This is a genomic window from Leclercia sp. EC_58 (assembly GCF_019584355.1).
Taxonomy (GTDB): domain Bacteria; phylum Pseudomonadota; class Gammaproteobacteria; order Enterobacterales; family Enterobacteriaceae; genus Enterobacter.
Window position 1 is genome coordinate 2,519,880 of sequence record NZ_VDAM01000001.1, and the last position, 57,021, is coordinate 2,576,900.

General features: G+C 57.5%; 52 protein-coding genes and 1 pseudogene. 25 read left to right on the forward strand and 28 right to left on the reverse strand.

Going from position 1 to position 57,021, the window contains the following annotated elements:
• Window positions 1–116: pseudogene (locus tag FHC51_RS12350) on the forward strand (IS5/IS1182 family transposase); the annotation flags it as partial.
• Here the strand turns inward: FHC51_RS12350 and FHC51_RS12355 are convergent.
• From FHC51_RS12355 to FHC51_RS12365, 3 genes are read right to left on the reverse strand one after another with little or no spacing between them, the layout of a single operon-like run.
• Window positions 78–737, reverse strand: a complete 660-nt coding sequence (locus tag FHC51_RS12355; protein WP_220435654.1) for a FimD/PapC N-terminal domain-containing protein — start codon at window positions 735–737, stop codon at window positions 78–80. The pseudogene FHC51_RS12350 and the gene FHC51_RS12355 overlap by 39 nt on opposite strands.
• Window positions 738–750: 13 nt before the next feature.
• Window positions 751–1,425, reverse strand: coding sequence for a molecular chaperone (locus FHC51_RS12360; RefSeq protein ID WP_220435655.1), 675 nt, complete (start codon window positions 1,423–1,425; stop codon window positions 751–753).
• A gap of 57 nt (window positions 1,426–1,482) precedes the next feature.
• A complete protein-coding gene (locus FHC51_RS12365) occupies window positions 1,483–2,019 on the reverse strand; it encodes a fimbrial protein (protein WP_103823507.1) in 537 nt (178 codons plus the stop codon).
• Between the two features lie 279 nt (window positions 2,020–2,298).
• Here FHC51_RS12365 and ybiB point away from each other — a divergent pair, with 279 nt between their 5' ends.
• Window positions 2,299–3,261 carry a DNA-binding protein YbiB gene (gene ybiB / locus FHC51_RS12370; RefSeq protein WP_220435656.1) on the forward strand — a complete coding sequence of 321 codons (963 nt, stop codon included), beginning with the start codon at window positions 2,299–2,301 and terminating at the stop codon, window positions 3,259–3,261.
• A 111-nt stretch (window positions 3,262–3,372) separates the two neighbouring features.
• Here ybiB and ybiJ read toward each other — a convergent pair whose 3' ends face one another.
• The 5 genes from ybiJ to mcbA all read right to left on the reverse strand — a co-directional run bounded on the left by ybiJ (window position 3,373) and on the right by mcbA (window position 7,835).
• Window positions 3,373–3,633, reverse strand: coding sequence for a DUF1471 family protein YbiJ (gene ybiJ, locus FHC51_RS12375; protein WP_103178785.1), 261 nt, complete (start codon window positions 3,631–3,633; stop codon window positions 3,373–3,375).
• 285 nt (window positions 3,634–3,918) lie between these two features.
• Window positions 3,919–4,185 carry a DksA/TraR family C4-type zinc finger protein gene (locus tag FHC51_RS12380; RefSeq protein ID WP_039029401.1) on the reverse strand — a complete coding sequence of 89 codons (267 nt, stop codon included), beginning with the start codon at window positions 4,183–4,185 and terminating at the stop codon, window positions 3,919–3,921.
• Window positions 4,186–4,257: 72 nt separating this feature from the next.
• Window positions 4,258–4,935 carry a PKHD-type hydroxylase YbiX gene (ybiX, locus tag FHC51_RS12385; RefSeq protein ID WP_220435657.1) on the reverse strand — a complete coding sequence of 226 codons (678 nt, stop codon included), beginning with the start codon at window positions 4,933–4,935 and terminating at the stop codon, window positions 4,258–4,260.
• An 82-nt stretch (window positions 4,936–5,017) separates the two neighbouring features.
• Window positions 5,018–7,303: a catecholate siderophore receptor Fiu gene (locus FHC51_RS12390; protein WP_220435658.1), complete on the reverse strand. Its 2,286-nt coding sequence runs from the start codon at window positions 7,301–7,303 to the stop codon at window positions 5,018–5,020.
• Window positions 7,304–7,574: 271 nt separating this feature from the next.
• Complete coding sequence (gene mcbA / locus FHC51_RS12395) at window positions 7,575–7,835, reverse strand: DUF1471 family periplasmic protein McbA (RefSeq protein WP_103178789.1); 261 nt, start codon at window positions 7,833–7,835, stop codon at window positions 7,575–7,577.
• Window positions 7,836–8,076: 241 nt separating this feature from the next.
• On the opposite strand from mcbA, the gene rlmF reads away from it, so the two are divergent.
• Window positions 8,077–8,991, forward strand: a complete 915-nt coding sequence (rlmF, locus tag FHC51_RS12400) for a 23S rRNA (adenine(1618)-N(6))-methyltransferase RlmF (protein WP_220435659.1) — start codon at window positions 8,077–8,079, stop codon at window positions 8,989–8,991.
• A gap of 34 nt (window positions 8,992–9,025) precedes the next feature.
• Here the strand turns inward: rlmF and ybiO are convergent, their stop codons facing one another.
• The 6 genes from ybiO to rhtA all read right to left on the reverse strand — a co-directional run bounded on the left by ybiO (window position 9,026) and on the right by rhtA (window position 15,647).
• Window positions 9,026–11,239 (reverse strand): mechanosensitive channel protein, encoded by a 2,214-nt coding sequence (ybiO, locus tag FHC51_RS12405; RefSeq protein WP_220435660.1) that lies wholly within the window; start codon window positions 11,237–11,239, stop codon window positions 9,026–9,028.
• Window positions 11,240–11,374: 135 nt separating this feature from the next.
• Window positions 11,375–12,097, reverse strand: a complete 723-nt coding sequence (gene glnQ / locus FHC51_RS12410) for a glutamine ABC transporter ATP-binding protein GlnQ (protein ID WP_156238216.1) — start codon at window positions 12,095–12,097, stop codon at window positions 11,375–11,377.
• On the reverse strand, window positions 12,094–12,753 hold the full coding sequence (glnP, locus tag FHC51_RS12415; RefSeq protein ID WP_103823501.1) for a glutamine ABC transporter permease GlnP: 660 nt from the start codon (window positions 12,751–12,753) through the stop codon (window positions 12,094–12,096). Before glnP ends, glnQ begins: the two co-directional genes overlap by 4 nt.
• A gap of 116 nt (window positions 12,754–12,869) precedes the next feature.
• Window positions 12,870–13,616 (reverse strand): glutamine ABC transporter substrate-binding protein GlnH, encoded by a 747-nt coding sequence (glnH, locus tag FHC51_RS12420; RefSeq protein ID WP_103178793.1) that lies wholly within the window; start codon window positions 13,614–13,616, stop codon window positions 12,870–12,872.
• Between the two features lie 360 nt (window positions 13,617–13,976).
• Entirely contained in the window at window positions 13,977–14,480 is a 504-nt protein-coding gene (gene dps, locus FHC51_RS12425) for a DNA starvation/stationary phase protection protein Dps (protein WP_103178794.1), read from the reverse strand.
• A gap of 279 nt (window positions 14,481–14,759) precedes the next feature.
• Window positions 14,760–15,647, reverse strand: a complete 888-nt coding sequence (rhtA, locus tag FHC51_RS12430; RefSeq protein WP_220435661.1) for a threonine/homoserine exporter RhtA — start codon at window positions 15,645–15,647, stop codon at window positions 14,760–14,762.
• A 354-nt stretch (window positions 15,648–16,001) separates the two neighbouring features.
• Between rhtA and ompX the strand changes: the two genes are divergently transcribed.
• A complete protein-coding gene (gene ompX / locus FHC51_RS12435) occupies window positions 16,002–16,520 on the forward strand; it encodes an outer membrane protein OmpX (protein ID WP_114315556.1) in 519 nt (172 codons plus the stop codon).
• A 477-nt stretch (window positions 16,521–16,997) separates the two neighbouring features.
• On the opposite strand, the gene FHC51_RS12440 is transcribed toward ompX, so the two are convergent.
• Together FHC51_RS12440 and mntS are read right to left on the reverse strand one after the other, a co-directional pair.
• The gene (locus FHC51_RS12440; RefSeq protein ID WP_220435662.1) at window positions 16,998–18,581 is read right to left on the reverse strand and encodes a phosphoethanolamine transferase; all 1,584 of its coding nucleotides are present in this window, start codon (window positions 18,579–18,581) and stop codon (window positions 16,998–17,000) included.
• A 279-nt stretch (window positions 18,582–18,860) separates the two neighbouring features.
• On the reverse strand, window positions 18,861–18,986 hold the full coding sequence (gene mntS / locus FHC51_RS12445) for a manganase accumulation protein MntS (RefSeq protein ID WP_103178798.1): 126 nt from the start codon (window positions 18,984–18,986) through the stop codon (window positions 18,861–18,863).
• A gap of 183 nt (window positions 18,987–19,169) precedes the next feature.
• On the opposite strand from mntS, the gene mntR reads away from it, so the two are divergent.
• The 5 genes from mntR (at window position 19,170) to FHC51_RS12470 (ending at window position 25,041) form a co-directional block, all read left to right on the forward strand.
• On the forward strand, window positions 19,170–19,643 hold the full coding sequence (gene mntR, locus FHC51_RS12450; protein WP_103178799.1) for a manganese-binding transcriptional regulator MntR: 474 nt from the start codon (window positions 19,170–19,172) through the stop codon (window positions 19,641–19,643).
• Complete coding sequence (locus FHC51_RS12455) at window positions 19,640–20,749, forward strand: anion transporter (protein WP_220435663.1); 1,110 nt, start codon at window positions 19,640–19,642, stop codon at window positions 20,747–20,749. The genes mntR and FHC51_RS12455 overlap by 4 nt, the downstream gene beginning before the upstream one ends.
• A gap of 103 nt (window positions 20,750–20,852) precedes the next feature.
• Window positions 20,853–21,953 (forward strand): HlyD family secretion protein, encoded by a 1,101-nt coding sequence (locus FHC51_RS12460; RefSeq protein WP_114315552.1) that lies wholly within the window; start codon window positions 20,853–20,855, stop codon window positions 21,951–21,953.
• Entirely contained in the window at window positions 21,950–23,521 is a 1,572-nt protein-coding gene (locus FHC51_RS12465; RefSeq protein ID WP_114315551.1) for a DHA2 family efflux MFS transporter permease subunit, read from the forward strand. Before FHC51_RS12460 ends, FHC51_RS12465 begins: the two co-directional genes overlap by 4 nt.
• A complete protein-coding gene (locus FHC51_RS12470) occupies window positions 23,518–25,041 on the forward strand; it encodes an efflux transporter outer membrane subunit (RefSeq protein ID WP_220436687.1) in 1,524 nt (507 codons plus the stop codon). Before FHC51_RS12465 ends, FHC51_RS12470 begins: the two co-directional genes overlap by 4 nt.
• A 746-nt stretch (window positions 25,042–25,787) precedes the next feature.
• On the opposite strand, the gene ldtB is transcribed toward FHC51_RS12470, so the two are convergent.
• On the reverse strand, window positions 25,788–26,708 hold the full coding sequence (ldtB, locus tag FHC51_RS12475; protein ID WP_103823490.1) for a L,D-transpeptidase: 921 nt from the start codon (window positions 26,706–26,708) through the stop codon (window positions 25,788–25,790).
• Window positions 26,709–26,928: 220 nt separating this feature from the next.
• On the opposite strand from ldtB, the gene FHC51_RS12480 reads away from it, so the two are divergent.
• Window positions 26,929–28,524, forward strand: coding sequence for an ABC-F family ATPase (locus tag FHC51_RS12480; protein ID WP_103823489.1), 1,596 nt, complete (start codon window positions 26,929–26,931; stop codon window positions 28,522–28,524).
• A gap of 407 nt (window positions 28,525–28,931) precedes the next feature.
• Here FHC51_RS12480 and FHC51_RS12485 read toward each other — a convergent pair whose 3' ends face one another.
• The 4 genes from FHC51_RS12485 to FHC51_RS12500 form a co-directional block, all read right to left on the reverse strand.
• The gene (locus FHC51_RS12485) at window positions 28,932–30,194 is read right to left on the reverse strand and encodes a DUF1479 domain-containing protein (RefSeq protein ID WP_220435664.1); all 1,263 of its coding nucleotides are present in this window, start codon (window positions 30,192–30,194) and stop codon (window positions 28,932–28,934) included.
• 150 nt (window positions 30,195–30,344) lie between these two features.
• Window positions 30,345–31,160: a Cof-type HAD-IIB family hydrolase gene (locus FHC51_RS12490; RefSeq protein WP_220435665.1), complete on the reverse strand. Its 816-nt coding sequence runs from the start codon at window positions 31,158–31,160 to the stop codon at window positions 30,345–30,347.
• A 167-nt stretch (window positions 31,161–31,327) separates the two neighbouring features.
• Entirely contained in the window at window positions 31,328–33,760 is a 2,433-nt protein-coding gene (locus FHC51_RS12495) for a formate C-acetyltransferase/glycerol dehydratase family glycyl radical enzyme (protein ID WP_156238227.1), read from the reverse strand.
• A 4-nt stretch (window positions 33,761–33,764) separates the two neighbouring features.
• Entirely contained in the window at window positions 33,765–34,664 is a 900-nt protein-coding gene (locus tag FHC51_RS12500; RefSeq protein WP_114387603.1) for a glycyl-radical enzyme activating protein, read from the reverse strand.
• A gap of 127 nt (window positions 34,665–34,791) precedes the next feature.
• On the opposite strand from FHC51_RS12500, the gene fsa reads away from it, so the two are divergent.
• Window positions 34,792–35,454: a fructose-6-phosphate aldolase gene (gene fsa, locus FHC51_RS12505; protein ID WP_220435666.1), complete on the forward strand. Its 663-nt coding sequence runs from the start codon at window positions 34,792–34,794 to the stop codon at window positions 35,452–35,454.
• Window positions 35,455–35,544: 90 nt separating this feature from the next.
• On the opposite strand, the gene moeB is transcribed toward fsa, so the two are convergent.
• Together moeB and moeA are read right to left on the reverse strand one after the other, a co-directional pair.
• The gene (gene moeB / locus FHC51_RS12510) at window positions 35,545–36,297 is read right to left on the reverse strand and encodes a molybdopterin-synthase adenylyltransferase MoeB (RefSeq protein WP_220435667.1); all 753 of its coding nucleotides are present in this window, start codon (window positions 36,295–36,297) and stop codon (window positions 35,545–35,547) included.
• 2 nt (window positions 36,298–36,299) lie between these two features.
• Entirely contained in the window at window positions 36,300–37,532 is a 1,233-nt protein-coding gene (gene moeA / locus FHC51_RS12515; protein WP_156238233.1) for a molybdopterin molybdotransferase MoeA, read from the reverse strand.
• 189 nt (window positions 37,533–37,721) lie between these two features.
• Between moeA and iaaA the strand changes: the two genes are divergently transcribed.
• The 5 genes from iaaA to gsiD are packed head-to-tail and all read left to right on the forward strand — an operon-like array spanning window position 37,722 to window position 43,995.
• A complete protein-coding gene (iaaA, locus tag FHC51_RS12520) occupies window positions 37,722–38,660 on the forward strand; it encodes a beta-aspartyl-peptidase (RefSeq protein ID WP_103823481.1) in 939 nt (312 codons plus the stop codon).
• Between the two features lie 11 nt (window positions 38,661–38,671).
• The gene (gsiA, locus tag FHC51_RS12525; protein ID WP_220435668.1) at window positions 38,672–40,543 is read left to right on the forward strand and encodes a glutathione ABC transporter ATP-binding protein GsiA; all 1,872 of its coding nucleotides are present in this window, start codon (window positions 38,672–38,674) and stop codon (window positions 40,541–40,543) included.
• Window positions 40,544–40,575: 32 nt separating this feature from the next.
• Window positions 40,576–42,114 (forward strand): glutathione ABC transporter substrate-binding protein GsiB, encoded by a 1,539-nt coding sequence (gene gsiB / locus FHC51_RS12530; RefSeq protein ID WP_220435669.1) that lies wholly within the window; start codon window positions 40,576–40,578, stop codon window positions 42,112–42,114.
• Between the two features lie 47 nt (window positions 42,115–42,161).
• A complete protein-coding gene (gene gsiC, locus FHC51_RS12535; RefSeq protein WP_103823478.1) occupies window positions 42,162–43,082 on the forward strand; it encodes a glutathione ABC transporter permease GsiC in 921 nt (306 codons plus the stop codon).
• 1 nt (window position 43,083) lies between these two features.
• A complete protein-coding gene (gene gsiD, locus FHC51_RS12540) occupies window positions 43,084–43,995 on the forward strand; it encodes a glutathione ABC transporter permease GsiD (RefSeq protein ID WP_103178818.1) in 912 nt (303 codons plus the stop codon).
• A 107-nt stretch (window positions 43,996–44,102) separates the two neighbouring features.
• On the opposite strand, the gene FHC51_RS12545 is transcribed toward gsiD, so the two are convergent.
• Window positions 44,103–44,843, reverse strand: a complete 741-nt coding sequence (locus tag FHC51_RS12545) for a nitroreductase family protein (protein WP_220435670.1) — start codon at window positions 44,841–44,843, stop codon at window positions 44,103–44,105.
• A 109-nt stretch (window positions 44,844–44,952) separates the two neighbouring features.
• Window positions 44,953–45,630 carry a type 1 glutamine amidotransferase domain-containing protein gene (locus tag FHC51_RS12550; protein ID WP_220435671.1) on the reverse strand — a complete coding sequence of 226 codons (678 nt, stop codon included), beginning with the start codon at window positions 45,628–45,630 and terminating at the stop codon, window positions 44,953–44,955.
• Window positions 45,631–45,779: 149 nt separating this feature from the next.
• On the opposite strand from FHC51_RS12550, the gene FHC51_RS12555 reads away from it, so the two are divergent.
• Window positions 45,780–46,217 carry a GNAT family N-acetyltransferase gene (locus FHC51_RS12555; protein ID WP_220435672.1) on the forward strand — a complete coding sequence of 146 codons (438 nt, stop codon included), beginning with the start codon at window positions 45,780–45,782 and terminating at the stop codon, window positions 46,215–46,217.
• A 57-nt stretch (window positions 46,218–46,274) separates the two neighbouring features.
• Here the strand turns inward: FHC51_RS12555 and FHC51_RS12560 are convergent, their stop codons facing one another.
• Both FHC51_RS12560 and FHC51_RS12565 read right to left on the reverse strand, forming a co-directional pair.
• The gene (locus FHC51_RS12560) at window positions 46,275–46,448 is read right to left on the reverse strand and encodes a hypothetical protein (RefSeq protein WP_168192009.1); all 174 of its coding nucleotides are present in this window, start codon (window positions 46,446–46,448) and stop codon (window positions 46,275–46,277) included.
• Between the two features lie 80 nt (window positions 46,449–46,528).
• Window positions 46,529–47,092, reverse strand: coding sequence for a hypothetical protein (locus tag FHC51_RS12565; RefSeq protein ID WP_220435673.1), 564 nt, complete (start codon window positions 47,090–47,092; stop codon window positions 46,529–46,531).
• 317 nt (window positions 47,093–47,409) lie between these two features.
• On the opposite strand from FHC51_RS12565, the gene FHC51_RS12570 reads away from it, so the two are divergent.
• The 7 genes from FHC51_RS12570 (at window position 47,410) to FHC51_RS12600 (ending at window position 54,904) form a co-directional block, all read left to right on the forward strand.
• The gene (locus tag FHC51_RS12570) at window positions 47,410–50,172 is read left to right on the forward strand and encodes a sigma 54-interacting transcriptional regulator (protein ID WP_220435674.1); all 2,763 of its coding nucleotides are present in this window, start codon (window positions 47,410–47,412) and stop codon (window positions 50,170–50,172) included.
• A gap of 106 nt (window positions 50,173–50,278) precedes the next feature.
• A complete protein-coding gene (locus tag FHC51_RS12575) occupies window positions 50,279–50,701 on the forward strand; it encodes a PTS sugar transporter subunit IIA (RefSeq protein ID WP_220435675.1) in 423 nt (140 codons plus the stop codon).
• A gap of 15 nt (window positions 50,702–50,716) precedes the next feature.
• Complete coding sequence (locus FHC51_RS12580) at window positions 50,717–51,187, forward strand: PTS sugar transporter subunit IIB (RefSeq protein ID WP_220435676.1); 471 nt, start codon at window positions 50,717–50,719, stop codon at window positions 51,185–51,187.
• 16 nt (window positions 51,188–51,203) lie between these two features.
• On the forward strand, window positions 51,204–51,980 hold the full coding sequence (locus FHC51_RS12585) for a PTS mannose/fructose/sorbose/N-acetylgalactosamine transporter subunit IIC (RefSeq protein WP_114387588.1): 777 nt from the start codon (window positions 51,204–51,206) through the stop codon (window positions 51,978–51,980).
• Window positions 51,961–52,806, forward strand: a complete 846-nt coding sequence (locus FHC51_RS12590; RefSeq protein WP_114387587.1) for a PTS system mannose/fructose/sorbose family transporter subunit IID — start codon at window positions 51,961–51,963, stop codon at window positions 52,804–52,806. Before FHC51_RS12585 ends, FHC51_RS12590 begins: the two co-directional genes overlap by 20 nt.
• A 12-nt stretch (window positions 52,807–52,818) precedes the next feature.
• Complete coding sequence (locus FHC51_RS12595) at window positions 52,819–53,880, forward strand: SIS domain-containing protein (protein ID WP_220435677.1); 1,062 nt, start codon at window positions 52,819–52,821, stop codon at window positions 53,878–53,880.
• Between the two features lie 13 nt (window positions 53,881–53,893).
• Window positions 53,894–54,904, forward strand: a complete 1,011-nt coding sequence (locus tag FHC51_RS12600) for an SIS domain-containing protein (RefSeq protein WP_220435678.1) — start codon at window positions 53,894–53,896, stop codon at window positions 54,902–54,904.
• A gap of 51 nt (window positions 54,905–54,955) precedes the next feature.
• On the opposite strand, the gene rimO is transcribed toward FHC51_RS12600, so the two are convergent.
• The gene (gene rimO / locus FHC51_RS12605) at window positions 54,956–56,281 is read right to left on the reverse strand and encodes a 30S ribosomal protein S12 methylthiotransferase RimO (protein ID WP_220435679.1); all 1,326 of its coding nucleotides are present in this window, start codon (window positions 56,279–56,281) and stop codon (window positions 54,956–54,958) included.
• 267 nt (window positions 56,282–56,548) lie between these two features.
• Here rimO and bssR point away from each other — a divergent pair, with 267 nt between their 5' ends.
• A complete protein-coding gene (bssR, locus tag FHC51_RS12610) occupies window positions 56,549–56,932 on the forward strand; it encodes a biofilm formation regulator BssR (RefSeq protein ID WP_103823464.1) in 384 nt (127 codons plus the stop codon).
• The last annotated feature ends 89 nt before the right edge of the window (window positions 56,933–57,021 follow it).

Consider the following 57,021-nt stretch of genomic DNA (forward strand, 5'->3'; position numbering starts at 1 on the left):
AAGAAAATCGCAGGATCGGCACTCGCTATGACAAGCTGGCCAAGAGCTTTGCAGCCATGGTCACCTTGGCCTGCAGCCTACGTTGCATGCGGCAATACTTTTCGTACAAAGCCTAGTCCCGGTCGCAGGTTCAGGTATTCATTGCGCTCGTGGCTGCCATCTTCACCCCGGCCGTGGCTATCCCCGGCGGAGTAGCTGTAGTTCAGCAGAAAAGCGTTGATCCCGTTGTCCATCTCTTCCGGTGCCACGTAACCGTGGGGCACCGGTGTGATGGCCGCCTGGGGGATGCTCAGCAGCAGCTGCTGCTGGCCGGGGCGGAAAGTGGCACTGGCGGCAGGTAACCCAGAGAGATCGACACAGCCGTCATCCGTTGTGACGCTGAATTTATCGCTCTGGATACCCAGGCTCTTGAGGGTTTCTGGCGAGAGGCAGGGTTGCAGGGTGGCCGGGCCGTTGGCCGGCTGTTGCAGGCCAAAGGCAATTTTTCTGTTGGCGACTTTATTATTATTCACATAGACATCCACCTGATAGTTCCCCGGCGCGATGCCCGGGCCCTTCTCATACAGCGAGAGGTCGGTTTTGCCCTGGCCGGGGGTGTCGATATCCAGCAGCGCCGGGTTGAAGTAATCCTCCGCCAGCACCTGCTGCACCCCCACGCTCAGCACCGCGCAGCCCAGGGCAACCAGCAGAGCGCGCAGGGGATTACGGGGGGCTTTGGTGGAGTACTCCCAGGCCATGGCAGCGTCGGGCTTATTGCAGAGGCGCAGACAAGGCGTGGCTCACCGCGCCATAGTCGTTGATGATTTTCCAGGAAACGGTGTTTCCGGTGATGCCGCCCGGCACGGCAAAGTGCGCGTCGCTGTCCGGGGCTACCCAGGTGACGTTGCTGACTTTTTTGCCGCCCACGGTGATGGCCTGGAAATTCATGTAAAACGGTGTTGGGTTGCTTACCACCAGGTTATTACCCTGTTTGTGCCAACGTAATTTATCCGCCACCTCATCTGGCTTGCCGCTCACGCCGCTCGGACGGTAGATCAGTTTGATCCGCGTCTTAATGGCGATTTGCAGCGTGTTGCTGCTCTCGTTGCGGGAGGTGGAGGGAATGGATTTGATATTCAGCCAGTAGAGCGATTCGCGGTCGTCTGGCAGATTGCCCCCGGTGCGCACCACGCGCAGGACGTTGTCCTGTTTGCCATCAAGGCGAAACAGTGGCGGGGTGATGAGGAACGGCGCTTTATCCTGCCCGGCATCGGTGTTCTCTACCCAGGACTGCACCAGGTAGTCGAGGTTATCCGGGTTGGAAATCCCTAACGACGCTTCTTTTTTATCTCCCTGATAAATTAAACGGGTCCCTTCGATAATCACGCCGGCGTGAGCGGCAGTGGTCATAACTAACAGGGAGGCGATGAAAATAGATTTACGCATGGTGGGACTCTGAATAAAGCTGACAACGCCTGGCCGCAGAGGCCAGGCGCCGCAGGATTAGTTGTACATGACGGTAAAGGTGGAGACCGCATTAGCCGAACCGGCGGTGATGGTGCTGCCGGTCTGGATATAGCGTGCGCCAAATACCAGATCGTTGGTGGTGGTGCCAGACTGCAGCGCATAGCTGGTCGAGGCGGTATAGAGGCTCAGCGGATTTTCGGTTTTATCCAGCAGCTGAATACCCACGCCGGTTGCCGCACCAGTACCTGGGGTGACGGCCAGCACGTTGGCGTTGGTGCCGTCAGCGGAGCCACCAAAGGTGATGGCCGCGCTGGTGATGGTTTCCGGGCAGTCTTTCAGCTGAATATCAAAACGGGTTGTTGCGGTGGTGGAGCCGGAACCGGTAAAGGCCGTTTGCGACACTTTGCCGAGGGAAACATCCAGCGGGCTGCTGACACCATTGACCACCTGGCAGGCGGAGTCGATGATCTCACCCGTAAAATTAATTTGCCCCTCGCCGCTGGTTGCAGCCCAGGCAGAGACAGAACAACATAATGCAGTGGCAATAAAGGTGCCGGAGACAATTTTACGCATAATAATTCCTGAGTGAATTCCGGTGTTTATAACATCCGTTGTGATTAATTTTTGGAAAAAAGCGGGGCGACTTTTTATCGGGGGTAATTTACGAAATTAATTGTTGGCAGATAACTATTGACCCGGTCAATAGTGATTTCATTAATGCTTGATTTTTTATTTTTACTGTAATTACAAGGGGATGGTGTTATTGCCGCCCGGCAGCAATAAGAGAAATGTCTGTCCGATGGCCCCTTATCAACGCTATAGTGTTAACAAGATGTCACAAGGGGAAACAACGTGGATTATCGCAAAATTATCAAAGAGGTCGGGCGGGGGAAAAACCACGCCCGCGACCTGGATCAGGAGACCGCCCGGGCGCTCTATACCGCGATGCTGAACGGCGAGGTACCGGACCTGGAGATGGGCGGCATTTTGATTGCCCTGCGCATTAAGGGTGAAGGCGAAGGCGAAATGCGTGGCTTCTATGAGGCGATGCAGGCACAAACCCTGCGCCTGACGCCGCCGGTGGCGAAGCCGATGCCGGTGGTGATCCCGAGCTACAACGGCGCACGCAAGCAGGCCAACCTGAGCCCGCTGCTGGCGATCCTGCTGCATAAGCTGGGTTTCCCGGTGGTGGTGCACGGCGTGAGTGAAGATCCGACCCGTGTGCTGACGGAAACCATTTTTACCCTGCTGGGCATTGAGCCGACCCGTCACGGCGGCCAGGCGCAGGCGAAGCTCGACGGCCATCATCCGGTCTATATCCCGGTGAGCACTCTCTGTCCGCCGCTGGAAAAACAGCTGGCGATGCGCTGGCGCATGGGGGTGCGTAACAGCGCCCACACCCTTGCCAAGCTGGCGACGCCCTTTGCAGAAGATGCCGCGCTACGCCTTTCCAGCGTGTCTCACCCGGAATATGTCACCCGCGTGGCGACATTTTTTGCCGATATCGGCGGCAGAGGACTCCTGATGCACGGGACGGAAGGCGAAGTCTATGCCAACCCGCAGCGCTGTCCGCAGCTAACGCTGATTGATGCGGCGGGCACCCGGGTGGTGCTGGAGCGCGGCGAAGAGAACAGCGACGTTGTACTGCCGCAGGCAAAAGATGCCGAAACCACGGCGCGCTGGATTGAGGGCTGCCTCGCCGGGCGCGAGGCGGTGCCGCACTCCCTGAAGCTGCAGATGGCCTGCTGTCTGCTGGCGACGGGTCAGGTTGAAACGGTCGATGCCGGGCTGACGCGGGTTAACCAGAGTTTTTAACTAAAAAAAGGCCCGTCCAGCGATGGACGGGCCAAAAAATAACAACAGGGTCAATGAGGGTTGGAACATCTCGCCAGCGAACCGGCGAGCAGAGCAGAGATAAGGGTCAGGTTATTTGTAGATAACCGCAGTGCCGCTCAGTTTGTTGTTGGTATTAGCGGAGGTAATGGTGTAACCGGTCGCGCCAGCCGCTTCAGCTTTCGCCGCCAGGCGTGCTTCCAGACCATCCAGAGTGGTCGCGCCTTCTGCACTGACCACACCGATTTTATTCATGCTGTTTGCCTGGGCAGCGGTTACAGATTCCGCAGCGAAAGCACCGAAAGAGAGAGTCGTCAGGGCAACAGCAGCAACAGCATATTTGATGGTTTTCATGGTCAGTATCTCGCAGGTTATTCTGTTAAGGGGACGTTGTTCCGTCGATGTGATAAGTATCACGCTTTTTTGCGAGAGATTAAATCGAAGAGAATTGACGTCATCATTCGAAAAATTTGAATGACAAATAAGTTATTGAATATTAATAAATTCAGTGAATGGATTTACGTTTCTTGCCGTTGCGCTTTACAGACGCGGCGGTGAGGGCACGTTTTGCCAAACCTGCGGTGAAAAAGCGTGCACTAAAAGGTAATCGCTTGCGTGGCAATGTCGCCGCCAGGCCAGTCATCGCAACTGGCTGTCTTTCGATCCTCTGCGATTATATCCTGCGTGTGATGCGTTGTGTGAATCTTTCTCCTGCTGACAGGCGATGCACAGCCGCACGCCAGGCACCGCTTTACGCCGCGCTTCGGGGATCGGCTCTTCACACTCTTCGCAGAATTTCAGGCTTTCGCCTCGCGGAATTTCGCCCCGCGCCCGCGCCACCGCATCTTCAATGGTACTGTTGATCTGTTCGTTAACGGCGTCATCATTTGCCCAACCGGAAGCCATAGACCCCTCCTGACAGGTTATTGCGCTGTTCAGTAACTATGGGGCCAAAAAACGTACAATCAAGGCGAACGGCTAGATTTCAGACCATTCACGCAGCAGGTTGTGATAGAGATTCAACAGGGAGAGCACTTCGTCGCTTTCGCCGTGACGGGCGCGAAGGGTCTGAATGTTGCGATCCAGCTCGAACAGCATGCCGCGCTTTTTATCGTCGCGGATCATCGACTGGATCCACATAAAGGAGGCTACCCGCACGCCGCGGGTGACCGGCGTGACGCAGTGCAGGCTGCTGGAGGGATAGAGCACCAGATCCCCCGCCGGGAGCTTGACGCTGTGCTGACCGTAGGTGTCGTTCACCACCAGCTCGCCGCCCTCGTAGCTGTCGGGGTCGCTTAAAAAGAGGGTGGCAGAGAGATCGGTCCGCATCCAGCCGCTTTGTGGATGGCTGCGCACGGCGCCGTCAACGTGAAAACCGTAGGTCTCCTGCTGCTGGTAGCGGTTAAACAGCGGGCTTGAGATCTGGCGCGGCAGAGCGGCGGCAAAAAAGAGCGGGTGCTGATTCACCGCCTGCAATACCGCGGCCTGTAGCGTGGCGTAGAGCGGGCTTTGGGTGTCGACCTGCTGGTTGTTTTTAACCTGCGCGCCCTGGTTGCCTACCGTAGCGCGCCCGTCAATCCAGGGGGCCTGCTCCAGTTGGGCGCAAAACTGCGCTACCTCATCGGCGTTCAGCACGCCTGGAATGTGATACATCATAATGGTTCTCCGAAGCGTAGAGCCGCAGCCCCACGCGCTAACAGAAGTGCACTGAAAGGTGGGGCCGAAGCCCCACGCGGGATCAGAAGTGCATGTTCGCCGTTAACATAAAGGTGCGTGGCTCGCCCGGATGATAACGGTAGCCGCTCTTGTTAATGGAGGCGACATAGTCTTCATCAAACAGGTTGTAGACGTTGAGCTGCATGTCGAGGTTGCGGTTGACGCGATAGCCCAGTTTGGCATCCGCCACCCAATACCCTTCGGTAAACGATGGCGTACCCACCGCGCCGTCAGCGCCACGGTGCATGCTGCCAATATAGCGGGCGCCTGCGCCAACGGAGAGATCGTCCGTGGCCTGGTACTGGCTCCACAGGGTGAAGGCATGTTCCGGGGTATACGGCAGAGAAGAGGTGCCATCCTGCGCCACGTCATTGCCGGTGCGCACGCTGGCGCGCTGCTGGGTATAGCCGCCGATCACCTGCCAGGCCGGGGTGATGTTACCCGCTGCCGACAGCTCATAACCCTCGACGCGTTTTTTACCGTACTGGGAGTAAGTGCCGTCATCGTTCTGCTCGACTTCGTTTTCGATGTCGGTGCGGAAGATCGCCGCGGTCAGCAGCAGACGCTTATCGAGCACTTGCCATTTGGTGCCCAGCTCGCTGGTTTTAGCCTTTTGCGGCTTAAAGTCGGTGCGGTTGGCACTGCTGCCGGTTCCGCCCTGGGCCAGCGCGAAGTTATTGCCGCCCGGCGGCTGCTGGGAGATGGCGTAGTTCACATAGACGTTGCCGTATTCGTTCAGGTGATAAAGCGCCCCGGCCTTCCAGTTGACCAGGTTACCGGAGGTGGCGGTATCAACCGTCGTGACCGGGGAACCTTTCGGCGTGCCGGCCGGGCAGGCCACAGCCCCACGCCCCGTGCCGCCGCAGATGCTGGCGCTGTCATATTCGGTATGGTACGTGTCCAGACGAATCCCGCCATTCAGCTCGAAATCACGGGTGACCTGCAACGTGTCGAAGGCGTACAGGCCGAAGGTATCGGTCCGGCCATTGGCGTTGGCGCCGCTGTTGTTCAGACCGCCGATGTCGATATTGCTGTTCGGGTGATAGATATTGACCGGCGGCGGGGTGAGGGCATCCACGCCGTAGTTGGTCTGGGTTTCGCGGGTGAACTCCACCCCGGTGCTGATGTCGTGCCCGACGCTGCCGGTATAAAATTTGGTGGTCAGGTTGGTCTGGTTGGTGAGGATCTTGTTGCTGACATCTTTGGTGTTGGCGTTACGCGACCAGGTCCAGGTGTCCACGTTGTTGCGATCCGGCTGGGTGATATTGCTGGCCCCGCCCATCACGGCGGTCATCAGATAATCCTGCTTCACCCGCGACCAGCGCGTGGTGTTGCGCACGGTGGTATTGTCGTTAAAGTCGTGCTCAAAGCGCATCGTGGCGGTGTCAGACGTAGAATCGTCGTAATCGGAATCGGTGCCGTAGAAGTTGCTGGTGTTCACCTTGCCGGAGTGATTCAGCGCCGCGGTGCCCGCCGATGGGGCAGAGTAGCCCGGCAGCCCGATGGTCGGAATGCCGCCATCCGGGGTGTTGTGCTGGGTGACATGCAGGTAGTTCAGATAGAGGCGGTTTTCCGTTCCCAGCCCCAGGGCGAGGGAAGGGGCCACGCCGTAGCGCTCGTTTTTAACGTTATCGCGCCCTTCATCGTGAGTTTTTTCCCCCATCAGGTTCAGACGAAACGCCGAGGTATCGCCCATTACCTGGTTAATATCGAGGGTTCCACGGCGCATATACGCGCTGCCAATGCTGGCGGAGGCATCAATACCAGAATCCAGACGCGGCTGTTTGCTGATCATATTGATCGAGCCGCTTGGGGCGCTGCGTCCGTAATCGCTGCCGGACGGCCCTTTGATCACTTCCACCTGTTCGGTGTTGAAGGTGTCGCGGGTGGTGGTGCTGATGTCGCGGATACCGTCAACGTAGATGCTGTTCGAGGTATCCACGCCGCGCATGTAGACCGCGTCGCCGGTGGTGGAGTTGCCGTTTTCACCAGCAAAGAAGGCGCCAACACCCGGGACGTTTTTCAACGCGTCGGTCAGATTGGTGGTGCCCTGATCCTTCAACACCTGCTCGGAGATCACCGTCATGGTACGAGTCGTGTCTGCCACCGGGCGGCTGAATTTGGCGTCGGCAGACTTCTGTGGGGCATAGAGCGAAGGCTGGGCAGCCTCTACCACCAGGGTATCGTCAGGTTTGTTATCCGTACTGTCTGCGGCAAGAGCTGTCGCCACCGGGGAAAGACCGATACACAGACCCGCAAAAAAGGTCAGCGAGTTAAAGCTGTTCGGAACGTTGCGATTTTTATCCATATTGTTTAGCGACTTATAATTTTTAGTATTGAGTTTCCATTACGTTGTCAGGCAGGTCTGCGCCTTATCCTGTGCCACGTGATATCCGTAATGAGCCTACAAATGATAATAATTGTGATAAACATTATCATTTGGCGTGACTTTTTATCACTCTCGTCAACAAAATGAAATACGTAAATTTACATTGCCTGCTAAAAAACTTCACAAAGTGGATTTTGGGCAAAAAATGAACTGCACCCCGGGGGATGCAGTTGCAGTGCAGGGCGGGGGATTACTTGTAAATCGTGGCGGTACCGAACATGGTGTTGTCGCCGCTGGCAGAATTCACCACATAGCCTTTAGCGCCTTGTTCACGCGCTTTCTCAGCCAGTTTGTCCTGCAGATCGTCAAGGTCTCTTGCGCCAGAAGCCTGCACGGTTCCGGCTGGTCTCAGTTGACCGGTATCGCCATTGCTGAGTGATTCGATTGACCATGCAGCAAACGACGCACCTGCCAGTGAAGCGGCAGCGAGCATTACCAGGTATTTTTTCATAATCACTTCCTCTGATTGACAACGGGTGACGCACACTAAGTGTAGAACGGCCCAGAGTGTGATTTAGGGCAAAAAATTGATGATGATCTGCTTATTTTTTGAACGACATTTTTTGACAATTACATGACAAATCAGCGACATACAGGTGACTGATTTCTGGTGTTTTATTCTGCGGCGCAGAGAAATATTTACCGTTGCGCCCGCAACGGGTATCTTACGCCGCTGTTTACAGGAGAACGCCATGACATCCCAGAAGCCGGGGTTGCACCCTCGCAACCGCCACCGTAGCCGTTACGACATGAATGCCTTATGCGAGAGCTGTCCGGCGCTGCGCGAATTTATCACCCAGACGCCCACAGGCGAGCCAACGGTGAACTTCGCCGATCCACAGGCGGTGAAGACGCTGAATAAAGCGCTGCTGATGCATTTCTACGGGGTAACGCAGTGGGATATTCCGGACGGCTATCTCTGCCCACCGGTGCCGGGGCGTGCCGACTATATTCACCATCTCGCCGATCTGCTGGCGGAGGGTAACAACGGCGTCGTTCCCGCAGAGGCAACCCTCCTGGATATTGGCACCGGCTCGAACCTCATTTACCCGCTGATTGGTGTGCATGAATATGGCTGGCGCTTTACCGGCAGCGAAGTGGACCCGCAGGCGTTTACCAACGCCACGGCCATCATTAACGGTAACCCCGGCATGAGCCGCGCCATCCGTCTGCGTCGTCAGAAAGAGGCCTCGGCGATCTTCACGGGTATCATCCATAAAAACGAACAGTACGACGCCACCCTGTGCAATCCGCCGTTCCATGATTCTGCTGAATCCGCCCGGGCGGGCAGCGAGCGTAAGCGTCGCAACCTCGGCCAGGCGGCCGATGCCGCGCTGAACTTCGGCGGCCAGCAGCAGGAGCTGTGGTGCGAAGGCGGCGAAGTGGCGTTTATCACAAAGATGATTGCCGAAAGCGCCCAGTGTGCCCGTCAGGTGAAGTGGTTTACTACCCTGGTCTCCCGCAGCGAAAACCTGCCGCCGCTCTACCGCGCCCTGACCGACGTCGGCGCGGTGAAAGTGGTGAAAAAAGAGATGGCCCAGGGACAGAAGCAGAGCCGCTTTATCGCCTGGACCTTTATGGACAACGCCAAACGCCGCCAGCGTTAACCGCTTCTCCCCGGTGGCGCTGCGCTTACCGGGGCTACAGGGTGGGCTCCTGCGGTGACGGTGGTGTCGGGCCCGGCGACGGCAACAGCTGATACATCTGCACCGGCATTCGCACGTTCGCCAGGTCAAAGTGCTTTTTCACCATGCTGTCGAGGGCGAAACGCACCGTCCACTGTTTCAGCGGCTGGGTGGTGAACGACACGCGCAGGGTAAAGGCGGTGCTGGTCAGGCCGACAATCCCGGCAAACGACGGCTCGCCGATAATCAGCCCGCGAATATCCTCTCTCTCCAGCAGCTCATCCACCGCCGCTTTCAGCGCATCTTTCGCTTTTTCGGCATCTTCATGCCTGTCCACGTCATAGTTCGCCACCACCGACCCGATGCCGCGGACAAAGTTGGCAAAGGTAGTGATCGATGACCACGGAATGATGTGATACGCCCCGGTATCCTGCCGTACACCCACCGAACGAATTGACATCCGCTCCACCGTGCCGGTCAGCGGCCCGATGGTTACCAGATCCCCGGTATTCATCCCGTTTTCAAACTGAATAAAGATCCCGGTGATGATGTCCTTTACCAGCGTCTGGGAGCCAAAAGAGATCGCCAGCCCCAGCGCCCCGGCCCCTGCCAGCAGCGGAGCGATGTTGACGCCAATTTCCGAGAGCACAATCATGATGGTAATGGTGCTGATGACCACCGCCAGCGCGTTGCGGAACAGCGTCAGCAGCGTTCGGGCACGGGCGCTGGGCAGTGGACGGCCATGAATATCTGACGCCAGCCGGTTTTCGATCAGGCTCGCCAGGATCGTCCAGCCGATGGCGGAGAAGAAGAGGATCAGCGCGATACGGATCAGAATATCGACCGTCTTTTCCCCTGCGCCGTTGTGCAGCCAGTTCCAGAAATCGAACAGCCCCCAGGCGCTCAGCAGCAGCATAATGGCGACGCAGACCGTCAGGAACCGCGCCACCTTCAGCGACACGGAGATCCAGCCGTTGAGCCGTTTTTGCAGCTCCGGGTAGCTGCGCTGCACGTGCGGCGAGAGGGTGATGGTTTTAGCCAGCCAGCGGGAGAGCAGCCCCGACACGAAGGCGGCAATGCCGACGATGGCCAGGCTGCGGAAGGTCGCCCCCATCATAAACTTGAGGCTGTTGCCCGGATCGAACAGGGAGAAGAAGCAGAGCACAATAAAATAGGCGCTCGCCAGCCAGTGCCACACGAGGGCAAAAGCGCGAATAAACAGGCTGAAGAAGGCCAGCGAACGGTCGGCAAGGTGGAGCAGCCCCTCGGTAATGGCGCGCTTGTTATGAAAGATCAGGTACAGCGCCCAGACGGTAATACAGAGCATGATCAGCACGTTGGCCAGGGCGCCAATCTGCACGTTGACCTGATTGGAGATAATCGGCACCGCCACCAGCAGGCCATAGCCGATAAGGCCGCTCAGAATACTCAGGCGTAGCGACCAGTACTGCGCGGCGCTGTCGTTAATGGCGAAAGGTCGTAGATCGGGCACGCGTGGGCAAAATATCAACCGCAGGATCGCTTTGAAGAATTCAATCAGCGCGAAGGCATTGAGGAACAGCGCCTGCTGGAAGGCAATGGTCGGGTTGCCGGTGTTGAGGTACTCGCGCAGCATCTGGCCAATAAACAGGGTTAGCGCCAGCAGCAGCAGATCGATAATAAAGGCCGCGGCGATGGTCAGCGGCAGATGGACCCAGCTGCTGGTTTCGCGGTTCTTTTTGCGCCCCCAGCTCCCCATTTTGCGGTACAACGGCCAGGCGCAGAGCCTCACCATCCAGTAAAAGGCAAAGACCAGTCCGGCCAGGATCAGAAACTGCTGTGCGGCGGCGGTAAAGGTTTGCGGGTTAAAGGCCTTGTGCGGGGAGCCGATCAGGTTGCGATAGAGCTGGGCGAAACGTGAGGCGAGGGCCTCGCCATAGTGACGGCTGATATCAGTGACGTTCTCCAGCACCGTTTTCTCTTCGGTGATCTCCGGCGGGGTTATTTTAGGCACCGGTGTCTCAGGCGGTGTGGCAGCCACGCTGCGCAGCTGATCGATCAGCTCCTTGCGCGAGGCGTCATTTTCCAGCACATCAGCCAGCGCCGAGTAGGCCGCCTTTTTCTGCTCAACGTCCGGTTCCGGTGGCGGCGTGCTCTGCTCGCTGGCGGTGGCGGCGGGAATGCCCGGCAGGCTGACGGCCTGGGCAGGCAGACAAAACAGGCTTATCAGGAGCAGCAAAATCCACGGCACGATGTCCTCCGGTGACAAAATTGTGCAAAGTGATAAGTATAGAAGGCGGGCGGAAGCGGGGGGTTTTTGGGAGAATTCCGTCAATAAAAAAGCCGGGTGGCGGCTACGCCTACCCGGCTTACAAAAGGCAAAAACTTACGAAACGTGCTGCAAAAACTCCTGCAAACGCTGGCTCGGTGGGTTTTCAATCAACGCCTGCGGATTACCATCTTCGGCAATACGGCCTTTGTCGATGAAAATCAGGCGTGAGGCCACTTTCTCAGCAAAGCCGATTTCGTGGGTCACGATCACCATGGTCATCCCTTCTTCGGCCAGGTCCTGCATAACCTTCAGCACTTCGTGGCGCAGTTCCGGGTCGAGGGCCGAGGTTGGCTCATCGAAGAGCATCATCTTTGGTTTCACCGCCAGCGCACGGGCGATGGCCACGCGCTGCTGCTGACCGCCGGAAAGCTCGGACGGGTAGTGATGCCCGCGCTCCGCCAGCCCCACTTTCGCCAGCAGCTCTTTTGCAAGCCGCTCGGCTGCCGCTTTGTCGGCACCGCGCACGCGCAGGGGGCCAAACATCACGTTTTCCAGCGCCGTCAGGTGCGGGAAGAGATAAAACTGCTGGAACACCATGCCCGCTTCCTGGCGGATCAGGCGTTCGTCCACTTTCGGGTCGTTGACCTTCAGGCCATCGACAATCAGATCGCCGCTGGTGATCTCCTCCAGCTTGTTGATGCAGCGCAGCAGGGTCGATTTACCGGAGCCGGACGGCCCGATAATGACCACCACTTCGCCGGTCTGAATAGTCAGGTCGATGTTGTGCAGCACCTGGGTCTGACCGAAGTGCTTGGAGACGTTTTTAAATTCAATCACAGGATTTTCATCCTTTTTTCAAGACGACGCAGCACGAAGCTCAGCGCCAGCGTAATAATCAGATAGACCACGGCCACGGCGCTCCAGATCTCCAGCGCACGGAAGTTACCGGCAATGATCTCCTGGCCCTGACGGGTCAGTTCAGCCACGCCGATAACAATGAACAGCGAAGTGTCTTTAATGCTGATGATCCACTGGTTACCCAGCGGTGGCAGCATACGGCGCAGCGCCAGCGGCAGGATCACGTGGCGGATGGTTTCGCGACGGGAGAGACCCAGCGCCAGACCAGCCTCGCTGAAGCCTTTATGGATCGACAGTACCGCACCGCGGGTGATCTCGGCGATATAGGCACCGGAGTTGATCATGATGGTGACCACCGCCGCGCTGAAGGGGTCAATGCGCAGGTCGGTAAAGGCCATCGGCAGGGCGAAGTAGATAAACATCACCTGCACCACAATCGGCGTGCCGCGGATCACTTCGATGAAAACCAGCGCTACGTGGTTGGCTATCCAGCCGCCGTAGGTGCGGGCAAAACCGGCGACGAGGCCGATAATCAACCCGCCAACCAGACCGAGGACCGAAATCCACAGGGTCATTTTGGCGCCTTCAAGCAAAAGAGGAATGGCGGGCCAGATGGCGCTCCAGTCAAACTGCATGATGAGTTCCTGTATACCGTGGTGAAAACAAACAGTCAGCGACAGTGTGCGTGACTAAAATTGCAGGCCCGGTGAGCGCGCGCCACCGGGCCTGACAGAGCCTGGATCAGGCTGAATTATTTAGGTTCAGTACCGAACCATTTTTTATAGATTTCGTTGTAAGTGCCGTTCTCGCGCAGGGTTTTCAGCGCGCCATTCACTTTAGTACGCAGCTCGTCGCTGCCTTTCGGGAAGGCGATACCGTATTCCTGTGCTTCCAGGGAATCACCTACCGCTTTGAACTTGCCATTGCCTGCGGTTTTGATGAAGTAAAGGATGTTTGGTGTGTCGTGCAGCACAGCGTCAGCACGGTTGGTGCCGAGTTCCATGTAGGCGTTGTCGATGTTCGGGAACTGGCGCAGATCTTTCGATTTGATGTTGGCCTTAGCGTAATCAACAGAACCGGTGCCGCTCTTCACCGCAACCACTTTGCCGTCGAGATCTTTCACGCTTTTAACGTCGTTGTTATCCGCTTTCACCATCACCAGCAGGCCGCTTTTGTAGTAGCCGTCAGAGAAGTCGATCGCTTTTTTACGTGCGTCAGTAATGGTGATACCGGCCAGCGCCAGGTCAACGTTTTTGGTTTGCAGTGCCGGCACAATGCCGCTGAAGTCCATTGGCTTCAGGGTGTAGTCCAGCTTCAGTTCTTTCGCGATAGCCGCCCACAGATCCACGTCAAATCCAACGTACTGGTCGCCCTGTTTAAATTCGAACGGTACGAAGGCGGTGTCGGTGGCAACAATCAGTTTCTTATCAGCAGCCTGAGAAGAGACCGCAAAAGCCAGGGTAAGTGCAGCCAGTGAAACTTTTAATACAGACTTCATAGCATTTCCTTTTATATCCACGGGGCGATCCCCTGCGAGAACGAACGCTCTATGAAAAAATCGTGCCAACTTTACAACGTGTTGTTTTTGCAAGGCCAGGACGGATTTCATTGCACAAAAAAGGTCACAATGGCGGTCAGTTGCACCATAACGAAGCACTGTTTTGGTGCAGTGAAACGCCATCACTAACGGTTATGCTATTTAGCGCAAATATTGATGAGAAAACAATCTTTCATTAACGATTGTGTGAGGTGATTATTACAAATGCTTTACGTTTGGCCGGGGAGAGGAGAAATGACTGCACCATGAAAGTGCAAAACCCCCGCCAGAAGCGAGGGTATGATAGCAAAATGCTATGGATTACTCGATGTTAGACTCGATGAACCACAGGAACTGATCCAGGTCGCGGGATGCCGCGGTCAGGATATCTGCCGTGTCTTCGTCTTTCACTTCGCCAATCGCTTTACGCACGTCGTTGGCGACAACAGCATAACGATCCGCCAGCTCTTTCAGGTGGTCCTGAACGCTGTGGATATCCAGCGGGTAGCTCTTCAGCGGGGTTTTGCTGTTGATCACCTGGGTTGTACCCAGCGCCACGCCGCCCAGCTGCACGGCACGTTCAGCCATGGTATCCAGGTGAGTAGTCAGTGCAGTGCGGAAGCCATCCAGCATCTCATGCACAGCAATAAAGTTGGCACCGCGCATATTCCAGTGAGCCTGTTTAGTAATCAGGGACAGGTCAATGAACTGGATCACCTGGCGATTCAGCAGCTCAATCGTCGCTTTCTTATCGCTGTCTGACACATCGTTACGGGTATACAGCAGATTAGGTGCTTTTGTTTTTACCAGTTTAGCGGTAGGCATAATCTCATTTCCTCTTGATGTTGGCGTCCAAAGTTATTTCGGAATTAAGTATAGCACCGGCTATAGATAGCGCGACCGGGTCCTGCCTATCGGTTTAATAGTAAAAGGTTGGTTGTGATATATAACTATTTGAAAATAAATGGATACTTATATCGGTGGGTAAATTAATCTTATTTTTTAAGGACTTTGAAGGAGGGGCGGAAAATATTTCAAAATAATGACGCTAATGCGAATGGGAATATTTTGCCGGGGAACCGCTCCCCGGCAAAATAACGCCCGCTAGCGAATATCCACCTCTTCCACTTTACTCTCCCGGCGCAGGGTGAGGGTCGAACCCATCGAGGCGGCAATGATCGAGCAGAGCGCCAGCGTCTGGGTGAAGGTCAGGGTTTCGCCGAGGAATATCATTCCGGATATCGCCGCCAGCGCCGGTTCCATACTCATCAGGGTACCGAAAATTCGCGTCGGCAGACGCGTGAGGGCAATCATCTCCAGCGAGTAGGGGAGCGCGGTGGAGAGCACCGCCACCGCCAGCCCCACCGGCAGAATTGACCACTGCCAGATCGATTCTGTGGCCTGGACCATCCCCAGAGGAACGAAAACTATGGCGGCGATAAGCGACCCGAGGGCGACCGTGGCGGGGCCGTGCTCTTCGCCGGCGCGCTGTCCGGTCAGAATATAGATGGCCCAGCAGGCACCTGCCCCCAGCGCCAGCGCTGCGCCGGTGAGATCAACGTGCGAGACGTCCTGGCCCAGCGGCAGAAGAAACCATAGCCCGAGCACCGCCAGCACCACCCAGATAAAGTCCACCGGACGTCGGGAGGAGAACAGGGCTACCGCCAGCGGGCCGGTGAACTCCAGCGCCACGGCGATCCCCAGCGGCACCGTCTGAATCGACAGGTAAAAGAGGTAGTTCATCGCCCCCAGCGACAGTCCGTAAAAGAGCAGGGGCAGGCGCTGCTCCTTCTGAAAGCGCAACCGCCAGGGTTTAAAAATCACAACCAGGATCAGGGTACCGAGCGCAATACGCAGCGCCGTCACGCCAGGGGCACCCACTACCGGAAAGAGCGATTTTGCCAGCGAAGCGCCGCTCTGTATGGAGAGCATGGCAATAAGAATGACGATTACGGGCAACCAGACCGGCGCCCTGCGAGACAACCCAGGCATCCTTTCTCCTGTCAGTTTGTGTCAAAGGAAGTAAAGAGGAGGAGTGTAAAGGAAATAACGCCGGGCGGTTGAGACTTTGTTGAAAAAAAGTCGTCACAAATCCGTAAAATGGCCTCATACGGCAGAATGATTTCTGTAACAGATTAGGAATCATCTGGATGAATGTATTGTGACTGACGCGCACTATTAGCGTTATGAAACACAAATGTGGTGTTTTTTGAACAAGATAGCTGCTGGTAGAAATGTTTAGTTACATGAAAACCCGCGTTAGACATCACGAATCACAAAGAGTTCACAAGTTTTTTTGATATATTTAAAACTTACGGATTTACTTGAAGCACATTTGAGGTGGTTATGAAAAAAATTGCATGTCTTTCAGCACTGGCGGCCGTTCTGGCTGTTTCCGCAGGTTCCGCAATGGCAGATACGTCCACCGTTACTGGCGGTTACGCTCAGAGCGATATGCAGGGCGTAATGAACAAAACCAACGGTTTCAACCTGAAATATCGCTACGAGCAGGATAACAACCCACTGGGTGTTATCGGTTCCTTCACCTACACCGAGAAAGACCGTTCTGAAGACGGCGCGTACAACAAAGGTCAGTACTACGGCATCACCGCTGGCCCGGCTTACCGTCTGAACGACTGGGCAAGCATCTACGGTGTTGTGGGTGTTGGCTACGGTAAATTCCAGCAGACTGAAAACCAGGGCTTCAACCGCACTGCAAGCAACAGCGACTACGGTTTCTCCTATGGCGCAGGTATGCAGTTCAACCCAGTTGAAAACGTTGCGCTGGACTTCTCCTATGAGCAGAGCCGCATCCGTAACGTTGACGTTGGCACCTGGATCGCGGGCGTAGGTTACCGCTTCTAATCACTTCGGTGAGCCAATATAAAAACCCGCTTCGGCGGGTTTTTTTGTTTTTATCTGATCCTATCGACTGAAGAGCCACCGGTAATATTTTCGCGTCTACAGCAATGATCAAATTTAAAAAAATACCTAACTTACAGCGGCTCCCTGGTCCGGCTGAAAATCGCCGAAGCGTTTCCGGAAGGCCGGGGCGAGGCGCAGGGACGCGCCGAGAGGGCATAGCCTGCATGGATGCAGGCTTGTGCCCGACCCGAAAGCCTGAAGGAATAAGCTGAGGGCACCGCGAAGCGGCGATTTTCTTTGCCGGGAGCCGGGATTGCTAAGGGGGCGGCGGCGAGCCCCCTTAGCACGTTCACAGGTGACGTGGCATACAGAGAGAGACTGAACGTAAAGTGAACGGAACAACTAACTTTGCTGCATGTTCTCTCTCACTCCAGCTATGTAGAGAAGGATTGGGTAAGAACATCAGCCCGCACGAACCTACCGGTTTTTCGTCTCAAACAGATCCGTCCCCAGATGGTTGTAATCCACTTTCTGTAATTTAAAGTTGGTCACATACACCGGCGGCGCTTTATCGTTCGACAGGAATCGGTACTTATTCGCGATCTCTTTGGCCCTGATCCCCGTCCACTGCGAGAAGAAACTTAAGAAATCATTCGCCGAGCGGCGCGCTTTGATGATGCGATGGGCTTTGTCATCGCTAGACAGCACCATAAACGGCACCTGGAAGTTCTGCTGATAAGCGTCATCGTGCGCCAGATACTGCACCTCTTTTCCGCGCTCCTTGAACGCCAGCCCGTGATCGGAGAAATAGACCATCGAGAAACTCTCGCCGGTGTTTTGCAGCTGGGCATAGAGCTTGCTGAGCAGGTCATCGGTCTGGGTCATGGTGTAGAGATAGCACGACGTCTCTTTCGACTGCACGAACTCGGCATATTTCCCCTGAGTGCGATCGCAGGCCTGCGGATGGGAACCCATCAGGTGCAGAACGATCAGCTGCGGCTGGGTGCGATGGCTGCTGAAGACCTGTTCGGTCATCTTCAGTAAAGCCTCATCCCGGGTATTTTTATCCGCCTCGAAATCACCGCTTTTCAGGAAATGCACTTCGTCAGCCCGTTTGGCAATGCTGGCGATGGCGGTATCGTATTCGCCGATCTGCCCCTGGTTGGAGAACCACCAGCTCTGGAAGCCCGCGCGGTTGGCGAGGGTCACAAAGTTATCCTGATACTGCGGCTTATTGTCCACCACCCGGTTAAGCGTCAGCCCCAGCGACTTCTGGGTAGAACCGCTGGCGGCAATGTAATCGGTAAACAGGGTGCCGTTGACCTTGCTGGCGAACGGGGTGTTATTCCAGTGGCCGCCAAAGGCGCCCAGCGCATCGCGGCGGGCGCTTTCACCGATCACCACCATATAGATGTGATACTTCGGTTTTACCCCCAGCACGTTCCAGGTGTCCTTCATCTGCGACAGTTCGGCCATACGGGCCTGCTCTTCAACCACTTCCTGGTTGTTCACCACCACATCTTTGACGAAGCGAAACACCGGATAGCCGGTATCTTTCAGCTTGAAGACGCCGCCCCAGGCCAGGTTCTGCACCGGGGCGACAAAAAAGGCCACCACGCTGAAGACCAGACACAGGCTGTCGATTTTGCTCCACGCGTTTCTGGGTTGCGGCTTACGGCGCACGGCAATCACGCCGAGCGCAAAGATAAACAGGGCGACGATATAGCTGTACCACGGGAAGATGGTGAGGATCTCCGTCGACTCTTCCATGTTGGTAGAGTGCATCGCCAGCAGGGTATTAAAGTTTGGCGCGCCGTAGGCCTGACCAAAAGGGAAATACATGGCCGCCACCAGCGAGCAGACGCCGACCACCCCTTTCTGTAATCGCGGCGCGCTGAGCCACAAAAGATGCAGGATACAGGTGAAGGCAACGGCATACAGCAGGCTGAATTCGTAGCCCAGGGCAAAGTTAATCAGCAGCGACTGTAAAAAATAGAATCCGGTCCACGGGCTTAAGGCCCGGCTGCGGGTAATGAGCGTCTCTTTCAGGGTTAAATTCATAGGTCACTATCGCGAAAACGCCATGTGCTCACCCTGGCGCCAAGGGTCAAAACCTGCCTGAGAATGCGTAGAAGGGGGATTGAGGTCCGCATCTGCGAGCCGCAAAAAGTGCAGGGCTGCAAGAAGATAGAGCCAGTGAGGTATAACGTCAACAGATATAAAAGGGGTGTTTTGCGAAGAGGGCTGCATTTCCGTAAAAAAGATCGGGGAATAGCCGTCCGCGAGGGAGTATAGCGATGATAAATGACAAAAAAATGAAGCGGCGTACCGCGACGCCGCTTAGTGGGAAGGTTTGTTCTGCTCTGGCTTGCCGTTGATGATGTCGCAAATCATATTCAGCAGCATTAAGCGTACCTTAAAGGGAGAGTGGCTAAACACGCGCATACACCTCTTGAATTCGTTCATATGACCTCCTGCGGGTTGATCCCTTCGATCCTTGAAGGGTGACTGCATTACATACAGATATAGCACAGGCTATGTTGTATAGCTATGGCTATTACGTTAATTTTTTGTGCTTGTGTAGCGATGGTTTACAATGGCCGCTTATGCATTGATACGCTTGATGTGTCACCGGATTGAGGAAGCACAATGAATCGCCGTGCAGGTAAACCAACAACAAAAAAAATGACGCAACTGGTCAATGTCGAAGAGCATGTCGAAGGCTTTCGCCAGGTTCGCGAAGCGCATCGCCGCGAGCTGATTGATGACTATGTCGAGCTGATCTCGGATCTGATCCGCGAAGTAGGGGAGGCCCGTCAGGTGGATATGGCGGCGCGTCTTGGCGTCTCCCAGCCAACGGTGGCAAAAATGCTCAAGCGTCTGGCCACGGTGGGCCTGATCGAAATGATCCCCTGGCGCGGCGTCTTTCTCACCCCGGAAGGGGAAAAGCTGGCGCAGGCGAGCCGCGAGCGCCATCAGATTGTCGAAAACTTCCTGTTGGTACTGGGCGTCAGCCCTGAGATTGCCCGCCGGGATGCCGAAGGAATGGAACATCACGTCAGCGAAGAGACGTTGCAGCAGTTCCTGGCCTTTACGCTGAAACACGGATCCGCCGCAGAATGACCCTTCCAGGCCTGCGGGCGCTGGCCCGCGATCGTTTCTTTCATCTGTTGCTGGTGGTCGGGATTGGGCTCAATTTTCTGGTTCCCTTCGCACCTGAGCGCTGGCCTGCCGCCATCGACTGGCACACCATTATTACCCTCGCCGGGCTGATGATGCTCACCAAAGGGGTCGAACAGAGCGGCTTTTTTGACGTGCTCGGGCGCAAGATGGTACGCCGTTTCGCTACCGAGCGGCGCCTGGCGCTGTTTATGGTCTTCTCTGCCGCGCTGCTCTCGACCTTCCTGACCAATGATGTGGCGCTGTTTATCGTGGTGCCGCTGACGCTCACGCTGCGCAAGCTGTGCGAAATCCCGGTTAACCGGATGATCATCTTCGAGGCGCTGGCGGTTAACGCCGGGTCGCTGTTGACCCCGATTGGTAACCCGCAAAACATCCTGCTGTGGGGGCGCTCCGGACTGTCGTTCGCCGCCTTTACCTGGCAAATGGCTCCGCTGGCGCTGGTGATGATGTTAACCCTGGCGCTGCTGTGCTGGTTTGCTTTCCCGTCAACGCCGCTGCGCTATCACAGCGGCAGCGCCATCGCCCAGGCGAAACCGCGGCTGGCGTTGAGTTGTCTGGCGCTCTATCTGGTCTTTCTGGTGGCTCTCGATCTGAAACAGGAGCTATGGGGCGTGCTGTTGGTGGCGGGGGGCTTCCTGCTGCTGGCGCGTCGGGTGGTGATAAGCGTGGACTGGACGCTGCTGCTGGTATTTATGGCGATGTTTATCGATGTGCACCTGCTGATTCAGGTCCCGGCGTTGCAGGGCATGCTGCAGAATGTCACCCATCTGTCGCAGCCGGAGCTGTGGCTCACCGCCATCGGGCTGTCGCAGTTTATCAGCAACGTACCTTCTACCATTCTGCTGCTGAACTATGTGCCGCCGACGGCGCTACTGGCCTGGGCGGTGAATGTCGGGGGCTTTGGTTTGCTGCCTGGCTCCCTCGCAAACCTCATCGCTCTGCGGATGGCAAACGATCGTCGGATCTGGTGGCGCTTCCATCTCTGGTCGCTGCCTATGCTGGTCTGGGCCGGGTTCGTCGGTTTCGGATTATTCCTTCTCATATAGTGCCCTATTTGTCAGTTTTTCCTGGCAAATGTATAGCAACGTCCTAACTTTATTGAGCGGTATAAATTGTGATGCCGCTCACTAACAGGACGGACGCTGTTCTATGGCAGAAGAAAACCACACCTCTGAAGATACCGATAATAAAGAAAATAAAGAGACTGAACGTAAACGCCCCGGCAAAAAGCCGCTGATTATTCTGGGTATTGTGGTGATCGTTATGGTCATCGTGGCGCTGGTATGGTGGTTTATGACCCGCAACCAGGAGACCACCGACGATGCCTTCACCGAAGGTGACGCTGTCACAATTGCCCCGAAAACCGCTGGCTACGTCACCGATCTGCGGGTGCGGGATAACCAGCGGGTGAAAAAAGGCGATCTGCTGGTGACGATCGATCCCCGGGATACGCTCGCCCAGCGCGATCAGGCTAAAGCCCAGCTGGGTCTGGCCGAGGCCCAATTGCATCAGGCCCAGGCGCAACTGGCGCTCTCGAAAGTGCAATACCCCGCCCAGCGCGACGAAGCTAACGCCCAGGTGATCAAAGCCCAGGCCGATCTCGCCAATGCCCAAGCGGAGTATCGCCGTCAGCGCGGAGTCGATCCCCGCGCCACCACGCAACAGAGCATCGACGCGGCCAACGCCCAGCTGCGCAGCGCCCAGGCCCAGCTTGCCAGCGCCAAAGCGCAGCTTGAGGTGGCCTCCCAGGTGCAGCTGCAAATTCGTCAGCAGGAGACCAACGTCGAAGCCCGGGAGCGCCAGGTGGAGCAGGCGCGTGCCCAGCTGAAGACCGCCGAGCTGAACCTCTCTTACACCGAAGTTCGTGCTCCCTTTGATGGCTACATCACGAAGCGCAACGTCCAGACCGGCACCCTGGTGCAGGCGGGCACCGCGCTCTTCTCCCTGGTCTCGAGCGATATCTGGGTGGTCGCCAACTTTAAAGAGTCCCAGCTGGAGCGGATGCGCCCCGGTAATAAGGTCACGCTGAGCGTGGACGCCTGGCCAGATATGGAGCTGGAAGGGCATGTCGACTCTATCCAGCAGGGCAGTGGCTCGCGCTTTGCTGCCTTCCCGTCGGAAAACGCCACCGGTAACTTCGTGAAGATCGTTCAGCGCGTACCGGTGAAAATTGTCATTGATAAAGGGCTGGATCCTAACAAGCCGCTGCCGCTGGGCCTGTCGGTTGAGCCGAAGGTAACCGTGGAATGACCGACCACAGCCATGAAAACTGGCGGCCCGCCAGCAACCCGTGGGCGGTGGCGATCGTCGTCACCCTCGCGGTGTTTATGGAGATCCTCGATACCACCATCGTGAACGTGGCGCTGCCCCACGTGGCGGGCTCGCTCTCCGCCAGCTATGACGAATCCACCTGGGTGCTCACTAGCTATCTGGTGGCGAACGGCATCGTGCTGCCCATCTCGGCGTTTCTGAGCCGGCTTTTTGGCCGCAAGCAGTTCTTCCTGATCTGCATTGTGATGTTCACCATCTGCTCCTTCCTGTGCGGGATCGCCACCGAGCTGTGGCAGATCATCCTGTTCCGTATTCTGCAGGGCTTCTTCGGCGGCGGGCTGCAGCCTACCCAGCAGTCGGTACTGCTCGACTACTTTAAGCCGGAAGATCGCGGTAAGGCCTTTGGCCTGTCGTCCATCGCCATTATTGTCGCCCCGGTGCTGGGGCCGACGCTCGGCGGCTGGATCACCGATAACTACTCCTGGCGCTGGGTGTTCTTTATCAACATCCCGGTGGGGATAGTGACCGTGCTGGCGATCTATCAGCTGCTGGAAGATCCGCCGTGGGAGAGTAAATCGAAGGAGAAACTCTCCGTCGACTGGACGGGCATCGGGCTTATCGCCCTTGGCCTCGGCTGCCTGCAGGTGATGCTCGACCGCGGGGAAGACGAAGACTGGTTTAACTCGAACTTTACGCGTACCTTCGCGGTGCTGACGCTGATTGGCATTATCGGCGCTATCTACTGGCTGCTCTATGCCAAAAAGCCGGTGGTGGATCTGCACTGCATGAAGGATAAAAACTTCGCCGTCTCCAGCCTGCTGATGGCCGGTATGGCGATGATCCTCTACGGCAGTTCGGTGGTGATCCCGCAGCTGGCGCAGCAGGACCTGGGCTATACCGCCACCTGGTCGGGGCTGGTGCTCTCGCCCGGCGCGATCCTCATTGTGCTGACCATCCCGCTGGTGCTGAAGCTGATGCCGATTGTGCAGACGCGCTGGATCATCGCCTTCGGCTTTGCCTGCCTGGCGACGGCCTTCTTCTGGTCGCGGACGCTGACGCCGGATATCGACTTCGAGACCCTGGTGCTGTTCCGCAGCGCCCAGTCGATTGGGCTGGGGTTCCTGTTTGTGCCCCTGACCACCATCGCCTTTATCTCGATCCCCCGACGGCTGAACGCCGACGCCGCGGCGCTCTTTACCATGTTCCGCAACGTGGCGGGGTCGGTGGGCATTTCGCTCTCGACGGCGGCCATCACCGAGCGCTCCCAGGCCCACAGCGCGCATCTCGCCACGCATACCTCTGCGTTTGACGAGCCGTTCCAGCAGACGATCCGCGAGATGGCCCAGGCGATCCAGAACTTTACCACCCAGGTGGGCGACCCCACCGGCATCGCCACCGGGCGCATGTACCAGGCGATGATCGAGCAGTCGCGTTTCCTGGCCTACGTGGATGTCTTCACCATTCTGAGCGTGGTGGCCCTCTTACTGATTCCGTTTTGTTTGTTGCTCTCGCCGGTTAAGAGCGAGGGGAGTGCAGGAGCACACTGATGATTCGACGTTTAAGCCCCCTGATGTTAATGCTGCTGCTGGCAGGCTGTGCCGTGGGGCCCGACTACCAGCAGCCCGCGCCGCAAACCCCGACGCACTGGAACGATCCGGGCGATGGCGGCGTGAAATCGCAAACCGCGTCGACCGCCATCAATCCTCGCTGGTGGAAATCCTTTGGCGATCCGCAGCTGGACAGCCTGATTGAGCGTGCCATCGCCGGCAACCTGTCGCTACAGCAAACCGTGCTGCGCATCGCCGGGGCGAGGGAACAGATCAACCAGGCGGGCGGTGCCTTCTTCCCGGCGGTGAACGGCAATCTGCAGGCCACCCGGCAGCAGCTGGGGCTGGAGGGGGAGCTGAAATCCCACGGCGTGTACGACCAGCTTGATGATGTCGACCCTGAACTGCGCGGGGCGCTGGGACCGCTGACCCAGCCGATTAACCTCTATCAGGGCAGCTTTGACGCCCAGTGGGAGCTGGATCTGTGGGGCAAGGTGCGCCGTCAGGTGGAAGCCGCCAACGCTCAGCAGCAGGCGGCTATCGAGCAGCGTAACGATGCGCTGGTGTCGCTGGAGGCGGAAGTCGCCCGCGCCTGGCTCCAGCTGCGCGGTGCCCAGAGTAGCATCGCGACCCTCAATACCCAGATCGAGAGCGCGCAGCAGACGCTGGAGCTGACCAGCAGCCGCCAGCGCGGTGGGCTGTCGCCGCAGATGGACGTGGAGAACGCCCGCGCCCAGCTCGGCAATCTGGAGGCGCAGCTTCCGCAATATGAAGCCCAGGCGCGGCAGGCGATGAACGGCCTGGCGATCCTGCTTGGCAAACCGCCGGGAGCCTTGGACAGCGAGTTGCAGGCCAGCAAACCGCTGCCCGCGCTGCCGGAGATTGTCCCCACCGGGATCCCGTCCACGCTGGCGCGGCGACGTCCGGACGTGCGTGAGGCCGAGGCGAATCTGCATGCGGCCACCGCGCAGATCGGCGTGTCGGTGGCGCAGCTCTTCCCCAGCGTCTCCCTCAGCGGCCAGTTTGGGCTGCGTAACAGCGAGGCCAGCTGGCTCACCGACTGGAGCAGCCACTTCTACAGCGTCGGGCCGCAGGTCTCTATTCCCATCTTCCAGGGCGGACGGCTGGTCTCCAGCGTGAAGGTTGCCCGTGCCCAGCAGGGCGCGGCGGTGCTGGAGTATCGTCAGACGGTGCTTACCGCGCTGGGGGATGTGGAAAATGCACTGGTCAGCTACCGCACCGACCAGAAGCGGGAGGCGGGATTAAGCAAAACCATCGATGCGCTGCAAAACGCCTTCGATCTGGCGAGCAGTAGCTATCGCCAGGGGATCGCTACCTTTATCGACGTGCTGGATGCCCAGCGCCAGCTGGCCCAGGCGCAGCAGCAGCGGGATCAGGCCCGGGTGCAGAGCGCGCTGGATCTGGTGGCGCTTTATAAAGCCCTCGGCGGGGGCTGGGAGCCGTATCAGCAGGTGCAGCTGCCGGATTATGCTGTGTTTGGGGATGCGCCGAGGGGGTGATTATCGCGTAATAAACGGTAGTAGGGGAGGGGGAGTGGTTGAGTTCGGTAGTGTGTTCCGTTCACTTTGAGACCGGTAGATTATTAGTTGCCAGCACACGTGAACGGGAAAAGGGGGCCACCGCGGCCCCCTTTTCAATCCCCGCGGCCCCGCAAGAAATCGGTGCTTCGCACTGCGCTCACCTCCCGACCTGCTGCCTGCGGTCGGCTCAACTCTTGATTACTCGTCCCATCCCTGGGACTCGCCCCTTCGGGGCCAACGCAAGCGTTGTTCAAAATTGCTCCCAGCAATTTTGTCTGTCTCGATTCGCCTCTGGCCGCCATCCCTGGCGTCCAGCCCTTGTCAGCCGGTCTCCGGTTCGCCGATTTCAGCGGGAACTCAACCCCCGTGCCACATTCAGGCTATGAAATAGGGATTTAAATAATTTATTCAAAAAATTCTGAAGGTGGAGGGAGCGTAGGTCCGGCTGAAAATCGCCGAAGCGTTTCCTGTAGGCCGGGGCGAGGCGCATGGATGCGCCGAGAGGGCGTGACCTACATGGATGTAGGATCACGCCCGACCCGAAAGCCGGAAGGAATAAGCTGAGGGTACCGCGAAGCGGCGATTTTCTTTGCCGGGAGCCGGGATTGTTAAGGGGGCGGCGATAGCCCCCTTAACACGTTCACCGCAGCGGGGTGAACATAATGCAGAAATGCTTTAGTGAACGGAACAATTCCACCGTTACAACAGAATTGTTCCTACTACCATCAGTTCAGACGAACTGGCATACCGGAACGGTTGTTGATCGCTTGCTCAACGATGGTCGCATCCACATCCTGCTGACCGGTCACCGCCTGCACATTGCTGGTCAGGGTAATTGGCACAGTCACGTTATTGTCGATCTGCTCTTCGCTGGTAGAGAGCGGGTTATGCACTTCGAGGTAACGGCTGCCATCCGGCTCGGTGGTCGCTTTTACAGGCTCGTTGATGAACTGTACGCGAGTACCCACCGGTACGTTTTCGAACAGGAATTTGATGTCGTCGTTACGCAGACGCACACAACCGTGGCTCACGCGCAGGCCGATACCGAAGTTGGCATTGGTGCCGTGAATCGCATACAGGCGGCCAATGTAGAGCGCGTACAGACCCATTGGGTTATCCGGGCCCGCAGGCACAACGGCTGGCAGCGGCTCGCCCGCGGCGATGTATTCAGCGTGCATCTTCGCGGTTGGGGTCCAGGTTGGGCCCGCTTTCTTACGCTCAACTTTGGTGGTCCAGTTCATCGGGGTATCTTTACCCAGCTGGCCGATACCGATTGGCAGCACGATTACGGTGTTGGTGCCTTTCGGGTAGTAGTACAGACGCATTTCGGCGCTGTTGATGATGATACCTTCATGTACGGTATCCGGCAGGATCAGCTGCTGAGGAATGTTCAGCACGGTGCCGCCTTTCGGCAGGTACGGATCGACGCCCGGGTTAGCTTCCATCATGTTGGAGAGGCCAAGCTGATATTCTGCTGCGAAATATTCCAGCGGCTGGCTGTTGCCTTCTTCAATGGTCACAACCTGGTTCTGACCGACCAGACGGCTACCGTCGGTTGGCAGTGGATAGGTGACAGCAGAAGCGGTCTTGCAAAACCCTACTACGGCAAACGCCGCCGCAAAAAGCGAAGTTAATTTCATATTCATGTTGTGCGAGGTATCTGTGCCACGTTGGCAGGTTGTTTAAAAGTCAGAACGGTTTAGGGAGCGCATTATATGTGCATTCCCACCCGCATGGAATTCGGATGTGTACTAAATCACACTTTTTTCAATTCTGTTAAAGTGTAGCGCTACGTTGTTAAGCGGGATCTCATTTCGGAATTGTGGCATAATGCCGGGTTTATCACACTTCTCGCAGGAATCTCCCGTGTTAGTTACCAGCAACGTCACTATGCAGTTTGGCAGTAAGCCGCTGTTTGAAAACATTTCCGTCAAGTTTGGCGGCGGCAACCGTTACGGCCTGATTGGTGCCAACGGTAGTGGAAAATCCACCTTCATGAAGATCCTCGGCGGCGATTTAGAGCCGACCCTGGGCAACGTTTCTCTCGATCCGAACGAGCGCATCGGTAAGCTGCGTCAGGATCAGTTCGCCTTTGAAGCGTTCACCGTGCTTGATACGGTGATCATGGGTCACGTTGAGCTGTGGGAAGTGAAGCAGGAGCGCGATCGCATCTACGGCCTTGCCGAAATGAGCGAAGAAGATGGCTATAAAGTGGCCGATCTCGAAACCCAGTACGGCGAAATGGACGGCTACTCCGCCGAAGCCCGCGCCGGTGAGCTGCTGCTCGGCGTCGGTATTCCGGTTGAACAGCATTACGGCCCGATGAGTGAAGTCGCGCCAGGCTGGAAGCTGCGTGTTCTGCTGGCGCAGGCGCTCTTCTCCAACCCGGATATCCTGCTGCTCGACGAACCGACGAACAACCTGGACATCGACACCATTCGCTGGCTGGAGCAGACGCTGAACGAGCGTAACAGCACCATGATCATCATCTCGCACGACCGTCACTTCCTGAACATGGTCTGCACCCACATGGCCGATCTCGACTACGGCGAGCTGCGCGTTTATCCGGGCAACTACGACGAGTATATGACCGCCGCGACCCAGGCGCGTGAGCGTCTGCTGGCCGACAACGCCAAGAAAAAGGCGCAGATTGCCGACCTGCAATCCTTCGTCAGCCGCTTTAGCGCCAACGCCTCTAAATCCCGTCAGGCCACCTCCCGCGCCCGTCAGATTGACAAGATCAAGCTGGAAGAGGTTAAAGCCTCCAGCCGTCAGAACCCGTTCATCCGCTTCGAGCAGGATAAGAAACTGTTCCGTAACGCGCTGGAAGTGGAAGCTCTCACCAAGGGCTTTGAAGAGGGGCCACTGTTTAAAAACTTCAACCTGCTGCTGGAAGTGGGGGAGAAGATCGCGATTATCGGTGCCAACGGCGTGGGTAAATCCACCATGCTGAAAACCCTGGTGGGCGAACTGCAGCCGGACAGCGGCACCGTGAAGTGGTCCGAAAATGCCTCTATCGGCTATTACGCGCAGGATCACGAGTATGAGTTTGAAAACGACCTGACCGTTTTCGAATGGATGAGCCAGTGGAAATCAGAAGGCGACGATGAGCAGGTAGTGCGCAGCTTCCTGGGCCGTCTGCTCTTCAGCCAGGACGACATCAAAAAACCGGCGAAGGTACTCTCCGGGGGTGAGAAGGGCCGTATGCTGTTCGGCAAGCTGATGATGCAGAAACCGAACATTCTGGTAATGGACGAACCGACCAACCACCTGGATATGGAATCGATCGAATCGCTGAACATGGCGCTGGAGATGTATCAGGGTACCCTGATCTTCGTCTCCCACGACCGTGAGTTCGTCAGCTCGCTGGCGACCCGCGTGATTGAGATTACGCCGGAGCGCGTGGTGGACTTCAGCGGTAACTACGAAGACTACCTGCGCAGCAAAGGTATCGACGGCTAATCATCCGTTTCTGACCCTTCCCGTCCGGGGAGGGTCTGCTTTCCCCCTGTCTGCATACTTTCCCCCGCATTTTTTTTAACTTCTAGTTTTTAAATACGATATCAATGCGTTTATATAATTGGTATACCAATTATGGCGCGATTTCACCTGTCATATAGCTATCGGAAAATTGGTATGACAACTTAAAAGAAGGGAGAACCGGCGGCGGGCGGAAATCAGGCAGTTTCGTGCAAAAAGCGGGATAAAAGCGGCACACACTTTGTAACCGTTATCCGGGGAGACATCATGACCTGTTGTTTGCGTTAAGAAAAATGATTTTTAACGTAACCGGAGCGCGGTCACAAAATTACCGGGGGGAGATTAAGCGGGGCGGCGACGCCCATACTGGACGCGCCGCCGTAAAGGGGTTAGGCCATGCCAAGTGCGCGCTTGCCGTGAATGTTCAGATCATCAACGGTGAAGCGTGACTGCCATGTCGCTTCATAATCTTCACGCGGGAAATCGCCCGGGGAAGCCCCGGTTTCCAGCGCCGCTTTCACCTTCTTCGCGTAGGCGAGGTTTTTCTCGCACATCGGCGCTGCCGGAATGTACATCACGTTGCCCCAGCCCTGCTGGTTCTCGACCGGGGCCACCGAGTGGATCACATCGCAGTGCCACCACACGGAGTCACCTGCTTCCAGAGCCGGAATGCTGGTCAACGCTTCCATTAACAGCGGATGCCACTTCTCGGAGATCGGCAGCACGCGACCTGGCGCCACGCCGCAGAGTTCATCTTCCGGCACATCATCCAGCAGCGGACGCAGCAGAATGTACGCCATCGCTTCCGGGATCGGCACCACGTGCAGCAGCCCCTGATCCGGGATCATATCTGAGAGCGCCGTCCAGCCCTGGAAGGTGCGGAACACCGAGCATTTGGTGGTGTTGTCCACGGTGTACTCTTCCACTTCGGTGCGGTGGGCGGCATCCCACGGATCGTACTGCTCGATATTGCCATCAAACACCCGGGCGAAGACCTGCTGGTAAGCCGGAAGCAGCCAGCGCTCCAGCGCGCCGGAGTCAGTGTGCGCCCCAAGACCCTTTGAGGTGGTTCCCGGCGGACGACGACGAATGCGGTCCGGGTAGATCACGCTCACGTCCGGGTTGAACCACTGCTTGCCGTTGCTCTCAAAAGTCCATAAACGGTTCAGGAACGACTGCACCTGGGCCATCTCTTCGCTCTGACGGGCTTCCATCTGGGCGTGCGACCAGTAGATCGGGTAGATCTCCGGGCGGGAGGCGGTGAGGGTGCCAAAGAAGTTATCCCCCGGGCCTTTATAGATCTCATCAAAACGGTTGAGATCCAGATAGTCGAGCATCGCGTTATCCCACGCCAGCGCCTGCTCACGCGGGAAATGACCTTTAATCACCGCACAGCCCCGGCGTTTCACCGCCTCGCGCTGCGCCGGACTGATATTACCGCTCTGCACGTCCGCAAAGGGGATCACCGGCCAGACAGGATCGCCTTTGCTTTTCAGGGCATTAATTTCTGCCACGCGGCTGGCAATTTTATCGCTCAGGCGATCAAACACGCCCTGCACGTCGCCAATCTGCGCCCGCAGCTCGCGTTTCATCTGGCGAATGGCCGCTTTATGGTCAGCGGGCAAAGTTTCACTGGTAAACGTTAAGGTCATAACAGCCTCGCTATCTTTCATTCGAAAGTAAAAGTAATTACAAGTGATACTTTAGGTTAAAAATAAGTTAATGCAAGTTAAATAACTTGATGAAGTGCACAACCCGGAGAGAAAGAGAAAGGTTCGCCGGAGGAGGCTCCGGCGAGAAAATCAGTTGCTAAAAGGCGGGGTGTTATCGAGGACGGCCTGAATCACGTTCAGCGCGCCCTGGTGGTTGTTGTCCTCGGTCTGATAGCGGGTGATGGCTTTGATATTTTCGCCCGCGTTACCCATGGCGAAGGAGTAGTGGGCAAATTTCAGCATTTCGGCGTCATTACCGCTGTCGCCAATGGCCACGCACGCCTGCGGGGAGATGTGCCAGCGTTTCAGCAGGCGGCTGATGCCGTTGGCTTTATGCAGGCCGGGAATGATCAGATCGACAAAGCCAAACCCGCTGGTCACCGGCTTCATGATGCCGTCAAGGGAGACATGCAGGGCATCAATCAGGTTCGGGATATCGCTGTCCGGCAGGTTCAACGAGAACTTGAACAGCACGTCGTCGATGTCGCGATAGTCGCTGATGCGCTGTAAGCGGTGATAATGTTTTGACATCAGGTCGACGAAGGCGTCGGGTGCCTTGTCGCTGACGTAAGCACTCTCCAGACCGCAGGCGACAAAGTTCAGGGCGCTATCTTTCAGCAGTTCGCCAATGACAATCTGCGACTCATGTTTCGTCAGTTCGCCGTGGAAAATCTGCTCACCGTGATCGAACACCAGCGCGCCGTTCTCCGCCACGAAGGAGATCTGCGATTTCAGCTCCGGGAAGAAGGAGATGAGCTGGTAATACTGGTTGCCGCTGGCGACAACGAACTCGATATTGCGGGCCTGAAGTTGCTGGAACTGCGCCTGAAAGCGGTCACGATCGTACTGCTTGGCGTCATCAAGAAAAGTCCCGTCCATGTCGGTGACGATAACTTTAACGGTCATACATTGCGCTCCTGGATGTTACTGCGACCAGCAACATTCTAATAACAATGTGACCAAAACCACAAATTTAATTTCGAATGAAAGTGAAAAGCCGGGTGGCGCTGACGCTTACCCGGCCTACGAGGGGAATTGTAGGCCCGGTAAGCGTAGCGCCACCGGGCGTTTGTTTACAGCGTGTGCTCAGTACGCGCAATAATATCGTCCTGCGCATCCGGCGACAGGGCGGTGAAGAACGCCGAGTAACCCGCCACGCGCACCACCAGGTCACGATACTGATCCGGGTGTTTCTTCGCTTCCAGCAGCGTTTCGCGCGACACAATGTTGTACTGGATATGCCAGCCTTTATGCACCTCGAAGAAGGTACGCAGCAGCACCATCAGCTTCTGGCGGTCGCTGTCGTTATCCAGCGTCGCCGGGTTGAGCTTCTGGTTCAGCAGCACGCCGCCCAGAATCGCCTCGGTCGGCAGTTTGCCCACGGAGCCGATAACCGCGGTTGGGCCCAGGTGGTCCGTACCGGAGGCCGGGCTGGCCCCTTCCGCCAGAGGAGTATGCGCTTTACGCCCGTCCGGGGTCGCCATGGTTGCCGCGCCAAACGGTACGTTGGCGGAGATGGACGAGGTGCCGGCGTAATATTTGCCGCCAATTGGGCCGCGACCGTAGCGCGGGTTATGATACTGCTTCAGCTCTTCGATATAGGTCTGGTAGGCACGGGTCAGCAGCAGATCCACGCTGTCGTCGTCGTTACCGTACTTCGGCGCGCCGTTGATCAGACGCTGGCGCAGCTGCTCGTGGGTCAGCCCCTCGTAGTCATCCGCAAGGGCCGCCGCCAGCTGCTGCTGACCAATCGCCCCCTGTTCAAAGACCAGCTTCTTCACTGCCGCCAGGCTGTTGCCGAGGTTGGCGATGCCTACCTGCAGGCCGGATACCCAGTCGTACTTCGCGCCGCCCTGTTTGATGCTCTTCGCGCGCTCAATGCAGTCATCCACCAGCGCCGAGCAGAGAATGTCGTGGACGTTCTCTTCCAGCATGGTGTCCACCACGTACTCGATTTCGATGGACTTGCGGGTGTAATAGCGGATCTGGCTATCCCAGGCGGCCATCACTTCGTCGAAGTTGTTGAAGTTGCCCGCCGAGAGCGCTTTTTCCTGCGGCAGGAATACTTTACCGCTGGTGGCGTCGCGGCCGCCTTCCATCGCCGCCAGCATCACGCGGGCGAAGTTAATGAAGCTCATGCCGGTGCAGCGATAGCCCCACTTGCCGCCTACTGCGGTTTCGATACAGCCGATGGCCGCATAGTCGTAGGCGTCCTCTTTCTCTACCCCGAGCTTGATAAATTCCGGGATCACAATCTCATCGTTGTTGAAGGCTGGCATCCCGAAGCCACAGCGGATCACCTGCACGCAGGCGTCGAGGAAGTCGTTGCTCATGCCCGCGTGGTAGCGCACGCTCAGGTTCGGCTGGGTGGAGCGCAGACGACCGCAGGATTCCAGAATCGCGTAAGAGAGCGGGTTCACCGCATCCATCGCCACACCGTTCACCAGTTTTTGACCGCCGATGGTGACGTTCTGGTACAGCGGGCTACCGGCAGAGGCTTTGGAGTGCGAGCCGGAGCGGATCTTGTTCACTTCCAGCAGCTTCAGCCAGCAGCTGTGCAGCAGTTCGATGGCGTGTTCACGATCCAGAGACTGGTTCAGCTCCACGTCGCGGCGGTAGTACGGGTAGAGATACTGGTCCATCCGGGCAAAGGAGACGGAGTGGCCGTTGGACTCAATCTGTAGGATCAGCTGGATGAAGTAGCACAGCTGCAGTGCCTGCCAGAAGGTTTTTGGCGGTTCGTGGGCGATCACATCGCAGTTTTCCGCCATGGCCAGCAGCTCGTCGCGGCGGCTTTCGCGGGTTTCGCTGGCGGCCATCTCACGCGCCAGGTCGGCAAAGCGTTCGATATGCATACTTACCGCTTCCAGCACGATATCGATCGCTTTCAGGAACTGTTCACCGTGCAGATCTTCCAGCACCGTCAGGTTGATGCGGGAGCGGCGCTCGGCCACCTTGTGGCGCAGGCCGTCGAGCCCCTTTTCCAGCAGCAGCGGGAAGTTCACCGCCAGGTGGGCGTCGCCGGAGGTCATGTTGCCTTCGGCTTTAATAATCCCGGTTTCCAGCAGCCCTTTTTGCTCATCGGTGAACATACCGTAGCAGCGATCCTGCACCGTCTGGCCACGCCACCACGGGCAGAGTTCATGCAGAACGCGTTTGTTCTCTTCGCTTACCGCAAAGCCCGCGCCCGGACGGTCGGCGAGATCGTCGATCTCTTTTTCAATCCACGAGACGGTGTATTCCGGGAAGATCGGCGCGGCGCGCACTTCACTTGCCTGGTTACCAATAATCAGTTCGTCATGTTTGATCCAGATAGTGCGCTGCGCCAGGTGATGCGCCAGGGCCAGCGCGCGGCGGACCGGGATCGGCTTGTCCATATGCTGCTGGTACATTTCGGTATAGTGCTGCGCACGTTCGGTACAGACCGGCGGCTTAACAATATGGACCAGGGCAGTTTTATGCGCCTTAATGCGATCGCTCAGGGTAGTAAGATTCAGCTGTGTCATAACATTATCCTCGTAAGGTCGCGGTTAACCCTTTCTGGGCGGCGTACTGCCGGGCAAAGTCCAGTAATGCAGGATTATCGAGCGGTTTATCAGGGGCGGAGTAGGGTTGGCCGAGCAGGGTGTATTTGTTCATGCCCAGCGTGTGATACGGTAAAAAATGGATGTCACGGACGTTCAGTTCATCCGCGGCAAAATTGGTAATGGCGGTAATCGACGCTTCATCGGCGTTAAAGCCCTGGATCAGCGGCACGCGAATGGTGAGGGTTTTCCCGGCGGCGGCGAGGCGTCTGAGGTTATCCAGCACCCGTTTCGCCGAGCCGTCGGTCCACTGCTTAAAGACCGCGCCGTCGACATGTTTCAGGTCGGCGAGAAACAGATCGATGTACGGTAACGACGGTTCGATATAGTGCCACGGCACATGCAGACAGGTTTCCACGGCGGTATGAATGCCCGCGTCGTGGCTGGCCTGGAAGAGGGCGCGGGCCAGCGTCGGGTTCATAAAAGGTTCGCCCCCGGAGAGGGTAACGCCGCCGCCGCTGCGATCGTAGAACGGCTTATCCCGCAGGACGGTCGCCATAATCTCCTCCACCTGCTTCTCTTCGCCGCAGACGGTCAGGGCCTGGGTCGGGCAGCAGTGGGTGAGGGCATCCAGGTGGGTATCGTCGAGTTTTTCTCGGTGGATCACCAGGCCATTCAGCGTGCGGTGGATGACCGCGGGCGCCGCCTGCTGGCAGAGGTTGCACCCCTCCAGGCACAGGCGAGCGTCGAACAGCAGATCCCGCGAGCGTTCGCGGCTTTCCGGGTTCTGACACCAGCGGCAGCCCAGGGAGCAGCCTTTCATAAAGACCACGGTACGAATACCGGGGCCGTCGTGTGTCGAATAACGCTGAATGTTGAAGATCATAATGTCGCCTCTTGTTGCGTATGAAGATTAAATTACTTTCGAATGAAAGTTATCTTGACGCAAATCAACTCTGAGGCAGGTTTTGCCGTGGTAGGGTTACGGCATAGTCATTTTTGAGGACCCCATCATGGAACTGTATCTCGACACATCCGACGTCATTACTGTTAAAAAACTGGCCCGCGTCTTTCCGCTGGCAGGCGTCACCACTAACCCAAGCATTGTTACCGCGGGCAAAATGCCGCTGGAAGTCTTGCTACCGCAGCTGCAGGAGGCGATGGGCGGCCAGGGTCGTCTGTTTGCTCAGGTGATGGCGACCACCGCGGAAGGGATGGTGGAAGATGCGCTGAAGCTGCGCGGTATCGTGGCCGATCTGGTGGTCAAAGTGCCAGTGACGGCGGAAGGGCTGGCGGCCATTAAGATGCTGAAAGCGCAGGGCGTGCCAACGCTCGGTACGGCGGTCTACAGCGCGGCGCAGGGGCTGATGGCGGCGCTGGCGGGGGCGGAGTATGTCGCGCCCTACGTCAATCGCGTGGATGCGCAGGGCGGGGATGGCATTCAGACGGTGGCGGAGCTGCAACAGCTGCTGACGCTCCACGCGCCGCACGCCAAAGTGCTGGCCGCGAGCTTCAAAACCCCGCGTCAGGCGCTGGACTGCCTGCTGGCGGGCTGTGAATCCATCACCCTGCCGCTGGACGTGGCGCAGCAGCTAATCACCTCTCCGGCGGTGGACGCCGCGATTGCGAAATTCGAGCAGGACTGGCAGAACGCCTTTGGACGGAAGTCGATCTGACCTTATTGCCGGGCGGCGCTAACGCTTGCCCGGCCTACGGTTCGAGGTTTTTGTAGGCCGGGTAAGGCGAAGCCGCCACCCGGCATGTTTTTACCCCCCGCACACCTCACATCCCGGATTGCGCATCAGCTTCATCTCGCGGAACTGGCAGGTCATCGCGTCGTACATCACGATTTTCCCCGCCGCGGGCGTGCCGTAACGGGTCAGCACCTTAATCGCCTCCATCGCCTGCATCGAACCGATCACCCCCACCAGCGGCGCCATCACTCCCGCCTCAACGCAGGTCAGGGCGTTTTCGCCAAACAGACGGCTCAGGCAGCGGTAGCAAGGCTCGCCCTCCGCGTACGTAAAGACGCTCACCTGGCCTTCCATGCGGATAGCCGCCCCGGAGACCAGGGGTGTTTTATGGCTGAAACAGCTGGCGTTAAGCTGGTTACGAATGGTGACGTTGTCGGTGCAGTCGAGCACCAGATCGTGTTGGGCTATCTGGTCAGACAGCGCGGCGTCGTCAAGCAGGGCGTTGAGCAGCGTAAACTGCACGTTGGGGTTGATGCGCGAAAGCGATGCCTGGGCCGAGACCACTTTCGGCTCGCCCAGTGTCGCATCGCTGTGCAGGGTCTGGCGTTGCAGGTTGGAGAGCGACACGGTGTCGAAATCGAGCAGCGTCATGCGCCCGACACCGGCCGCCGCCAGATACTGCGTCGCGGCGCAGCCTAATCCGCCGAGGCCGACTACCAGCACATTCGCGGCTTTTAACGCTTCCTGGCCGTCGAAATCAAAACCGCGCAGCACAATCTGGCGATTGTAGCGCAGCATCTCGTTGTCGCTCAGCTCCACCGTCATGGTCAGCCTCCAAACAGGGCGTTAAACGGCTCGACTTCCACCCACTCACCCGCTTCCACGTTACCGCGCTCGCGCTCGAGCACGATAAAGCAGTTCCCCTGACTGAAGGAGCTGAAGATATGCGAGCCCTGATGGCCGGTGGTGCTCACCTCCAGCTCGCCGTCGGCGTTACGCGCCAGAATGCCGCGCTGGAAGTCGAGACGGCCCGGCGATTTTTTCAGCCGGGTGGCGGCGCGCACGCGCTGGCGGGCAGGCAGGCTGTGTGCCCGGTTGCCGGAGAGCTTCGCCAGCAATGGCTGCACCAGCTGGTAGAAGGTGAGCGCCGCAGAGACCGGGTTCCCTGGCAGGCCGCAGAACCAGCTATCCGGCAGTTTGCCGAAGGCAAAAGGCTTGCCGGGCTTGATGGCCAGCTTCCAGAAGCCGATCTCACCCAGTTCATCGAGGATCGTTTTGGTATAGTCCGCTTCGCCCACCGAGACGCCGCCGGAGCTCAGGACCACGTCGGCCACACGATCCGCTTCGATAAAGGCTTCGCGCAGTTTTTGCGGATCGTCAGGAATAATGCCGAGGTTGATCACCTCGCAGCCGAGCTGCTCCAGCATCAGGTGCACCGCCAGCCGGTTGGTGTCGTAGATCTGCCCCTCGGCCAGCGGCTGGCCCGGCAGCTGAAGCTCGTCGCCGGTGGAGAAGAGCGCCACGCGCACCTGGCGCACCACGGCGATCTCCGCAATGCCCAGCGAGGCCAGCACCGGCAGTTCGGCGACGGTCAGTTTTGTCCCCGCCGGGAAGACGGTCGCGCCGAGGGCAATATCTTCCCCGCTGCGGCGGATATTTTGTCCCGGCTTAACGCTGGCGGTAAAACGCACGCCATCGTCGGTCTGTTCGGTCTCCTCCTGCATCACCACCGCATCGCAGCCTGGCGGCACCGGCGCGCCGGTCATAATGCGCACGCAGCTTCCGGCAGGCCATTCACCCTGGAAAGGCTGACCGGCAAAGGCTTTTCCCGCCACCGGCAGCGCGGTACCTGCCGCCAGATCCGCCAGACGCACGGCGTAGCCATCCATCGCTGAGTTATCAAAGCCCGGCACGTTCAGGGGAGAGATGATGTCGGCGGCGGTCACGCGGCCAAAACAGCGCAGCAGCGGTAAGGTTTCCTGCTCTGTAAGCGGAGAAATACGATCGAGCATCTGGGTGAGTGCCGTCTCAAGCGGCATCAGTCCGGCGGTAAAATCCATGGGTCACTCCAGGGAGAGAATAACGAAGGCGGCCATTATGGCAGAAAAGTGCCGTTAACTGTATGACACCATGGGCTTACCCTTTACATCACCGTGACGTCTTTCTATATTCAAAAATTATATGAATTGTCAGCCACGATAATGATATTTATAAAAAAAGCGGCCATAACGTGCCCAAAGGTAAAGTAAATGGGGAAGGCAGTCATTGCAATCCACGGCGGCGCCGGGGCTATCACCCGCGCGCAGCTTAGTCAGGAACAGGAAAGGCGCTACGTTGAGGCACTCTCATCGATTGTGGAAACCGGCCAGCGAATGCTGGAAGCGGGGGAGAGCGCGCTGGATGTGGTCACCGAAGCGGTACGTCTGCTGGAGGAGTGCCCGCTGTTTAACGCCGGGATTGGCGCGGTGTTTACCCGCGACGAAACCCACGAGTTGGATGCCTGCGTGATGGACGGCATTACCCTGAAAGCGGGCGCCGTGGCCGGAGTCAGCCATCTGCGCAACCCGGTGCTGGCCGCCCGTCTGGTGATGGAGCAGAGCCCGCACGTGCTGCTGGTCGGGGAGGGCGCCGAGAAATTCGCCCTTGCCCACGGTATGGAGGCGGTGTCGCCGGAGATTTTCTCTACCCCGGAGCGCTATCAGCAGCTGCTGGCGGCGCGCGGGGCGGGTGAAACCCGGCTCGACCACGCCGCCCCGCTGGACGAGGCGAGCAAAATGGGTACCGTGGGCGCCGTCGCGCTGGATAAAGCAGGGAATCTGGCCGCGGCCACCTCCACCGGCGGAATGACAAATAAACTGCCCGGTCGGGTGGGCGACAGCCCGCTGCCCGGTGCAGGCTGCTATGCCAATAACGCCAGCGTGGCGGTCTCCTGTACCGGCACTGGCGAAGTATTTATCCGCACCCTGGCCGCCTATGATATCGCCGCGCTGATGGACTACGGCGGCTTAAGCCTGGCAGAAGCCTGCGAGCGGGTGGTAATGGAAAAACTCCCGGCGCTGGAGGGCAGCGGCGGGCTGATTGCCATCGATCGCGAGGGCAATGTGGCACTACCGTTTAACAGTGAGGGCATGTACCGTGCCTGGGGATACGCAGGCGATACGCCAAGCACCGGAATTTACCGTGAATAAGGGGGAGAGGCATGCCGCACAGTGATGAACTGGACAGTCAGCAGGTGCTGGCGGTGCACAACCTGAACGTTGCCTTTCCCGACAACCGTCAGTCGATCCCGGCGGTTAAACACCTCTCTTTTTCGCTAAAACGCGGCGAGACGCTGGCAATTGTCGGTGAGTCCGGTTCCGGTAAATCGGTGACCGCGCTGTCGCTGATGCGCCTGATTGAACAGTCCGGCGGGCAGGTAGCGTGCGACAGCCTGCTGCTGCGCCGTCGTAACGGCCAGGTGAGCGATCTCACTACCCTGAACGCCTCCCAGATGCGCAGCGTGCGCGGCGCGGATATCGCCATGATTTTCCAGGAGCCGATGACCTCCCTCAATCCGGTCTTTCCGGTGGGGGAGCAGATCGCCGAATCCATTCGCCTGCATCAGGGTCTGAACCGCGAGGGGGCGCTGGTCGAAGCCCGGCGCATGCTGGAGCAGGTGCGGATCCCGGAGGCCGACGCCGTGCTGTCGCGCTACCCGCACCAGCTTTCCGGCGGCATGCGCCAGCGGGTGATGATCGCCATGGCGCTCTCCTGTCGCCCGGCGGTGCTGATTGCCGATGAACCGACCACTGCGCTGGACGTCACCATCCAGGCGCAGATCCTGCAGCTCATCAAGGTGTTGCAGGAGGAGATGGAGATGGGGGTGATCTTTATCACCCACGACATGGGCGTGGTGGCGGATATCGCCGATCGGGTGCTGGTGATGTATCAGGGCGAGGCGGTGGAAACCGGCACCGTGGAGCAGATTTTCCATGCCCCTGAGCACCCCTATACGAAGGCGCTGCTGGCCGCGGTGCCACGCCTGGGGGCGATGAACGGCAGCGATCTGCCCCGGCGTTTTCCGCTATTCTCCCTTGCCGAACCCGGCTATCAGGAGGCTGAAACCGAGCAGGATACCGTGGTGCCCGGCGAGCCCATTTTACAGGTGCGTGACCTGGTGACCCGCTTTCCGCTGCGCGGCGGCCTGTTTAACCGCGTCAAGCGCGAAGTCCACGCGGTGGAGAGCGTCAGTTTCGATTTATGGCCCGGCGAAACGCTGTCGCTGGTGGGCGAATCCGGCAGCGGCAAATCGACCACTGGCCGGGCGCTGCTGCGGCTGGTGGAGGCCCAGGAGGGCACCATCACCTTTAACGGTGAGCGCATCGACACCCTGCCGGCCGGGAAGCTGCAACCCCTGCGGCGGGATATTCAGTTTATTTTCCAGGATCCCTACGCCTCCCTCGATCCCCGCCAGACGGTGGGCTATTCGATTATGGAGCCGCTGCGGGTGCATAACCTGCTGGACGGGGATGCCGCCCAGCGGCGGGTGGCGTGGCTGCTGGAGCGCGTGGGCCTCAAACCGGAACACGCCTGGCGCTATCCCCATGAATTTTCCGGCGGCCAGCGGCAGCGGATCTGTATTGCCCGCGCGCTGGCGCTGAACCCGAAGGTGGTGATTGCCGACGAGTCCGTCTCGGCGCTGGATGTCTCCATCCGGGCGCAGATCATTAACCTGCTGCTCGATTTGCAGCGGGAGATGGGCATCGCGTTTCTGTTTATTTCCCATGATATGGCGGTGGTGGAACGCATCAGCCACCGGGTGGCGGTGATGTACCTCGGGCAGATTGTCGAGATTGGCCCGCGGCGGGCGGTGTTTGAAAATCCCCAGCACCCTTACACCCGCAAACTGATGGCGGCGGTGCCGGTAGCCGATCCGGCTCACCGGCAGGCCCGACGGGTGCTGTTGCAGGACGAGCTGCCGGGCAACATTCGCCAGCGGGGAGAACCCACCGAGCGCGTGGCGTTGCGGGAGGTCAGCCCCGGCCATTTTGTCGCACCGCCGCGTCAGGACAATGCTTTTTCGCGTTTATAACTTAAGACAGCAGGGAACAACAGGAGAAGAACATGACAAAATTTGTTGCTCGCAGATGGCTGTTAGCCGCGAGCGTAACGGCGGCCCTCGCGGCCACGCCGGCCTTCGCAGCAAAAGATGTGGTAGTGGCGGTGGCCTCCAATTTCACCACCCTCGATCCCTATGACGCCAACGACACGCTCTCCCAGCAGGTGGCAAAGTCGTTTTATCAGGGGCTGTTCGGCCTCGATAAAGAGATGCAGCTGAAAAACGTGCTGGCCGAGAGCTACACCGTCTCTGACGACGGGCTGGTCTACACCATCAAGCTGCGCAGCGGGGTGAAGTTCCAGGACGGCACCGACTTCAATGCCGAGGCGGTGAAGGTCAACCTCGATCGCGCCAGCAACCCGGACAACAGCCTCAAGCGCTACAACCTCTATAAAAATATCGCCAGCACCGAAGCCGTCGATCCCACCACGGTAAAAATCACTCTCAAGGAACCGTTCTCCGCCTTTATCAACATTCTGGCGCACCCGGCCACGGCGATGATCTCCCCCGAGGCGCTGAAAAAATATGGCAAAGAGATTGGCTTCCATCCGGTGGGTACCGGGCCGTATGAGCTGGTGACCTGGAACCAGACCGACTTTGTGAAGGTGAAAAAGTTTGCCGGTTACTGGCAGCAGGGGCTGCCGAAGCTGGACACCATCACCTGGCGTCCGGTGGTGGATAACAACACCCGCGCGGCGATGCTACAGACCGGCGAAGCGCAGTTTGCCTTCCCGATCCCCTATGAGCAGGCGGCGCTGCTCGGCAAAAACAGCAAGCTGGAGCTGGTCGCCAGCCCGTCCATTATGCAGCGCTACATCAGCATGAACGTGACGCAAAAGCCGTTCGATAACCCGAAAGTGCGCGAGGCGATCAACTACGCCATCAACCGCGAGGCGCTGGTGAAGGTGGCCTTTGCGGGCTATGCCACCCCGGCAACGGGCGTGGTACCGCCGTCTATTGCATACTCCCAGCAGTACCATCCGTGGGAATACAATCCGACAAAAGCGCGCGCGCTGCTGAAAGAGGCCGGTTTCCCGAACGGCTTCAGCACTACCCTGTGGTCGTCGCACAATCACAGTACCGCCCAGAAGGTGCTGCAGTTTACCCAGCAGCAGCTGGCGCAGGTGGGTATTAAGGTGAAGGTGACGGCGATGGATGCCGGACAGCGTGCCGCTGAAGTGGAAGGCAAAGGGCAGAAAGAGAGCGAGGTGAGGATGTTCTACACCGGCTGGTCGGCCTCCACCGGCGAAGCCGACTGGGCGCTGTCGCCGCTGTTCGCCTCGCAAAACTGGCCGCCAACCCTGTTCAATACCGCGTTTTACAGTAATCCGCAGGTGGATAAAGATCTGACGGATGCCCTGAAAACTACCCAGCCGGAAGAGAAAGCGAAACTGTACAAGGACGCGCAGGACACCATCTGGAAGGAGTCGCCGTGGGTGCCGTTAGTGGTAGAGAAGCTGGTCTCGGCGCACAACAAGGCGCTGACCGGATTCTACATCATGCCGGATACCGGCTTTAGCTTTGACGACGCGGATCTGAAATAGAGCACTCATTCCCGCAGGTATGCGCCTGCGGGATGAGAGGAATGTGCATGCTGAATTATGTGATTAAACGCCTGCTGGGCCTGATCCCGACGCTGCTGATTGTCGCGGTGCTGGTCTTTTTATTCGTCCATATGCTGCCAGGGGATCCGGCGCGGCTGATTGCCGGTCCGGAAGCGGATGCCACGGTCATTGAGCTGGTACGTAAGCAACTGGGGCTGGATCAGCCGCTCTACCGGCAGTTCTGGCACTACATTACCAATGTCCTGCGGGGCGATTTTGGTATCTCGATGGTCTCCCGTCGGCCCGTTTCCGCGGAGATTGCCAGCCGCTTTATGCCTACCTTCTGGCTGACTCTCGCCAGCATGGCCTGGGCGGTGCTATTTGGCCTGATGGCCGGGATTGTGGCGGCCGTGTGGCGTAACCGCTGGCCAGACCGGCTGGGTATGGCGCTGGCGGTAACGGGGATTTCCTTCCCGGCTTTTGCGCTGGGGATGCTGCTGATGCAGATCTTCTCCGTTGAGCTGGGCTGGCTGCCCACCGTGGGCGCGGACAGCTGGCGGCACTACATTTTGCCTTCGCTGACGCTGGGCGCGGCGGTGGCGGCAGTGATGGCCCGCTTTACCCGCGCCTCATTCGTGGATGTGCTGAACGAAGACTATATGCGCACCGCCCGGGCGAAGGGGGTGAGCGAGAGATGGGTGATCCTCAAGCACGGCCTGCGCAATGCGATGATCCCGGTGGTCACCATGATGGGGCTACAGTTCGGTTTTCTGCTCGGCGGCTCCATTGTGGTGGAAAAGGTCTTTAACTGGCCGGGGCTCGGGCGTCTGCTGGTCGATTCCGTCGATATGCGCGACTACCCGGTGATTCAGGCGGAAGTATTGCTCTTTTCGCTGGAGTTTATTCTTATCAACTTAGTGGTGGATGTCCTGTATGCCGCCATTAATCCGGCTATCAGGTACAAGTAAGATGCGACTGTTAAACTGGCGCCGGCAGGCCATGTTAAAGGCGATGCCGGGACTTAAACCGGATCAGATCCGCACTCCGTGGCATGAATTCTGGCGACGCTTTCGCAAGCAGCCGGTGGCGATCGCCGCCGGGTTGTTCGTGCTGATGTTGATCCTGGTGGCGATACTGGCCCCGTGGATCGTCCCCTTCGATGCGGAGAACTATTTCGATTACGACCGTCTGAACGAGGGGCCATCGATGATGCACTGGTTCGGCGTGGACTCCCTGGGGCGGGATATCTTCAGCCGGGTGCTGATGGGCGCACAGATTTCGCTGGCGGCGGGCGTGTTTGCGGTGCTGATTGGTGCGGCTATTGGCACGGTGCTGGGCCTGCTGGCAGGTTATTATGAAGGCTGGTGGGACCGGATTATCATGCGCATCTGCGACGTGCTCTTTGCCTTCCCCGGTATTCTGCTGGCGATTGCGGTGGTGGCGGTGATGGGCAACGGCATGGCCAACGTGATTATCGCCGTGGCGATCTTCTCCATTCCAGCCTTCGCACGTCTGGTGCGCGGCAATACGCTGGTGCTGAAACAGCAGACCTTTATCGAGTCGGCGCGCAGCATTGGTGCCAGCGACACCACGATTCTGTTTAATCACATCCTGCCGGGCACCGTCTCCTCCATCGTGGTCTATTTCACCATGCGTATTGGGGTGTCGATTATCTCAGCGGCGAGCCTGTCGTTTCTCGGGTTAGGCGCCCAGCCGCCAACGCCGGAGTGGGGGGCAATGCTTAACGAGGCGCGGGCCGATATGGTGATTGCTCCGCACGTGGCGCTGTTCCCGAGCATGGCGATCTTCCTCACCGTGCTGGCGTTTAATCTGTTAGGAGATGGGCTGCGGGACGCGCTGGATCCCCGCATTAAGGGGTGAGCGGGTGCGCGCATTTTTGCCGGGTGGCGCTGACGCTTACCCGGCCTACAAACGGCATTTAACCCGTAGGCCCGCGCAAGCGCAGCGCCGCCGGGCAAGGGCAGAGATTACTTGTCGACGCCGAAGCCTTGCTTAATCAGGGCTGGCAGCACGTCCGGGAAGTAAATGTGCTGGTAATAACCGCTCACGCTTTCACTCCAGGTATCCCCGTCGGTACGGTTAATCGCCTGCCAGTGTTCAGTCATCTGCTGGTTGTAGCGGTTGATTTTCGCTTCCAGCCCCTCGGTGACATAGGCTTCGTCGTGGCGGAAGGTCTCCAGCGGCAGACGCGGTTTGTGATGGGATGGCACATCGACATGACCAATCACCACGCCCGCCACCGGGAAGGTGTGTTCCGGTAGCTCAAGCAACTCAATCAGCTCTTGCGGCTTCAGACGGATCCCGCCAATTGGCACAATCCCCAGCCCTTCGGAGCGGGCAGCCGCCATCACCGAGCCCAGGGCAATGCCCACGTCGGTTGCACCAGCCACCAGGCTCTCAATGCTCTGGTGCGCTATCTGCTCCTTGCCCGCCAGCTTCATGCCAACCTCGGTTTTGTACATATCCAGCACAAAGGTGATAAACACCGGGGCTTTGGCAATCCACGGCTGGCCGCCGGCGATCTGCGAAATCTGCGCCCGCTTTTCGGCATCGCGCGTGACGATGACCGACACCTGCTGGGAATGGACGGAGGTAGGAGCACGATAAGCGGTGCTGATAATGCGTTCGAGCGTGGCGTCATCAATGGCTTGATCGGTAAAGCTGCGCTCGCTTTTATGGTCGTTAAACAGGTCAATAATGGTGTTCATGCGTTCTCCCGTGTGAAGCGCAAAATCTTAACAGCCTGAAACTGTTTTGCATTTAACACTCTTTGCGGTTCACGCAGGCGAAAAGCCCGGCCAGCGGCCGGGTTAGGGGTTAGCGCAGGGCAGCAACCAGCGCTTTGGCCGCCTCTTCGGAGCTTGCCGGGTTCTGCCCGGTGATCAGTTTGCCATCTTCGACAATATACGAGCCCCAGTTCGGGCCTTTCTGGTAGTGCGCACCCAGCGCGCTCAACTCATCCTCCACCAGGAAAGGCACCACGTCGGTCAGTTCCACGTCGGCCTCTTCACCGTTGGTAAAACCGGTCACCTTGCGGCCCTTGACCAGCGGCTCGCCAGAAGCGGTTTTCACATGGCGCAGCACGCCCGGGGCATGGCAGACGAAGCCGGTCGGTTTACCCGCGCGGGTAAAGGCTTCAATCAGCGCGATAGAGGTTTGGGATTCCGCCAGATCCCACAGCGGACCGTGGCCACCCGGATAGAAGACGGTGTCGAAATCCTCCTGGCGCACGCTGTCGAGTTTGACCGTGTTAGCGAGTGCCTGCTGCGCGGCCGGATCGGCTTTAAAGCGATCGGTCATCTCGGTCTGGAAATCGGGCTGATCGCTTTTGGGATCTAAAGGAGGCTGGCCACCCTGGGGAGACGCCAGCACCACATCGGCGCCCGCGTCTTTGAAGACATAATACGGGGCGGCAAACTCCTCCAGCCAGAAGCCGGTTTTCTTGCCGGTATTGCCCAGTTCACTGTGAGAGGTGAGAACCATTAATACTTTCATTGTTTTCTCCGGTGATGTGGATAGCTATAAAGGTAGCCTGGTTCATCGAAGCCATCCCCGGAGGGAGGGCAGTTTCAGAATGATTACGGCAGCTTCCGGGCAATCCTTGTTATCATCGGGAAATATCAGACACATCAAGGATCACACCAATGATTAACGTGCGTGAAGCGAAAGCGGAAGATTACGCAGCATGGTTAACGCTGTGGCAAGGCTATCTCGATTTTTACGGCACCGGGCTGGATGAGGCGGTGACGCTGGCGACCTGGCGGCGGGTGTTCTCTCCCGATTCGGGGCTATTTTGCCGCCTTGCCGAAACCGAACAGGGCGTGGTGGGCTTTGCCATCTGCGTGCTGCATGAAGGCACCTGGGTAACCCAGCCGCTGTGTTATCTGGAAGATCTGTTTGTGGATGACGCGGCGCGCGGCAAAGGGGCGGGCAGGGCGCTGATCGAAGCTATTATTGCTGAAGCCCGGGATAAGGGGTGGTCGAAGGTCTACTGGGTGACGCGGGAGGGCAATCCGGCCCGGGCGCTGTATGACAAGCTGGCCACGGTGGATGATTACGTTCGCTACCGGATTACGATTTAACCCTGTGCATAGTCAGCCCCTCTCTTTAGAGAGAGGGCTGGAATGAGAGGAAATCCCTTAGCCTAATTTGACGTATTCAGCCTTCTTTGTTGGACCCACGAGATCCCTCTCTTTTTCACGCTGGCCTACTTGTGCAAGTTTGTTGCCGTCAATCGTTGCCCAGAAGTCTGCGGCGCGTTGGGCCGCAGCCATCGCTTTGGTGGAATCAATTTTTTTGTTTTGCTTGATCATAACCTCTCCCGGTTGGTTTTTGACCATTGCATCTGAGTTTACAGCGGTCGTCTTTGCCTGACAAACAGTCCATTTTTATGTCAGGTCATACTCATCACTTTACGTCGAATCATTGCCTGAATATCTACTACTGAAGAAGACATTTTATTGGGCGCGTAGAAAACTTGTGAGAACCCATATGCTCGATATCGTGGTTTTATCTCCTCCAATGGATTTTCAATGACCACATCCTCAAGTTCCATCATGCTGCAAAATACTGTCGAATAGACCAGTGCAATGATAAAGACGTTGCCTGTAAGTGCAGAGTGTTCATCATTTATCAGATTTTCCAGCATACAAATGGCGAACTCTTCCCGGCGAGCATCATATTTGCACATTATCGCTGCATGCAGCGCACTAGGATCGTTAGCCTTCGTACTTTTTAGGCTGATATCTAAAATGCCGTCATCGTTAGCGTTTCCATGATAATGCTCCATCCCCCATCGCCAGTTGAGAACAGCGTTATTGCTCTCTTTATGAAGATAATTTTTGTCTTTTTGACTTAACGCACCGACTACGAGGCTGCCCCAACCGAAACCCTGTATGATTTTTTGGGTAGTGTTAAGGCACTGCTCGTGTATTTCCTGGAGCGATAAATTGCGCATTTCATCAGCCTTCCTTAGCTGTCATTTTCTCACGTTATCGTGAGGAAAAACGGTCATAACCCGATGCGGTTTAGTGTTGTTGGCGTACAGACACCCTACGCCGCAAACAGGCACGGTTAAAGCAGGGAAATAGCGCAGAATTCAATCCTGCGAAGCGCCTTCAGAAAAGATGTAAATCTACCCGGCCTGGGCATTGTTCCCCCTCAGGCATTCTGTGCACTCCCCCACAAAAGCGCACATAACCCGCCGTCGCGTTCCCTCCGTCCGCGCGTTTGCGGGCATCATACCCCCATGACACTCCAGTTGTGGAATAAGCCATGCGTAATGAAATCCTGAGCTTTTTGGCCAACCAGACCGATTTTTTTGACCCGCAAAACCTGAGCGAGGTCTTTACCGCCAGCTACCTTGCGGAGCGGTTCGATCTCAAACGCAACACCGCCAGCCACTATCTGAATCAGCTGGTGGCCCAGGGCGAGCTGGTTAAAATCAATACCCGGCCGGTCTACTTCCTGCACAAGAAAGCCTTCAGCCAGCAGTTCTTCCCCCCGTCAGGCAACGAATACGACAGCATTGCGCAGCTGCTGAATGACGGCGACAGCGGGCAGGAACCGCCGGATCACTTTTCGCTGCTGATCGGTCATGATGGCAGCCTGAAGAAGGCCATTGCCCAGCTAAAAACGGCGCTTTTCTATCCTGATGGCGGCCTGCCGCTGCTGATCACTGGTGAGAGCGGCACCGGTAAAAGCTATATGGCGAACCTGATGCACGCCTTTGCCATTTCGCAGGGGCTCCTGGCGGACGATGCCCCCTTTGTCAGCTTCAACTGCGCCCAGTACGCCAGCAACCCGGAGCTGCTGGCGGCAAACCTGTTTGGCTATGTGAAAGGGGCCTTTACCGGGGCGCAGACCGATAAACAAGGCGCATTCGAAGCCGCCGATGGGGGAATGCTGTTTCTCGACGAAGTGCATCGCCTGAATGCCGAAGGCCAGGAGAAACTCTTTACCTGGCTCGATCGCAAGGAGATCTACCGGGTGGGGGAAACCGCCCTGGGTCGTCCCATCACCACCCGGCTGGTCTTTGCCACTACCGAGGATCTGCACAGCACCTTCTTAACCACCTTCCTGCGGCGTATTCCCATTCTGGTCACGTTGCCCGACCTTAACGCGCGTTCCCGCCAGGAAAAAGAGGCGTTGATCCTTCAGTTCTTCTGGCGGGAAGCGAAGAAGCTGGATGTCCCCCTGACCCTTACGCCCCGACTGCGCCAGGTGCTTCTCCACGTCCTTTATCGCGGTAACGTGGGCGAGCTGAAAAACGTGGTTAAGTATGCGGTCGCCGCGGCGTGGGCCAGGCAGCGGGGGCAGGAGGCTATTAGCGTTACCCTTCAGGATCTGCCGGAGAAGGTGCTGGCTGCTATCCCGACGCTGAGCGATGCGCCCGTAGTGGAAGAGCCGCTGACGATAGAGCCGCAAACTAATCTGCTGTGGTTGCTCCGCGCCCACGACCGGACCCAGGGGATGATCCATGACACCCAGTGTCAGGTGCTGGCTCTGTACGAAGAGGTGATCGCCGGTCGGTCAGACTGGGAGGATGTGCACCGGCGGATGGGGGAGGAGATCGAAACCCTGTTCGACAGGCTGGTGTTTCATCATCGCGAGACTACCGCCTCGCCACTGTTGCAGCTCACCACCCAGCAGGTGCGGGAGGCGTTTTACCGCCTGGAGCAGCAGTTTAATGTGCAGTTTAACGGCAATGGGATCTATGCCCTGAGCCACTATCTGGTGCATCGCGCCCACAGTGGCCTCTCTGCCCTGAGCCAGGAGCGTGTCCGACTGCTGGATGATTTCCTGGCGCAAAAGTACCCCCAGCTGTACCGTTTTTGCCAGGCGATGATCGCCGCTCTGACGCAAAAACTTGATATCGAAGCTCAGCGAATCGACGCCCTGCTACTTGTGCTGTGGCTGCATAAAGCCGGGGCGGTGAGTCAATCCCAGGTGACGCGGGCGGTGATTCTGGCCCACGGCTACGCCACCGCCAGCAGTATTGCTAACGTGGCGAACCGCTTACTGAAACAGACCGTTTTTGAATCTTTCGACATGCCCCTCGACGTCACGCCGGAGGCGATTGCCCAACAGGTCATGCACTACATCGAAAGTAACGCCGTGACGTCCGGGCTGATGATCCTGGTGGATATGGGGTCGCTTAATGCTATCCATAGCCACTTTCAGCGTCGCCTCTCGACCCCGGTGGCGATTGTGAATAACGTCTCCACCAGCATGGCGCTCTATGTCGGGGAGCGGATCCTGCAAGGGCACCACATCGAGGCGATCGCTCAGGAGGTTGGCGCGGATTTACCGGTGGAGCACCAGATCTTCTGGCCGCAGGCCAGTAAACCCCGGGTGATCCTCACCACCTGCATCACCGGAATCGGCGCGGCGGCCAATCTCTGTCATCTGCTGAAGGCCAGCATCCCGGAGGCGCTGGGGATAGAGGTGATCGCCTGTGACTACGAGATGCTCAGCGACCCTCAGGAGCGGGCGGTGGCCTTCAACCGCTACGACATACTGGCGATTGTCGGCACCTTCGATCCACAGGTGCCCGCTGTGCCGTGGATCTCGCTGGATTCGCTGATTGCCGGGGAAGGGACGCGACCGCTGATGCGCATCTTTGGTGACATTGCCACCCAGGAGCAGGTGGATGAGATCAACAATCTGCTGCTGAAGAACTTCTCCCTGCGGCGGGTGATTGAGTCGGTGACCATCCTCGATACCACTAAGGTGATCAACCAGGTGGAGCAGTTTCTCTTTCGCTATGAGCATCTGGCTGGCTACCAGGTACCAAACGAACGCAAGGTGGCGCTCTATGTTCACATCAGCTGTCTGATTGAGCGGCTGATCCGTAACGCCTCGCCTACCACCTACGCCGGGCGACAGTGTCCTGAAAGCGAGCTGGCGCTGTTGCGCCAGGCCTTTAGTGTCATTGAGAGCAGTTATAGTGTCAAAATCCCCGTCGTCGAGCTCTGTTACATCCACAATATTCTGACCCTGGAAACGGAATTTATTCAGGCAGATCAAGAGTTTTAATACCCTCCTCTCTTTTCCTCACCCACGCGCCACTTTTTCCTGGCACGTGGGTTGCACTCTCTGTTTAGCACATCGCTGCACAGTGGAATGAGCTTTCGAGGACAGGATGAAACGACATTACATTTTTGCCAGTCACGGCACCTTTGCCCGCGGGTTACTCGATTCGGTTGAGCTGATCCTCGGCAAGCAGCAGGACATCCATACGCTCTGCGCCTACGTCGACGAGAACCGCGATTTAACCGAGCAGGTAGACACCTTACTCGCCAGCCTGCCCGAAGAGGATGAGGTGATTGCGATCACCGATATTTTTGCCGGTAGCGTCAACAACGAATTTATCCGCTTTTTGCACCGGCCAAATTTTCATTTGATCGCAGGCCTCAATCTCCCGTTGGTGATCGGCTTACTGATTTCAGCGGATGAGCAGGATAGCCAGAAATTAATTCACGAAGCGTTATTCAGTTCCAGAGAGAGTATTCAGTATTGCAACCAGTCTATTGCCAGTGCGCTGCAGGCGGATAAAGACTTCTGATCGAGAGGAAGAATAATGATTACGTTATTACGCGTTGACCACCGCTTATTACACGGACAGGTCGCCTTTTCCTGGACCCAGTATGTCGGGGCGGATTGCATATTAATTGCCAACGACAGTGTGCCGAATGATGAATTACGTAAAACGACCATCAAGCTGGCAAAACCGCCCGCGGTGAAGCTGGTGATTAAAAATATCAACGACTCCATTGAAGCCGTTAAAAGCGGCGTCACCGATAAATATCATCTTTTTATTGTCGTGGAGTCTGTGGACGATGCCTGGCGCTTAGCTTCGGCGGTAGACGGTATTAAAAGCATTAATCTTGGCGGCGTTAAAGCGAAAGAGGGGGCGCGCAATATCTCTAAGGCCATTAATTTGCTGCCGGACGAAATAGAAAAACTTACTCAACTGGTCGGCAACGGTGTTGAAGTCGAAATACGCCAGGTGCCGAATGATCGCAAACAGTTATTAGCGGAATCGCTGTAATTCCTGAGGACTCACTATGGTAGAGGCACTTTTACTCGGACTGGTGGCGTTTATCGCCCAGTCTGAATATGCCCTCGGCACCTCGCTGCTCTCCCGGCCCATTGTCACCGGCCTGTTAACCGGGCTGGTATTGGGCGATGTGCAGACGGGGGTGGTGATGGGCGCGACGCTCGAGCTGGCATTTATCGGGTCGTTTTCGGTGGGGGCGTCAATTCCGCCGGACGTGGTCACCGGCGGAGTGCTCGGCGTGGCGTTTGCCATCACCTCCGGGGCAGGAACGGAAACGGCGCTGCTGCTCGGCCTGCCGATTGCCACCCTGACGCTGGTGCTGAAAAACGTCTATCTCGGCATGTTTATCCCCATGCTCAGCCAGAAGGCCGACAGCTATGCCGAACAGGCGGATACCGGCGGCATTGAGCGGATGCATCTTATCGCCGGGTTTGGTCTGTCGCTGATGCTGGCGACGGTGGTGACGGTGTCGTTCCTGGTGGGCAGCAGCGCGGTGAAATCCTTGCTGGATGCCATTCCGGAATTTATTAAGCACGGGTTAAGCGTGGCGACGGGGATCATTCCGGCGCTGGGCTTTGCCATGCTCGCCCGGCTACTGATCAACAAAAAAGTGGCCCCGTTCTTCTTCCTCGGCTTTGCCCTGATGGCGTACCTGAAAATACCCGTCACCGGTATCGCCATTCTCGGTGCCATTGTGGCGGTGGTGATGGTCAATATGACCACCCTTAACGCTCCCCGTACGACGACCGATCAAGGAGTCGCTGATGACGACGAAGATTTCTGAAGAGACCCTGCCAGAGACGCAGGATGAGAACGCGATTAATGCCCGCGATCTGCGCCGGGTGTTCTGGCGGTCGTTCCAGATGGAGTTTTCCTGGAACTATGAGCGGCAGATGAACCTTGCCTTCGTCTATGCCCTGATCCCGGTGCTGAAAAAGCTCTATCCACAAAAGGCCGCGCTGGCGGCGGCACTAAAACGCCACCTGGTGTTCTTCAACACCACGCCGCATATCGTCACGCTGCTGCTGGGCATCACCACGGCGATGGAGGAGAAAAACAGCCAGCAAAACGAGATGGACGGCACGGCAATCGACAACGTGAAGGCGTCGCTGATGGGGCCGCTGGCCGGGCTGGGGGACTCCTTTTTCTGGGGAACGCTGCGCCTGATCGCCACCGGGATCGGCACCAGCCTGGCGCTGCAGGGCAACATCCTGGGGCCAATCCTGTTCCTGCTGGTGTTTAACGTGCCGCACATTCTGGTGCGCTGGCTCTTTACCCGCTGGGGATACGTGCTGGGCACCGGGGTGCTCCATCGGGTGCAGAAGAGCGGGATGATGGAGAGCCTTACCTACGGGGCGTCCATTATCGGACTGATGGTAGTGGGGGCCATGGCCGCCTCGATGATCAACATCACTATCCCTATCTCCTTCGGCGCGGGAGAGGCGAAAACCGAGGTCCAGGGGATCATCGACAACATCATGCCTTGTCTGCTGCCCCTTATCAGCTTCGGCATTGTCTACTGGCTGCTGGGGCGCAAGGTAAAACCGCTCACCATCATCGGCGGCATGGCGCTGGTGGGCATTCTGGGTTCGTGGATCGGTCTGTTTTAAGCGGAGAAAACGATGCAACCAACAATGATGACCTATATCGAGGAGCAGCCTGCGGCGCTGGAGAATATTCTCCGACACTATCCGGCTCATCTCGAATCGCTGGAGGCCTTTGCCCGCCAGCATCCGGTGCGCCGCCTGCTGGTGCTGGCGACCGGTTCCTCGCTGAATGCGGCGATGTGTGCGCGCTACTTCTTTGAACACCGCTTCGGCATGCTGGTCGAAATCAAGGAGCCGTACAACTTTGTGCACTATGAAGCCATCGACCCGCACACCGACATGGTGCTGGTGGTCTCCCAGAGCGGAAAAAGCGCCTCGACGCTGGCGGCAATGGAGAAAGTGCAGGCCGCCGGGCTGCCGGTGTTCGCTCTGACGTCGGACCCGGATAGCCCGATAGGTCGCCGCTGCGATCGTGTGCTGGATATCCATACCGGGATCGAGAAGGTGGGGTTTGTGACCCGCGGCTTTAGCGCAACGGTGCTCAATTTGTTGCTGGTAGCGCTCACTCTTGCCCGGGCGCAACAGCAGATTGATGAGCGGGAAGCACAGGACTACCTGAAGGCGCTGCACCAGCTTGCGGCGGCGATCCCCGACACCATCGCCCGCACGGAGGCGTTTTTCGCGCACCATCAGCACATCCTTCAGGAGGGCACACGCTTTGTTGCCATCGGTGAAGGGGCCCTGACCGGGGTGGCGAAGGAGTTTGAGACCAAGTTCACCGAAACGGTGCGGGTGCCGTCCGGTGGATTTGAGCTGGAGGCCTACATGCATGGCCCCTATCTGGAGGCCAACGCAGAGCATGTGATGTTCTTTATTGAGGATGCGCCAAACCCGCGCCTGCGGGCGCTCAGGGACTATATGGCTCCGGCGGTTAAACAGACCTTTTTGGTGACGCTGACGGGCGAGGAACAGGAAAATACCCTGGCGCTGAATTGCGGCCTGCCGCATCTGCTCTCGCCGCTGCTGTTGATTGTCCCCATGCAAATTCTGGCCTGGCGTACCGCCTGCGCCAAAGGCATCGATCTCTCGGTGCGTATCTTCGATGACTTCGATCGGGTTTTAAAAAGCAAAATATAGCAGGAGAACAACTATGTTAGGTTTTAATCAGGACGAGTACCTGACCAGTGCTCGTGAGATTGTTGCTGCGCGTAAACAGGCTGAACAGGTCGCTGATGAGATTATTCAGCAGGGCTTCAGCACGTTATTTTTCGCCTCGGTAGGGGGATCGCTGGCGCCGATGATGGCCATTAACGCCTTCTCCCGGGAATTAACCGAAATGCCGGTTTATCTTGAACAGGCGGCAGAATTAATTCATGCCGGACATAAACGCTTAAATAAAGATTCCGTAGTGATTACGCTCTCGAAATCGGGGGATACCAAAGAGTCGGTGGCGATTGCCGAATGGTGCAAGGCGCAGGGGATCCGCGTGGTGGCGATCACCAAAAACAGCGACTCACCGCTGGCGAATGCCGCCACCTGGCATATTCCGATGCGGCACAAGAACGGCGTGGAATATGAGTATATGCTGCTCTACTGGGTATTCTTCCGTTTACTGCATCGTAACGGGGAATTTGCGGATTACGACCGCTTTGCCAGCCAGCTGGAGCTGTTACCTGAGAATCTCCTTAACGCCAAAAAGCAATTTGATCCACAGGCGGATGCCATCGCGCAAAAATACCATACCGCTGATTATATGATGTGGATTGGCGGCGCGGAGATGTGGGGCGAAGTCTATCTCTTCTCGATGTGTATTCTGGAGGAGATGCAGTGGAAGCGTACCAAATCGGTTTCGTCTGCGGAGTTTTTCCACGGCACGCTGGAGCTGCTGGAGAAAGATGTCCCGCTGTTCTTGGTGAAGGGCGAGGGCAAATGCCGGGCGCTGGACGACCGCGTCGAACGTTTCGCGGCGAAAATTACCGATAACCTGGTGGTGTTTGATCCGCGAGATTACAGGCTGGCGGGTATTGACGATGCGTTCCGCTGGCTGCTGGCGCCGTGCGTTATCTCAACCCTGCTGGTGGACCGTCTTGCCGCCCACTTCGAGCATTACACCGGCCACAGTCTGGATATCCGCCGTTATTACCGGCAGTTTGAGTATTAATCACAATAAAAAAGGGGACGTGACGTCCCCTTAATCTATGTAGCGGTGTGATTAAACCCGGCTGCCCCACAGATCATATTCGTCGGCGTTTTCAACTTTCACGCGCACGATATCACCCGGTTTCACCTTCGTTTCGCCGTTCAGGTAGACCGCACCGTCGATTTCCGGGGCATCGGCCATGCTGCGGCCAATGGCGCCCTCTTCATCCACTTCGTCGATGATCACCAGAATTTCGCGGCCCACTTTCTCCTGCAGACGTTCAGCAGAGATCTGCTGTTGCAGCTGCATGAAGCGGTTCCAGCGCTCTTCTTTTACCTCTTCCGGCACCTGATCCGCCAGTTCGTTGGCGGTCGCCCCTTCAACCGGGCTGTACTTGAAGCAGCCCACGCGATCCAGACGCGCCTCTTTCAGGAAGTCGAGCAGAATCTGGAAATCTTCTTCGGTTTCACCCGGGAAGCCGACGATAAAGGTGGAGCGCAGGGTCAGGTCCGGGCAGATTTCACGCCACTGCTTGATGCGCGCCAGCTGGCGGTCAACGGAGCCAGGACGCTTCATCAGCTTCAGGATGCGCGGGCTAGCGTGCTGCAGCGGGATATCCAGATACGGCAGGATTTTGCCTTCCGCCATCAGTGGGATCACGTCGTCCACGTGCGGGTAAGGGTAGACGTAGTGCAGACGCGTCCAGATGCCAAGCTTAGAGAGCTGTTCGCACAGGCCGACCATGCTGGTTTTCACCGGCTCGCCGTTGTGGAAACCGGCGCGGTGCTTCACGTCCACGCCGTAGGCGGAGGTGTCTTGAGAGATCACCAGAAGCTCTTTCACGCCCGCATCGGCCAGACGTTTGGCTTCGGCCAGCACTTCGCCAATCGGACGGCTCACCAGATCGCCACGCATGGAAGGGATAATGCAGAAGGTGCAGCGATGGTTGCAGCCTTCGGAAATTTTTAAGTACGCGTAGTGACGCGGGGTGAGTTTCACGCCCTGTTCCGGCACCAGGCTCAGGAACGGGTTATGCTTTGGTTTTGGCACATAGTGATGCACATGTTCCAGCACCTGCTCGTAACTGTGCGGACCGGTGATTTCCAGTACCTTAGGGTGGACTTCGCGGATCTGATCGACTTTGGCGCCCAGGCAACCGGTGACAATCACCTTGCCGTTTTCGGTGAGTGCTTCACCGATGGCTTCCAGAGACTCCTGTACGGCGCTGTCGATAAAGCCACAGGTGTTAACGATCACCATATCGGCGTTGTCGTAGCTTGGTACCACGTCATAGCCTTCGGTGCGAAGCTCGGTCAGGATACGTTCGGAATCCACCAGGTTTTTCGGGCAGCCCAGAGAGACGAAGCCGATTTTCGGCTGGTGTGTCACATTGCTCATAGATTAAAAAGTAGTCAGTTATGGAGTTATCAGGGCAGGGATTGTACAGATTTCCTCAGAGAATTTATAGCGGTCTGTGCAATGGGGAGGCAAGCATCCTGAACGGGGTGGGAGCGCGCGCCGGTACCTCTCTGGAGCGGCCCGCTCAGGTCGATTTAACATTGTAAATGTCAGTAATCCGTCACGGATTATTGACCTGACGCATTAAATTGAACAAAAAATAGACATAATCTAAGAATGTTCTAAGGCTGACAAGGGGGAAAAAGCATGTCCGTTGACAGACTGAAACGCGATCTTCTTAACAAGATGATCAATGCCCGAATCGATCTCGCGGCCTATCTGCAGTTGAGGAAAGCGAAGGGGTATATGTCAGTCAGCGAAAGCGACCATCTGCGTGACAACTTCTTTGAACTTTGTACTTACATGCGTGAAAAAGCGCCTGAACTGAGGGCGCACTGCAATGCTGAGGAGCAGGCGATGCTCTATCGTGCCGCCGGTTCGCTCACCACCGCAGGCGTCTGTATGATGACCGGCAACCATGATTGTCCGACGTTCATCGCCGTCAACGCAGAGAAGCTGGAAAACTGTCTGAACGATCTCACTCTCTGCATCCAGTATCTGAAATCGCATACACCGCTGATTCAGAGCTGACCCTGGGGGAGGCAACTCCCCCATCTGCTTAAGCTTTTGTAAAAGTAATAATGCCCCTGCGCTGAGTGGCTACCTTTAAGGCATACGTC

Bases quoted from the DNA above. Each gene is read 5' to 3' on its own strand.
- iaaA (WP_103823481.1), top strand. From the start codon at position 37,722: ATGGGGAAGGCAGTCATTGCAATCCACGGCGGCGCCGGGGCTATCACC.
- ybiX (WP_220435657.1), bottom strand. From the start codon at position 4,935: ATGATGTATCACATTCCAGGCGTGCTGAACGCCGATGAGGTAGCGCAG.
- FHC51_RS12590 (WP_114387587.1), top strand. From the start codon at position 51,961: ATGACGACGAAGATTTCTGAAGAGACCCTGCCAGAGACGCAGGATGAG.
- rhtA (WP_220435661.1), bottom strand. From the start codon at position 15,647: ATGCCTGGGTTGTCTCGCAGGGCGCCGGTCTGGTTGCCCGTAATCGTC.
- mntR (WP_103178799.1), top strand. From the start codon at position 19,170: ATGAATCGCCGTGCAGGTAAACCAACAACAAAAAAAATGACGCAACTG.
- FHC51_RS12495 (WP_156238227.1), bottom strand. From the start codon at position 33,760: ATGACACAGCTGAATCTTACTACCCTGAGCGATCGCATTAAGGCGCAT.
- FHC51_RS12550 (WP_220435671.1), bottom strand. From the start codon at position 45,630: ATGAAAGTATTAATGGTTCTCACCTCTCACAGTGAACTGGGCAATACC.
- FHC51_RS12545 (WP_220435670.1), bottom strand. From the start codon at position 44,843: ATGAACACCATTATTGACCTGTTTAACGACCATAAAAGCGAGCGCAGC.
- ybiJ (WP_103178785.1), bottom strand. From the start codon at position 3,633: ATGAAAACCATCAAATATGCTGTTGCTGCTGTTGCCCTGACGACTCTC.
- moeB (WP_220435667.1), bottom strand. From the start codon at position 36,297: ATGACGGTGGAGCTGAGCGACAACGAGATGCTGCGCTACAATCGCCAG.
- FHC51_RS12355 (WP_220435654.1), bottom strand. From the start codon at position 737: ATGGCCTGGGAGTACTCCACCAAAGCCCCCCGTAATCCCCTGCGCGCT.
- gsiA (WP_220435668.1), top strand. From the start codon at position 38,672: ATGCCGCACAGTGATGAACTGGACAGTCAGCAGGTGCTGGCGGTGCAC.
- FHC51_RS12595 (WP_220435677.1), top strand. From the start codon at position 52,819: ATGCAACCAACAATGATGACCTATATCGAGGAGCAGCCTGCGGCGCTG.
- FHC51_RS12490 (WP_220435665.1), bottom strand. From the start codon at position 31,160: ATGACCGTTAAAGTTATCGTCACCGACATGGACGGGACTTTTCTTGAT.
- rimO (WP_220435679.1), bottom strand. From the start codon at position 56,281: ATGAGCAATGTGACACACCAGCCGAAAATCGGCTTCGTCTCTCTGGGC.
- FHC51_RS12380 (WP_039029401.1), bottom strand. From the start codon at position 4,185: ATGGCTTCCGGTTGGGCAAATGATGACGCCGTTAACGAACAGATCAAC.
- FHC51_RS12465 (WP_114315551.1), top strand. From the start codon at position 21,950: ATGACCGACCACAGCCATGAAAACTGGCGGCCCGCCAGCAACCCGTGG.
- FHC51_RS12560 (WP_168192009.1), bottom strand. From the start codon at position 46,448: ATGATCAAGCAAAACAAAAAAATTGATTCCACCAAAGCGATGGCTGCG.
- mntS (WP_103178798.1), bottom strand. From the start codon at position 18,986: ATGAACGAATTCAAGAGGTGTATGCGCGTGTTTAGCCACTCTCCCTTT.
- gsiC (WP_103823478.1), top strand. From the start codon at position 42,162: ATGCTGAATTATGTGATTAAACGCCTGCTGGGCCTGATCCCGACGCTG.
- fsa (WP_220435666.1), top strand. From the start codon at position 34,792: ATGGAACTGTATCTCGACACATCCGACGTCATTACTGTTAAAAAACTG.
- bssR (WP_103823464.1), top strand. From the start codon at position 56,549: ATGTCCGTTGACAGACTGAAACGCGATCTTCTTAACAAGATGATCAAT.
- FHC51_RS12440 (WP_220435662.1), bottom strand. From the start codon at position 18,581: ATGAATTTAACCCTGAAAGAGACGCTCATTACCCGCAGCCGGGCCTTA.
- FHC51_RS12580 (WP_220435676.1), top strand. From the start codon at position 50,717: ATGATTACGTTATTACGCGTTGACCACCGCTTATTACACGGACAGGTC.
- gsiB (WP_220435669.1), top strand. From the start codon at position 40,576: ATGACAAAATTTGTTGCTCGCAGATGGCTGTTAGCCGCGAGCGTAACG.
- FHC51_RS12565 (WP_220435673.1), bottom strand. From the start codon at position 47,092: ATGCGCAATTTATCGCTCCAGGAAATACACGAGCAGTGCCTTAACACT.
- FHC51_RS12600 (WP_220435678.1), top strand. From the start codon at position 53,894: ATGTTAGGTTTTAATCAGGACGAGTACCTGACCAGTGCTCGTGAGATT.
- glnH (WP_103178793.1), bottom strand. From the start codon at position 13,616: ATGAAGTCTGTATTAAAAGTTTCACTGGCTGCACTTACCCTGGCTTTT.
- rlmF (WP_220435659.1), top strand. From the start codon at position 8,077: ATGACATCCCAGAAGCCGGGGTTGCACCCTCGCAACCGCCACCGTAGC.
- FHC51_RS12390 (WP_220435658.1), bottom strand. From the start codon at position 7,303: ATGGATAAAAATCGCAACGTTCCGAACAGCTTTAACTCGCTGACCTTT.
- ldtB (WP_103823490.1), bottom strand. From the start codon at position 26,708: ATGAATATGAAATTAACTTCGCTTTTTGCGGCGGCGTTTGCCGTAGTA.
- ompX (WP_114315556.1), top strand. From the start codon at position 16,002: ATGAAAAAAATTGCATGTCTTTCAGCACTGGCGGCCGTTCTGGCTGTT.
- moeA (WP_156238233.1), bottom strand. From the start codon at position 37,532: ATGGATTTTACCGCCGGACTGATGCCGCTTGAGACGGCACTCACCCAG.
- FHC51_RS12500 (WP_114387603.1), bottom strand. From the start codon at position 34,664: ATGATCTTCAACATTCAGCGTTATTCGACACACGACGGCCCCGGTATT.
- mcbA (WP_103178789.1), bottom strand. From the start codon at position 7,835: ATGAAAAAATACCTGGTAATGCTCGCTGCCGCTTCACTGGCAGGTGCG.
- FHC51_RS12575 (WP_220435675.1), top strand. From the start codon at position 50,279: ATGAAACGACATTACATTTTTGCCAGTCACGGCACCTTTGCCCGCGGG.
- FHC51_RS12455 (WP_220435663.1), top strand. From the start codon at position 19,640: ATGACCCTTCCAGGCCTGCGGGCGCTGGCCCGCGATCGTTTCTTTCAT.
- FHC51_RS12360 (WP_220435655.1), bottom strand. From the start codon at position 1,425: ATGCGTAAATCTATTTTCATCGCCTCCCTGTTAGTTATGACCACTGCC.
- FHC51_RS12485 (WP_220435664.1), bottom strand. From the start codon at position 30,194: ATGACCTTAACGTTTACCAGTGAAACTTTGCCCGCTGACCATAAAGCG.
- dps (WP_103178794.1), bottom strand. From the start codon at position 14,480: ATGCCTACCGCTAAACTGGTAAAAACAAAAGCACCTAATCTGCTGTAT.
- FHC51_RS12570 (WP_220435674.1), top strand. From the start codon at position 47,410: ATGCGTAATGAAATCCTGAGCTTTTTGGCCAACCAGACCGATTTTTTT.
- FHC51_RS12555 (WP_220435672.1), top strand. From the start codon at position 45,780: ATGATTAACGTGCGTGAAGCGAAAGCGGAAGATTACGCAGCATGGTTA.
- glnP (WP_103823501.1), bottom strand. From the start codon at position 12,753: ATGCAGTTTGACTGGAGCGCCATCTGGCCCGCCATTCCTCTTTTGCTT.
- FHC51_RS12460 (WP_114315552.1), top strand. From the start codon at position 20,853: ATGGCAGAAGAAAACCACACCTCTGAAGATACCGATAATAAAGAAAAT.
- FHC51_RS12365 (WP_103823507.1), bottom strand. From the start codon at position 2,019: ATGCGTAAAATTGTCTCCGGCACCTTTATTGCCACTGCATTATGTTGT.
- gsiD (WP_103178818.1), top strand. From the start codon at position 43,084: ATGCGACTGTTAAACTGGCGCCGGCAGGCCATGTTAAAGGCGATGCCG.
- FHC51_RS12585 (WP_114387588.1), top strand. From the start codon at position 51,204: ATGGTAGAGGCACTTTTACTCGGACTGGTGGCGTTTATCGCCCAGTCT.